Annotated in this window: 53 protein-coding genes and 1 other RNA gene (2 of these 54 running past the window's edge); 31 read left to right on the plus strand and 23 right to left on the minus strand. The window is 60.9% G+C overall.

What is annotated here, in order from left to right; all coding sequences use genetic code 11:
- From HBJ59_RS15270 to HBJ59_RS15280, 3 genes are all read left to right on the plus strand, one after another.
- On the plus strand, positions 1–831 hold the 3' portion of the coding sequence (locus HBJ59_RS15270) for an ATP-binding cassette domain-containing protein (RefSeq protein ID WP_076013109.1). Its footprint begins 1,080 nt before the window's first position; 831 of the gene's 1,911 nt are visible here — the last part of the coding sequence; its start codon lies off the left edge, out of view; the stop codon is at positions 829–831.
- Positions 831–1,394 carry a mechanosensitive ion channel family protein gene (locus HBJ59_RS15275; protein WP_167664024.1) on the plus strand — a complete coding sequence of 188 codons (564 nt, stop codon included), beginning with the start codon at positions 831–833 and terminating at the stop codon, positions 1,392–1,394. The genes HBJ59_RS15270 and HBJ59_RS15275 overlap by 1 nt, the downstream gene beginning before the upstream one ends.
- A 203-nt stretch (positions 1,395–1,597) precedes the next feature.
- Entirely contained in the window at positions 1,598–2,230 is a 633-nt protein-coding gene (locus tag HBJ59_RS15280; protein ID WP_003208844.1) for a LysE family transporter, read from the plus strand.
- A 141-nt stretch (positions 2,231–2,371) separates the two neighbouring features.
- Here HBJ59_RS15280 and HBJ59_RS15285 read toward each other — a convergent pair whose 3' ends face one another.
- From HBJ59_RS15285 to HBJ59_RS15300, 4 genes are read right to left on the minus strand one after another with little or no spacing between them, the layout of a single operon-like run.
- On the minus strand, positions 2,372–3,115 hold the full coding sequence (locus HBJ59_RS15285; protein WP_167664025.1) for a penicillin-binding protein activator LpoB: 744 nt from the start codon (positions 3,113–3,115) through the stop codon (positions 2,372–2,374).
- 3 nt (positions 3,116–3,118) lie between these two features.
- A complete protein-coding gene (gene lpoB / locus HBJ59_RS15290) occupies positions 3,119–3,706 on the minus strand; it encodes a penicillin-binding protein activator LpoB (protein WP_076013106.1) in 588 nt (195 codons plus the stop codon).
- Positions 3,707–3,741: 35 nt separating this feature from the next.
- A complete protein-coding gene (locus tag HBJ59_RS15295; RefSeq protein ID WP_003214024.1) occupies positions 3,742–4,113 on the minus strand; it encodes a YcfL family protein in 372 nt (123 codons plus the stop codon).
- 10 nt (positions 4,114–4,123) lie between these two features.
- Positions 4,124–5,521: a COG3014 family protein gene (locus HBJ59_RS15300; protein WP_167664026.1), complete on the minus strand. Its 1,398-nt coding sequence runs from the start codon at positions 5,519–5,521 to the stop codon at positions 4,124–4,126.
- A gap of 305 nt (positions 5,522–5,826) precedes the next feature.
- Between HBJ59_RS15300 and HBJ59_RS15305 the strand changes: the two genes are divergently transcribed.
- Both HBJ59_RS15305 and HBJ59_RS15310 read left to right on the plus strand, forming a co-directional pair.
- Positions 5,827–7,722, plus strand: a complete 1,896-nt coding sequence (locus HBJ59_RS15305; RefSeq protein ID WP_167664027.1) for an FTR1 family protein — start codon at positions 5,827–5,829, stop codon at positions 7,720–7,722.
- Between the two features lie 2 nt (positions 7,723–7,724).
- Complete coding sequence (locus HBJ59_RS15310; RefSeq protein WP_167664028.1) at positions 7,725–8,177, plus strand: YaiI/YqxD family protein; 453 nt, start codon at positions 7,725–7,727, stop codon at positions 8,175–8,177.
- Here HBJ59_RS15310 and elbB read toward each other — a convergent pair.
- Positions 8,174–8,839, minus strand: coding sequence for an isoprenoid biosynthesis glyoxalase ElbB (elbB, locus tag HBJ59_RS15315; protein ID WP_167664029.1), 666 nt, complete (start codon positions 8,837–8,839; stop codon positions 8,174–8,176). The genes HBJ59_RS15310 and elbB overlap by 4 nt on opposite strands.
- A gap of 115 nt (positions 8,840–8,954) precedes the next feature.
- Here elbB and HBJ59_RS15320 point away from each other — a divergent pair, with 115 nt between their 5' ends.
- The gene (locus tag HBJ59_RS15320; RefSeq protein ID WP_167664030.1) at positions 8,955–10,190 is read left to right on the plus strand and encodes a sterol desaturase family protein; all 1,236 of its coding nucleotides are present in this window, start codon (positions 8,955–8,957) and stop codon (positions 10,188–10,190) included.
- Here the strand turns inward: HBJ59_RS15320 and HBJ59_RS15325 are convergent.
- Positions 10,171–10,809 (minus strand): DedA family protein, encoded by a 639-nt coding sequence (locus HBJ59_RS15325; protein WP_003214015.1) that lies wholly within the window; start codon positions 10,807–10,809, stop codon positions 10,171–10,173. The two genes, HBJ59_RS15320 and HBJ59_RS15325, sit on opposite strands and share 20 nt — an antisense overlap.
- Positions 10,810–11,038: 229 nt before the next feature.
- Between HBJ59_RS15325 and hemB the strand changes: the two genes are divergently transcribed.
- A complete protein-coding gene (hemB, locus tag HBJ59_RS15330; RefSeq protein ID WP_167664031.1) occupies positions 11,039–12,052 on the plus strand; it encodes a porphobilinogen synthase in 1,014 nt (337 codons plus the stop codon).
- A gap of 18 nt (positions 12,053–12,070) precedes the next feature.
- Positions 12,071–14,299, plus strand: coding sequence for a polyphosphate kinase 1 (ppk1, locus tag HBJ59_RS15335; protein WP_167664032.1), 2,229 nt, complete (start codon positions 12,071–12,073; stop codon positions 14,297–14,299).
- Between the two features lie 186 nt (positions 14,300–14,485).
- Here ppk1 and ppx read toward each other — a convergent pair whose 3' ends face one another.
- Positions 14,486–15,988 carry an exopolyphosphatase gene (gene ppx / locus HBJ59_RS15340; RefSeq protein ID WP_167664033.1) on the minus strand — a complete coding sequence of 501 codons (1,503 nt, stop codon included), beginning with the start codon at positions 15,986–15,988 and terminating at the stop codon, positions 14,486–14,488.
- A gap of 492 nt (positions 15,989–16,480) precedes the next feature.
- On the opposite strand from ppx, the gene HBJ59_RS15345 reads away from it, so the two are divergent.
- From HBJ59_RS15345 to HBJ59_RS15360, 4 genes are all read left to right on the plus strand, one after another.
- Positions 16,481–17,134, plus strand: a complete 654-nt coding sequence (locus HBJ59_RS15345) for a DUF1120 domain-containing protein (protein WP_076013098.1) — start codon at positions 16,481–16,483, stop codon at positions 17,132–17,134.
- 101 nt (positions 17,135–17,235) lie between these two features.
- Positions 17,236–17,949 (plus strand): fimbria/pilus chaperone family protein, encoded by a 714-nt coding sequence (locus HBJ59_RS15350; RefSeq protein ID WP_076013097.1) that lies wholly within the window; start codon positions 17,236–17,238, stop codon positions 17,947–17,949.
- A 6-nt stretch (positions 17,950–17,955) separates the two neighbouring features.
- The gene (locus HBJ59_RS15355) at positions 17,956–20,457 is read left to right on the plus strand and encodes a fimbria/pilus outer membrane usher protein (RefSeq protein WP_305886492.1); all 2,502 of its coding nucleotides are present in this window, start codon (positions 17,956–17,958) and stop codon (positions 20,455–20,457) included.
- Positions 20,417–20,974, plus strand: coding sequence for a hypothetical protein (locus HBJ59_RS15360; protein ID WP_167664034.1), 558 nt, complete (start codon positions 20,417–20,419; stop codon positions 20,972–20,974). The genes HBJ59_RS15355 and HBJ59_RS15360 overlap by 41 nt, the downstream gene beginning before the upstream one ends.
- A 4-nt stretch (positions 20,975–20,978) precedes the next feature.
- On the opposite strand, the gene HBJ59_RS15365 is transcribed toward HBJ59_RS15360, so the two are convergent.
- From HBJ59_RS15365 to HBJ59_RS15380, 4 genes are read right to left on the minus strand one after another with little or no spacing between them, the layout of a single operon-like run.
- The gene (locus HBJ59_RS15365; RefSeq protein ID WP_076013094.1) at positions 20,979–21,716 is read right to left on the minus strand and encodes an amino acid ABC transporter ATP-binding protein; all 738 of its coding nucleotides are present in this window, start codon (positions 21,714–21,716) and stop codon (positions 20,979–20,981) included.
- On the minus strand, positions 21,703–22,353 hold the full coding sequence (locus HBJ59_RS15370; protein WP_076013093.1) for an amino acid ABC transporter permease: 651 nt from the start codon (positions 22,351–22,353) through the stop codon (positions 21,703–21,705). The genes HBJ59_RS15365 and HBJ59_RS15370 overlap by 14 nt, the downstream gene beginning before the upstream one ends.
- A complete protein-coding gene (locus HBJ59_RS15375; protein ID WP_003213995.1) occupies positions 22,350–23,018 on the minus strand; it encodes an amino acid ABC transporter permease in 669 nt (222 codons plus the stop codon). The genes HBJ59_RS15370 and HBJ59_RS15375 overlap by 4 nt, the downstream gene beginning before the upstream one ends.
- Positions 23,019–23,039: 21 nt before the next feature.
- Positions 23,040–23,825, minus strand: a complete 786-nt coding sequence (locus tag HBJ59_RS15380; protein ID WP_076013092.1) for a transporter substrate-binding domain-containing protein — start codon at positions 23,823–23,825, stop codon at positions 23,040–23,042.
- A gap of 253 nt (positions 23,826–24,078) precedes the next feature.
- Between HBJ59_RS15380 and HBJ59_RS15385 the strand changes: the two genes are divergently transcribed.
- The 6 genes from HBJ59_RS15385 to HBJ59_RS15410 all read left to right on the plus strand — a co-directional run bounded on the left by HBJ59_RS15385 (position 24,079) and on the right by HBJ59_RS15410 (position 31,384).
- Positions 24,079–24,774 carry a FadR/GntR family transcriptional regulator gene (locus HBJ59_RS15385; RefSeq protein WP_167664035.1) on the plus strand — a complete coding sequence of 232 codons (696 nt, stop codon included), beginning with the start codon at positions 24,079–24,081 and terminating at the stop codon, positions 24,772–24,774.
- A 121-nt stretch (positions 24,775–24,895) separates the two neighbouring features.
- A complete protein-coding gene (gene trxA / locus HBJ59_RS15390) occupies positions 24,896–25,225 on the plus strand; it encodes a thioredoxin TrxA (protein WP_003213989.1) in 330 nt (109 codons plus the stop codon).
- Between the two features lie 234 nt (positions 25,226–25,459).
- Positions 25,460–26,719 carry a transcription termination factor Rho gene (gene rho / locus HBJ59_RS15395; RefSeq protein ID WP_008438874.1) on the plus strand — a complete coding sequence of 420 codons (1,260 nt, stop codon included), beginning with the start codon at positions 25,460–25,462 and terminating at the stop codon, positions 26,717–26,719.
- 155 nt (positions 26,720–26,874) lie between these two features.
- Positions 26,875–28,860 carry an acyltransferase family protein gene (locus tag HBJ59_RS15400; protein ID WP_167664036.1) on the plus strand — a complete coding sequence of 662 codons (1,986 nt, stop codon included), beginning with the start codon at positions 26,875–26,877 and terminating at the stop codon, positions 28,858–28,860.
- Positions 28,861–28,949: 89 nt separating this feature from the next.
- A complete protein-coding gene (gene ubiD, locus HBJ59_RS15405) occupies positions 28,950–30,416 on the plus strand; it encodes a 4-hydroxy-3-polyprenylbenzoate decarboxylase (RefSeq protein ID WP_017476626.1) in 1,467 nt (488 codons plus the stop codon).
- On the plus strand, positions 30,416–31,384 hold the full coding sequence (locus HBJ59_RS15410; protein ID WP_167664037.1) for a CDP-6-deoxy-delta-3,4-glucoseen reductase: 969 nt from the start codon (positions 30,416–30,418) through the stop codon (positions 31,382–31,384). Before ubiD ends, HBJ59_RS15410 begins: the two co-directional genes overlap by 1 nt.
- Before the next feature lie 151 nt (positions 31,385–31,535).
- Here HBJ59_RS15410 and HBJ59_RS15415 read toward each other — a convergent pair whose 3' ends face one another.
- Positions 31,536–32,012, minus strand: coding sequence for a sn-glycerol-3-phosphate transporter (locus tag HBJ59_RS15415; RefSeq protein ID WP_167664038.1), 477 nt, complete (start codon positions 32,010–32,012; stop codon positions 31,536–31,538).
- Between the two features lie 329 nt (positions 32,013–32,341).
- Between HBJ59_RS15415 and HBJ59_RS15420 the strand changes: the two genes are divergently transcribed.
- Together HBJ59_RS15420 and HBJ59_RS15425 are read left to right on the plus strand one after the other, a co-directional pair.
- A complete protein-coding gene (locus tag HBJ59_RS15420) occupies positions 32,342–34,735 on the plus strand; it encodes a TonB-dependent siderophore receptor (protein WP_167664039.1) in 2,394 nt (797 codons plus the stop codon).
- 40 nt (positions 34,736–34,775) lie between these two features.
- The gene (locus HBJ59_RS15425) at positions 34,776–35,429 is read left to right on the plus strand and encodes a gamma-glutamylcyclotransferase (protein WP_076013086.1); all 654 of its coding nucleotides are present in this window, start codon (positions 34,776–34,778) and stop codon (positions 35,427–35,429) included.
- Here HBJ59_RS15425 and glpT read toward each other — a convergent pair.
- From glpT to HBJ59_RS15440, 3 genes are all read right to left on the minus strand, one after another.
- The gene (gene glpT / locus HBJ59_RS15430; protein WP_048729316.1) at positions 35,426–36,763 is read right to left on the minus strand and encodes a glycerol-3-phosphate transporter; all 1,338 of its coding nucleotides are present in this window, start codon (positions 36,761–36,763) and stop codon (positions 35,426–35,428) included. The genes HBJ59_RS15425 and glpT overlap by 4 nt on opposite strands.
- Before the next feature lie 283 nt (positions 36,764–37,046).
- Positions 37,047–37,664 (minus strand): flagellar basal body-associated protein FliL, encoded by a 618-nt coding sequence (locus HBJ59_RS15435; RefSeq protein WP_167664040.1) that lies wholly within the window; start codon positions 37,662–37,664, stop codon positions 37,047–37,049.
- 75 nt (positions 37,665–37,739) lie between these two features.
- The gene (locus HBJ59_RS15440; protein ID WP_076013084.1) at positions 37,740–38,717 is read right to left on the minus strand and encodes an NADPH:quinone oxidoreductase family protein; all 978 of its coding nucleotides are present in this window, start codon (positions 38,715–38,717) and stop codon (positions 37,740–37,742) included.
- A 149-nt stretch (positions 38,718–38,866) separates the two neighbouring features.
- Between HBJ59_RS15440 and HBJ59_RS15445 the strand changes: the two genes are divergently transcribed.
- Entirely contained in the window at positions 38,867–39,274 is a 408-nt protein-coding gene (locus HBJ59_RS15445) for a flagellar basal body-associated protein FliL (RefSeq protein WP_167664041.1), read from the plus strand.
- Positions 39,275–39,392: 118 nt separating this feature from the next.
- Here HBJ59_RS15445 and HBJ59_RS15450 read toward each other — a convergent pair whose 3' ends face one another.
- The 4 genes from HBJ59_RS15450 to HBJ59_RS15465 form a co-directional block, all read right to left on the minus strand.
- Positions 39,393–40,511 carry an ABC transporter permease gene (locus HBJ59_RS15450; protein WP_076013082.1) on the minus strand — a complete coding sequence of 373 codons (1,119 nt, stop codon included), beginning with the start codon at positions 40,509–40,511 and terminating at the stop codon, positions 39,393–39,395.
- 1 nt (position 40,512) lies between these two features.
- Positions 40,513–43,233, minus strand: a complete 2,721-nt coding sequence (gene rbbA / locus HBJ59_RS15455) for a ribosome-associated ATPase/putative transporter RbbA (protein WP_167664042.1) — start codon at positions 43,231–43,233, stop codon at positions 40,513–40,515.
- Positions 43,230–44,195 (minus strand): HlyD family secretion protein, encoded by a 966-nt coding sequence (locus HBJ59_RS15460; RefSeq protein ID WP_076013080.1) that lies wholly within the window; start codon positions 44,193–44,195, stop codon positions 43,230–43,232. Before HBJ59_RS15460 ends, rbbA begins: the two co-directional genes overlap by 4 nt.
- Positions 44,196–44,384: 189 nt before the next feature.
- Entirely contained in the window at positions 44,385–44,834 is a 450-nt protein-coding gene (locus tag HBJ59_RS15465) for an EVE domain-containing protein (protein WP_167664043.1), read from the minus strand.
- A gap of 196 nt (positions 44,835–45,030) precedes the next feature.
- Here HBJ59_RS15465 and HBJ59_RS15470 point away from each other — a divergent pair, with 196 nt between their 5' ends.
- Positions 45,031–45,180, plus strand: coding sequence for a hypothetical protein (locus tag HBJ59_RS15470; RefSeq protein WP_003213959.1), 150 nt, complete (start codon positions 45,031–45,033; stop codon positions 45,178–45,180).
- A 7-nt stretch (positions 45,181–45,187) separates the two neighbouring features.
- Here HBJ59_RS15470 and HBJ59_RS15475 read toward each other — a convergent pair whose 3' ends face one another.
- The 4 genes from HBJ59_RS15475 to HBJ59_RS15490 all read right to left on the minus strand — a co-directional run bounded on the left by HBJ59_RS15475 (position 45,188) and on the right by HBJ59_RS15490 (position 46,606).
- A complete protein-coding gene (locus HBJ59_RS15475) occupies positions 45,188–45,817 on the minus strand; it encodes a 5-formyltetrahydrofolate cyclo-ligase (RefSeq protein WP_076013078.1) in 630 nt (209 codons plus the stop codon).
- A gap of 56 nt (positions 45,818–45,873) precedes the next feature.
- A non-coding RNA gene (gene ssrS, locus HBJ59_RS15480) (6S RNA) lies at positions 45,874–46,052 on the minus strand.
- Positions 46,053–46,082: 30 nt separating this feature from the next.
- A complete protein-coding gene (locus HBJ59_RS15485) occupies positions 46,083–46,400 on the minus strand; it encodes a cell division protein ZapA (RefSeq protein ID WP_003213956.1) in 318 nt (105 codons plus the stop codon).
- Complete coding sequence (locus HBJ59_RS15490; RefSeq protein ID WP_003213954.1) at positions 46,397–46,606, minus strand: TIGR02449 family protein; 210 nt, start codon at positions 46,604–46,606, stop codon at positions 46,397–46,399. Before HBJ59_RS15490 ends, HBJ59_RS15485 begins: the two co-directional genes overlap by 4 nt.
- Before the next feature lie 138 nt (positions 46,607–46,744).
- On the opposite strand from HBJ59_RS15490, the gene HBJ59_RS15495 reads away from it, so the two are divergent.
- The 9 genes from HBJ59_RS15495 to gcvH form a co-directional block, all read left to right on the plus strand.
- On the plus strand, positions 46,745–47,302 hold the full coding sequence (locus tag HBJ59_RS15495; RefSeq protein ID WP_003213952.1) for a YecA family protein: 558 nt from the start codon (positions 46,745–46,747) through the stop codon (positions 47,300–47,302).
- Between the two features lie 20 nt (positions 47,303–47,322).
- The gene (pepP, locus tag HBJ59_RS15500) at positions 47,323–48,645 is read left to right on the plus strand and encodes a Xaa-Pro aminopeptidase (protein ID WP_167664044.1); all 1,323 of its coding nucleotides are present in this window, start codon (positions 47,323–47,325) and stop codon (positions 48,643–48,645) included.
- Complete coding sequence (ubiH, locus tag HBJ59_RS15505) at positions 48,642–49,829, plus strand: 2-octaprenyl-6-methoxyphenyl hydroxylase (protein WP_167664045.1); 1,188 nt, start codon at positions 48,642–48,644, stop codon at positions 49,827–49,829. Before pepP ends, ubiH begins: the two co-directional genes overlap by 4 nt.
- Positions 49,822–50,307, plus strand: a complete 486-nt coding sequence (locus HBJ59_RS15510; protein WP_167664046.1) for a DUF4442 domain-containing protein — start codon at positions 49,822–49,824, stop codon at positions 50,305–50,307. Before ubiH ends, HBJ59_RS15510 begins: the two co-directional genes overlap by 8 nt.
- 9 nt (positions 50,308–50,316) lie before the next feature.
- Complete coding sequence (locus tag HBJ59_RS15515; RefSeq protein ID WP_167664199.1) at positions 50,317–51,534, plus strand: 2-octaprenyl-3-methyl-6-methoxy-1,4-benzoquinol hydroxylase; 1,218 nt, start codon at positions 50,317–50,319, stop codon at positions 51,532–51,534.
- 95 nt (positions 51,535–51,629) lie between these two features.
- A complete protein-coding gene (locus HBJ59_RS15520; RefSeq protein WP_008438892.1) occupies positions 51,630–52,634 on the plus strand; it encodes an extracellular solute-binding protein in 1,005 nt (334 codons plus the stop codon).
- 196 nt (positions 52,635–52,830) lie between these two features.
- Positions 52,831–54,447 (plus strand): iron ABC transporter permease, encoded by a 1,617-nt coding sequence (locus tag HBJ59_RS15525; protein WP_167664047.1) that lies wholly within the window; start codon positions 52,831–52,833, stop codon positions 54,445–54,447.
- Positions 54,448–54,603: 156 nt separating this feature from the next.
- On the plus strand, positions 54,604–55,686 hold the full coding sequence (gcvT, locus tag HBJ59_RS15530) for a glycine cleavage system aminomethyltransferase GcvT (protein WP_076013071.1): 1,083 nt from the start codon (positions 54,604–54,606) through the stop codon (positions 55,684–55,686).
- Between the two features lie 51 nt (positions 55,687–55,737).
- Positions 55,738–55,877, plus strand: partial view of a glycine cleavage system protein GcvH gene (gene gcvH / locus HBJ59_RS15535; RefSeq protein WP_017476603.1) — the 5' end (the start) only. 244 nt of this gene lie beyond the right edge of the window; 140 of the gene's 384 nt are visible here — the first part of the coding sequence; the start codon lies at positions 55,738–55,740; its stop codon lies beyond the right edge, outside the window.

Here is a 55,877-nt window from a genome sequence, read left to right on the forward strand (position 1 = left end):
GAATTGCAGCCTTTGGCCGGCCGTCTGGTGCGCGGTGAGAACCTGGTGGTGGGCTATTTCGCCCAGCATCAGTTGGACTCCCTCGACGCCAAGGCCAGCCCGCTGCTGCACTTGCAGCGCCTGGCGCCGACCGAACGCGAACAGACCCTGCGAGACTTCCTCGGTGGTTTCGACTTCCGCGGTGCGCGCATCGACGAGCCGGTGTTGAATTTCTCCGGTGGCGAAAAGGCCCGCTTGGCCCTGGCGTTGATCGCCTGGGACCGGCCAAACCTGTTGCTGCTCGACGAACCGACCAACCACCTCGACCTGGAAATGCGCCTGGCGCTGACCATGGCCCTGCAGGAATTCAGCGGCGCGGTGTTGGTGGTGTCTCACGATCGGCATTTGCTCAAGAGCACCACGGATAACTTCCTGCTGGTGGCTGACGGCAAGGTCGAGGAATTCGACGGCGACCTGGAAGACTACGCGCGCTGGCTGTCGGACTACCGCCTGCGCAACGCGCCGGTCAGCAACACCCCGGTCAACCCGGACAAGACCGACAAGAAGGCCCAGCGCCAGGCCGCTGCTGCATTGCGTCAGCAGCTGGCACCGCACAAGCGTGAAGCCGACAAGCTGGAAGCCGAGTTGGGCAAGATCCACGAGAAGCTGGCGAAGATCGAAACCAGCCTGGGTGACAGCGCCGTGTACGAGCCGGCCCGCAAGGATGAATTGCGCGACCTGCTGGCCGAACAGGCCAAGCTCAAGGTGCGTGAGGCACAGTTGGAGGAGACCTGGATGGAAGCCCTCGAACTGTTGGAATCCTTGCAAGCGGAGCTGGAGGCGTTGTCCTGATGGACGCGCTGCAACTGCCGCTGCCGGCCCAATGGATCGCGCCGATCTGGGTGGCCGTACAGATTTTGCTGATCTTGCTGGGCGGCTATCTCGCCCAGCGGTTCGTCGCCAAATGCCTGAACCGCCTTGGGGAGCGTTATCCGTTCCCGCCGCAGTTGCTGATGCCCCTGCGCGGCGGCCTGCGCTGGCTGATCATGGGCAGTGCGCTGATCTTTGTGCTGGAGCGCCTGGGCGTGTCCGCCACGGTGCTGTGGACGGCGTTGTCGGGCTTTGTGGCGGTGGCTGCGGTGGCGTTCTTCGCCATGTGGTCGGTGTTGTCGAACCTGCTGTGCGCCATTCTGATCTTCACCGTTGGGCCGTTCCGCTTGGGCGACGTGGTCGAGTTGGTGGACACCGTCGACAAGCCCGGCGTCAAAGGCCGGGTGGTGGCGATCAATCTGCTCTACACCACGCTGATCGAAGTGGAAGAGGCCGGCACGGGCAGTGTCATGGTGCAAGTGCCCAACAGCCTGTTCTTCCAGCGCTCGGTGCGCCGTTGGCGCGACAGCGACGTACTGCCTTAACCTGTGGCGAGAGAGCTTGCCGTGGCGAGGGAGCTTGCTCCCGCTGGGCTGCGTAGCAGCCCCAAAAAAAGCCGGGAGCGCTACGCACTCCAGCGGGAGCAAGCTCCCTCGCCACAAAGGCCCGGCCCAAAATTTTTGTAGCCATTTCTCGGCCAGCAGCGTTAGCTTAGAAACATTAAGCAAACTCAGCTCTGAGGTGTGTAATGGCTCTCGACACATGGCTGGCCTTTTTCCTGGCCAGTTGGATCATCAGTCTCTCTCCTGGCGCCGGCGCCATCGCGTCGATGTCCAGCGGCCTGCAATACGGTTTCCTGCGCGGCTACTGGAATGCCCTGGGCCTGCAACTGGGCCTGGCGATGCAAATTGCCGTGGTCGCCGGCGGCCTGGGGGCGATCCTCGCGGCATCCTCCACGGCGTTCTACGCGATCAAATGGTTTGGCGTGGCGTACCTCGTGTACCTGGCCATCAAGCAATGGCGCGCGCTGCCAACCGACCTTAGCGATGACGCGGCGATTCGCCCGATCGGCAAGCCGATGGCGATGATGTTCCGTGGATTCCTGGTCAACGCCAGCAACCCCAAGGCCCTGGTGTTCATGCTGGCGGTGCTGCCACAGTTCGTGAACCCGCAAGCGCCGCTGCTGAACCAGTACCTGATCCTGGGTGCGACAATGATCTGCGTGGACATGATCGTGATGGCCGGCTACACCGGGCTGGCGTCGAAAGTGTTGCGCTTGCTGCGCACACCCAAGCAGCAGAAACGCATGAACCGCACGTTTGCCGGGCTGTTTGTTGGTGCGGCGGGGTTCCTGGCCAGCTTGCACCGCGCAACGGCATAACTGACGAAACCGGATAAAAAATGTGGGAGCGGGCTTGCTCGCGAATGCGGAGTGTTAGTCACCAGATGTATTGACTGATCCACAGCATTCGCGAGCAAGCCCGCTCCCACATTGGTTTTGTGTTGCATGTACTTCCAGTGATCAGCGCAAGATCTTCGGCGCTTCATCCCGTGGCAGGTTATTGCGCAATGCAGGCTGCCCCGGTTGCTCCTGATAACCACCGCCAAGTTGTTCGGCCAACTGCCGCGCAACATCCTCGCCCAACGCCTTCGACACTTCCCGCACCACACGAGGCCGGTTCAGGCTCACGCGCACGTCACGGTTGTTCACCAGCTTGGTGTCCTGGCCTTCGCCCATGGCCGTAAACGCCGAGGTGATCTCAAAGGTGCGGGTGTTGATCAGGCTGAAGTCTGCCACCAGCGTCAGGCCCAGCACCGCCGAATAGCTGTTGGTGTGGTCCAGCGCGTTGACGTCCTGGGTGAAGTCGATGTCCGACAAGGTGCCGAACAACACGTAGTCCGCGCCCTTGAAGTTACCGGCCTTGATCCGCTTGATCACGTCATACACATCGCCCTTGGCGTCAGCGGTGTACGGCGTGCCCTGCACCAGTTGGAACTGCCGCGACTTGAGGATTTCACCCTTGATGTCGCCGCTGAACTTGCGCAGTTCGGTCTGCTCGATGTAGCTGTTGCGGCTCTCGTACTCGCTGTAACTCGAGCCGCCGCTGGCGCTATAGGCGCTGGCGTGGAAGTTGTTGCTGGCCGCGACCTGATGAATGTACTCCTCCACCCGGGCCTCGTAGGCCAGGTCGGTCACCGCGATCTTCGGTGCGGCCGAGGCGCCAAAGGCGCACAACAGGCCGATCATGCCGATCCATGCACGCATTGCTTAGCGCTCCGTGGTCTTGCGGATTTCTTTTTCGTCCATCCATTCGGCCAGGCCGCTTTCCACGTCAATCAGTTGCAGGCTGAACTTGTAGAACACGTCCTTGTAGTCCGAGCTGCGCTTGACGATGGAGCTGATGGAGCCTTCCAGACGGTACTTGGCGGCGACCATGTTGCCGGTCTTGCTGACGGTCGACTTCTTGTACAGGCCGCTCTGGTTCTGCAGCTTCAGTTGGTCGACCTGGCTTTGCATGTCGGTGTTGTCGCTGGCGAAGCGAGCGGTGCCGGTCTTCATCAGCTGGGTCTTGATCGACGTGGTGATCTCGCGGGTATCGATGTACTCGCTGGTCTTGTTCTTCACGTCATATACCTGCACCACCGGGCGGCCCTGGAGGATGCCGGACTGGGCCAGGGAGCGGGTCATGCTTTCGGCGATCATCTGCAGGTCGGTGGAACCGAACTCGTTGGTCACCAGTTCCACGGCCTTGGTGTCGCCGTAGCTGATGTTTTTACCGCCCAGTACCGGCGAGGTGTTGGCGCAGCCGCTGGCCATAACGGCGACCACGGCGAGGAACGAGAAGCGTGCAAACATGGGGATGTCTCTCTGAAACTGAATGAGTGGGCGGATCAAGGCGTTTTCACTTCAAGGCGGAAGTCGGCAGCCTGGGGCAGGTTGGCGATGGCCGGCAGGAAGGTCGCCTGGTTTGCGTAGAGGTTCAGCACTTTCCAGGTTTCTTCGTCGCCCACCGGGAAGCCGTCGGCGCCCAGCCAGGCGAAGCGGTAATACATCATCTGGTTGCTGCTGGTGATATTGCTCAACTGCACCTTGGCGGTCAGGAAACCGTTTTCCCGGGCGACGCGGATCGCGCCGACGGCGATGCCCTTGAACTTGCCCATCACCACGATTTTGCTCGCGGCGCTGCCAGGTTCCGGCGGTGGCGGGGTGGCGCAACCGGCCAGCAGGATCAGCGCCAGGGCGCCGAGGATGAAATGACGCATAGCGTGCTCCTTAAGGTTGTTTGAGAGTGGCGACGGCCTGGGGCGGATTACTCTGCACCACATGGGCCGCAAGACCGCCGGCGAATACCTGGTTGCCGACCACGCGCAAGGTGATCACTTGGTAGCGCTGGTCGGCCTTGACCGTTACCAGCGTGCCGCCCAGGGCGTTGGGCAGGCTGACCTGGTGCTCGCCGTGCTTGAGGCGCAGGCGTGTCACTTGGGTCATGTCCGGCAACGTGCGCCAGGTGCGGGTGTCGGCGCCTTCGGTGACGGCCGAAGCGATACCGAGTACCAGGCCCGCCATCGGGTTGGTCTTGTTCAGGTTGTTCTGGGTGACGCCGCGAGTGACGGCCCGCACGGTGGTGCGCAGGATGATGCCCGGCATGTCATCACGCAGGGCGCGGCGGGACATGGCGGTGGTGCTGTTGAGGGCCGTGAGGTTCTGCTGCTGGCCATCGACCCCAATCTGCGCGAAGGTCGCGGTGGAGGTGTCGGCCTTGATCACCGGGAACGACAGCGGGGTGATCACCAGGTGGCCGTCGATGGGGATCGGCAACGGCAGGCGAATCGAGTCGCGGGCCGGTGCCAGGCCGCTTTGCACCACGATCAGCACGTCGGTCTCGCCGGCACCGACTTTGGATTTATCCAGGTTGAGCAGCGCCTGTTCCAGCAGCGGAGTGTTGGGGCGCAGTTCGGCGGCCTTGCGGTAGCCCGGCGCGGCCAGGTCTTTTTCGCCCAGGGCTTCGTAGACGAAGCCGGCCAGGTAATGGCTGAACGCGCTCTGGTAGCTGTTCTTCAGGCCCACCACTTCCGGGGCATTGAGGCTTTCCACCGGGTAGCCGCGCAGGTCCTTGAACTGGGTTGCGATGCCCTGGCGCTCGGCTTCGTTTTCGCTCTTGAGGTATTCCTTGTCCCGTAGGTCGGCAATCACCGCTTCGCGTTCGTGGGTCTTCTTGATCTCGGTGCGGGCACCGTCGAAGTCGTTCAGCGCCAGCAGGTTCAGGGCCATCTGCGTGGTGAGCATGACTTTTTCGTAGTCGTAGCCTTCGTAGCGGCGGACCTTGTCATTGACCAGAAAGGAGCCGAACTGCGCGAGGTACTTATCGGTGTCGAACTTGACCGACTCTTCCCATTTGTAGACTTGCAGGTCGGCGCTGCGCCAGGCGGTCTGGCTGCCGGTCAGGTCGCCCTTGGCCCGCAACAACTCGCCTTTTTCGAAGTAGTAGAGAAGGTCCTTGTCGTCGCCGGTGTTGTTCTTCTCAAGCAGGGTCAGCGCGCCGTCGACATTGCCGGTGGCCAACTGCTGATTGGTGGCTTGCAGCTCGGTGTCGTAGCTGCGGAACATCGAACAACCGGACAACAAGGTGACTGCTGCGAGCGCGAGCGAGGTAAAGGCGCGAGATGCCATCGAGGAGCTTCTTCCCTGAACGTAATCGGCCGAAGGTGCTGGTCGGACCGAATCACCAATGGCAGGAAGGCGTTGCATCCTGCCAATTCCTCATAAAAAGAGGAGCGAAAATGCCAGTTCGCAATAACGAAGGCGCGGCATTATAAGCCCGATTACTGGCAAAACAATGGCCTTTTGGATCCATTTTCCGGTATTGAGGCCAGCATCAGCCCTTGGGTAAACCCAGCCCATATCACTAACAACTTGAGTCAAACCCCGTAAGGTTTGACAATGTGTTACTTCGTATTTCCATTTGAGATCCATTCATGATTGCCCCCTTCCGTTTTTTTGCCTGGCTGGTGCTGCCGGCGTTGATGTCGTGCAGTTTCAACCTGCTGGCTGCAACTGCCGAGGGCGCGCCCCAAGCCCTGCATTTACTGGACTACATCGGTGCGGACTACCCCCCGACAGTGGAGGCGGGCAAGGTTATCGATGATTCCGAATACCGTGAACAGGTAGAGTTTCTCGGGGTGTTGCAGGGGCTGGTGGCCGATCTACCGGAAAAGCCCGAGCGCGCCGAGCTGATAAAAGGCGTGGATGAACTGCTGGCTGCCGTAACGGCCCATCAGGATGGCGCGTTGGTTGCTCACCAGGCCCGGCAATTGGGCGCCAAGCTGGCGGTGGCATATGAAGTCAGCCAAGCCCCGGCCATTACGCCCGACCCGACGCGTGGTGCGCCGCTGTACGCGCAGAATTGCTCGGTGTGCCACGGCGCCGCGGGCGCCGGCGATGGCCCTGCCGCTGTCGGCATGACCCCGCCGCCAGCCAACCTGCGAGACGCTGCACGCCTCGACCGCTTGAGTCTCTACGCGATCTACAACACCCTTGGGCTGGGCGTCGAAGGCACCGACATGCCGTCTTTCGCCGATCAAATGGACGACCGCCAACGCTGGGACCTGGCCACCTATATCGCCGGCTTCACCGCCGACCCGGCTGCGGCGAAAAGCGAAAAGTCCTTCAACCTCGCTGACCTTGCGCGCCAAACCCCCAATGAAGTGCTCGCCGCCGAAGGCCCCGACGCCGTCGCCACCTTCCGTGCCCAGCGCGCCCAGCCGCCGCAGGTCAAGCGTGGCCCGGTGCAGTTGCTCGATTACACCGCGACCACCCTCGACAAAAGCCTCGCCGCTTTCCGTAACGGTGAGCACGAGCAGGCCTACGACCTGTCGGTAGCGGCTTACCTGGAAGGTTTCGAGCTGGTTGAAAGCTCCCTCGACAACGTCGACGCCAACGTGCGCAAGGACACCGAAAAGGCCCTGATGGCCTACCGGCAGTCGTTGCAGGACGGGTTGCCGATCGAGCAAGTGCAGCAGCGCCTGGACGTGGCCAAGGGCAAGCTCACCGAGTCGGCCGGCCTGCTGGGCAGTGATGGCTTGAGCTGGTCCCTGAGTTACATCTCCGGTTTGTTGATCCTGCTGCGCGAAGGCCTGGAAGCGATCCTGGTGCTGGCGGCGATCCTCGCGTTCCTGCGTAACACCGGCCAGCAATCGGCGGTGCGCAGCGTCAACGTCGGCTGGGGCCTGGCGCTGTTGGCCGGCTTGGCCACCTGGGCGTTGGCGGCTTATGTGATTGACGTCAGCGGCGCCCAGCGCGAGTTGCTGGAAGGCTGCACGGCGCTGTTTGCCAGTGTGATGGTGCTGTGGCTCGGGGTGTGGATGCACGACCGCCGTCACGCAGCCGCCTGGCAGGACTACATCAAGAGCAGCCTGGTGGGCGGCGGCGGGCGCTTCGGCTTTGCGATGCTGGCGTTCTTCTCGGTGTACCGCGAGCTGTTCGAAGTGATCCTGTTCTACGAAACCCTGTGGTTGCAGGCAGGCCCCGCCGGGCACAACGCGGTATTGGCCGGCGGTGCCACGGCGCTGGTGCTGTTGGTGGGCCTGGCCTGGGTGATTCTGCGGGGTTCGGCGAAGCTGCCGCTGGCGCTGTTCTTCGGTATCAACGCGGCGTTGCTGTGTGCGCTGTCGGTGGTGTTCGCCGGGCACGGCGTCAAGGCGTTGCAGGAAGCCGGGATCTTTGGCACCCGGCCAGTGGCGTTCTTTGACTTCGACTGGCTGGGCATTCACGCCGATGCTTATTCGTTGAGTGCCCAGGCCGTGGCGATCCTGGCGATTGTGGTGCTGTACGGCCGCAGCCGGCTGGCTGAAAAGCGCCGGGTGGTGGCGTAACCATGCGCGTGTGGATCGATGCAGACGCCTGCCCACGGGCGGCCAAGGACCAGGTGGTGAAGTTCGCCCTCAAGCGCCAGTTCGAAGTGGTGCTGGTGGCAGGGCAGAGCCAGATCAAGCCGAGCTTCTCGTGTGTGAAGCTGATTGTGGTGCCCAGCGGTCCGGATGCGGCCGATGACTACCTGGTGGAGAACGCGGTGCCCGGCGAACTGGTGATCTGCAGCGATGTGCCGCTGGCCGACCGTTTGGTAAAGAACGGCGTGGCAGCGCTGGACCCGCGAGGCAAGGAGTTCAGCCCGCAGAACATGAGCGAGCGGCTGGCGGTGCGCAACCTGTTCACCGATCTGCGGGAGCAGGGCCAGATGGGCGGTGGTCCACCGCCCCATGGGGACAAGGACAAGCAGGCGTTTGCCAACTCACTGGATCGGATTCTGACGAGGCTGATGAAGGCCTAATCGTTCTCGTGGGTCAGCTCCAGCACTCGGTCCACCAGCTTGTTGATGCCTGACGCCACTTCGCTGATGCGCTTGCCCAGCATGTAGGCCGGGGTGCTCACCAGTTTGCGTGCCTTGTCTTCGACAATATCGTCCACCGCACACACCTGGTGGGTGGCGCCCATCTTGTCCATGGCGGCCGCAGTGTCGGCATCGTTACCGATGGTGCAGGTCACGCCGGGGCCATAGATCTTCGCTGCCAGAGCCGGCGAGATGCAGATCAGGCCGACTGGCTTGCCCGCTTCGGCAAAGGCTTCGGCCAGTTCCAGCACCTGCGGGTTGACCGTGCACCCGGCGCCTTCCACGGCAAAGTTCGACAGGTTCTTTGCCGCGCCAAAACCGCCGGGCACGATCAGTGCGTCGAAGTCCTCGGCGTTGGCCTCACGAATGTCCTTTACCTCGCCACGGGCAATGCGCGCCGACTCCACCAGCACATTGCGCGACTCAGGCATCTCTTCGCCGGTCAGGTGATTGATCACATGCAGTTGGGCAATATTCGGCGCAAAACACTGCACCTCGGCGCCGCGCTGGTCCAAGCGCAGCAGGGTGATCACGCTTTCATGAACCTCGGCGCCGTCGTACACGCCACAGCCGGAAAGGATCACTGCAATCTTTTTGCTCATGGGCATTTCTCCTGATTCATGGCGTTAAATGTCTACCAATTTGTAACTCGATGCCAATGGGATATTTCGCGGTTACACCTAATCTTGATGTAACAATAATTGACCGGACTTGCCCATGGACTTCGTCCCTTACGCGGTACCGTTTTTCATTGCCTTGATCGTGGTCGAGCTGCTGGCCGACTACCGGCGTGGCCAACGCAACTACCGGGTGGCCGACGCCATCAACAGCCTCAGCACCGGCGTGCTGTCCACCACCACAGGGTTGCTGACCAAAGGTGTGGGCATCCTGACCTACGCCTTCGCGCTCAAGCACCTGGCGATCATCGAGCTGTCGGCCCAAAGCGTCTGGACCTGGGTGTTCGCCTTTGTGTTCTATGACTTCTGCTACTACTGGCTGCATCGCATGGGCCATGAGCGCAACATCCTCTGGGCCGCGCATTCGGTGCATCACCAGAGCGAGGACTACAACCTCAGCACCGCCTTGCGCCAGACCAGCACCGGCTTCCTGCTGAGCTGGATCTTCTACCTGCCGCTGGCCGTGTTGGGCGTGCCGCTGGTGGTGTTTATCAGTGTGGCTTCCCTCAACCTGCTGTATCAATTCTGGGTGCACACACGCCATGTGCCGAAGCTCGGCTGGTACGAGTGGTTTTTCGTTACGCCGTCCAATCATCGGGCCCACCATGCACAGAACGCTCTCTACATGGATCGCAACTACGGCGGGGTGTTCATTATTTGGGACCGTCTGTTTGGCTCCTTCCAGGAAGAAGACGATAACGAGCCGGTGATCTTTGGCGTGACCACGCCATTGGCCAGTTGGAACCCGCTGTGGGCCAACCTGCAGTTTTATGCGCAGTTGTGGAGTGATGCACGGCGTGCTGAGAGCTGGTGGGACAAGCTGCGCATCTGGTTCATGCGCACCGGCTGGCGCCCGGCGGATGTGGCGGCGAAGTACCCGATGGCCAAGCCGGACTTGAGCCAGTTCCGCAAGTTCGAGGTGCCGCTGGACGGGCGCCAACAGGTTTACATCGCCCTGCAGTTTGCCGCGTACGTTGGCTTTGGCAGCTATTTGATGAATTTCGGCGAGGGCTTGCCGACCGCCGCCCTGGTGTTGGGCTGGAGCGCAATGGCGTTGGGGTTGTTCACCCTGGGGGTGGCGCTGGAGAATCGCCCATGGGCGTTGAAAGCCGAGCTGGCACGCCTGGCGCTGAATGTGCCGTTGGTGTGGCTGGCGCCGCTGGTGGGGCTGTGGCCGGCCAGCTCGTTGGGCTGGCTGGGCCTGGTCAGTTACAGCTTGCTCAGCGGCATCGGCCTCTACTGTTGCAGAGACCGGCTTACTCGACTGGCGTCGTAGGCTTTTCGGCTTTTTCAGGTTCGCCGGCCGCCAGGCGAACCTTCTCGGCGGCGCAGGCTTCGCGGGTCAAGCGGGCGTTCTTGACGCGCCGGCGGATCCACAAGCCCAGGCCCAGCACCAGCAGTGCGCCCAGTACCCACAGCTCATATTTCTTGACGCTGCCCAGCATGCCTTCCAGTACCGCGCCGAAATGGTAAGCCGCAGCCCCCAGCGCCGCAGCCCACACGGCGGCGCCAATCCCGTTCAGCAACAGGTAGCGGCCCGGCGGGTAGCCCGACAAACCAATGGCCACCGGCATCACCGTGCGCAAACCGTAGACAAAACGGAAGCTCAGCACCCAGATGTCCGGGTGCTTGCGGATGTGCTCCAGGGCCTTGTCACCCAGTAGTTGCCAGCGCGGCTTGCGTGCCAACAGTTTGCGGCCGTGCTTGCGCCCCAGGAAGTACCACAACTGGTCACCGGCGTAGCTGCCGAAAAAGGCAACGACCACCACCAGGTTGATATCCATGTATCCACGGAACGCCAGGAAGCCTGCGAGAACCAGAATGGTTTCGCCTTCGAAGAAGGTGCCTAGGAACAGCGCAAAGTAGCCGAAGTCATGCAGAAATTGTTGAAGCATGGTCTGGGTGCTGGCGAAATGAACGCGCAGCCTACGCCTTCGTGAACATTCATGAAAGTATCGAGATGTGTCACGAAGTGAACAATTCCTACATAAACGACGAATGCGACTAAGGGTCGCATGCCGGTTGCCTTACGGTGCATGAGCTCACCACAACTGTAATTCCTTCGTCATAATGGCCGCTTATAACTGTCACGCTCGCCCGTCAAGCCGGGCTCAGGAGTCTGCCGTGAGCTTTACCCCCGCCAACCGCCTGTTTCCCGCCACCCGGCTGCGTCGCAACCGTCGCGATGATTTTTCCCGTCGCCTGGTGCGTGAAAACGTGCTGACGGTGAATGATCTGATCCTGCCGGTGTTTGTACTGGACGGTGAAAATCGTCGGGAAGCGGTGGCGTCGATGCCGGGCGTGGAGCGCTTGACCCTTGATTTGTTGCTCGAAGAGGCCGCGAACTGGGTTGAACTGGGGATCCCGGCGCTGGCGCTGTTCCCGGTCACGCCGTCTGAACTCAAGTCCCTGGACGCCGCCGAAGCCTGGAACCCGGAGGGTATCGCCCAGCGCGCCACCCGCGCCTTGCGCGAACGCTTTCCGGAACTGGGAGTGATCACCGACGTGGCCCTGGACCCGTTCACCACCCACGGGCAGGATGGCATTCTCGACGAAGAAGGCTATGTTCAGAACGATATCACCGTTGATGCGCTGGTCAAGCAGGCCTTGTCCCACGCCGCAGCGGGTGCCCAGGTAGTGGCACCGTCTGACATGATGGACGGTCGTATCCAGGCGATTCGCGAAGCCCTGGAGCTGGCCGGCCACGTCAACGTGCGCATCATGGCTTACTCGGCCAAGTACGCCAGCGCCTATTACGGCCCGTTCCGCGATGCGGTGGGCTCGGCGCTGAACCTGGGCAAGGCCAACAAGGCCTCGTACCAGATGGACCCGGCCAACAGCCACGAAGCCCTGCACGAAGTGGCGGCGGACCTGGCTGAAGGTGCCGACATGGTCATGGTCAAGCCCGGGATGCCGTATCTCGACATCCTTTATCGGGTCAAAGAGGAATTCAAGGTGCCGACCTTTGTCTATCAGGTCAGCGGTGAATACGCCATGCACATGGCCGCGATCCAGAATGGTTGGTTGAGTGAAGGGGTGATCCTTGAATCCCTGACTGCCTTTAAACGTGCGGGTGCCGATGGCATCCTGACTTACTTCGCCGCCCGCGCCGCCCAATTGCTTAGAGAGCAACACTAGCCCTCACAGGAACACTCGATGAATACCGAAGGACTCACAGCAGTTGCCGTAAAAGACGCTCACCCGGTGGTTGAACAAGTCACCGAGACCCCGCCGGAGCTGGAGCCGGCACCGCCTGCCGTGGTGGCCGAAACGCCTGCCGCCGCACCGGTGCCGGTGGTTGCGATTCCCAACCTGGATGACAGCAGCCTGTACATCCATCGCGAGCTGTCACAACTGCAATTCAACATCCGCGTGCTGGAACAGGCACTGGATGAGTCCTACCCGTTGCTGGAGCGGCTGAAGTTCCTGCTGATCTTCTCCAGCAACCTGGACGAGTTCTTCGAGATTCGTGTCGCCGGCCTCAAAAAGCAGATCACCTTCGCCCGTGAACAGGCCGGCGCCGACGGCCTGCAACCGCATCAGGCCCTGGCCCGCATCAGCGAGCTGGTGCACGGCCATGTGGACCGCCAATACGCGATCCTCAACGACATTCTGTTGCCGGAACTGGAAAAGCATCACGTCCGCTTCATCCGGCGCCGTCACTGGACCACCAAGATCAAGACCTGGGTGCGCCGCTTCTTTCGCGACGAAATCTCGCCGATCATCACCCCCATCGGTCTCGACCCGACGCACCCGTTCCCGCTGCTGGTGAACAAGAGCCTGAACTTCATCGTCGAGCTGGAAGGTATCGACGCCTTCGGTCGCGATTCCGGCTTGGCGATCATCCCGGCGCCGCGCTTGCTGCCACGGATCATCAAGGTACCGGAAGAGGTAGGGGGCGCTGGCGATAACTATGTATTCCTTTCGTCGATGATCCACGCCCACGCCGATGACCTGTTCCAGGGCATGAAGGTCAAGGGCTGCTACCAGTTCCGTTTGACCCGTAACGCCGACCTGGCGCTGGACTCCGAGGACGTCGAAGACTTGGCCCGCGCCCTGCGCGGCGAGCTGTTCTCCCGTCGCTACGGTGACGCCGTGCGCCTGGAAGTGGCCGATACCTGCCCGAAACACCTGTCCGACTACCTGCTCAAGCAGTTCAACCTGAGCGAGACCGAGCTTTACCAGGTCAACGGCCCGGTGAACCTGACGCGCCTGTTCAGCATCACTGGCCTGGACAGCCATCCGGAGCTGCAATACACGCCGTTCACCCCGCAGATCCCGAAACTGCTGCAGAACAGCGAGAACATCTTCAGCGTGGTGAGCAAGCAGGACATCCTGCTGCTGCACCCGTTCGAGTCCTTCACCCCGGTGGTCGACCTGCTGCGCCAGGCCGCCAAGGACCCGCATGTATTGGCCGTACGCCAAACCCTGTATCGCTCCGGCGCCAACTCCGAAATCGTCGATGCGCTGGTAGACGCCGCGCGTAACGGCAAGGAAGTGACGGCGGTGATCGAATTGCGGGCGCGGTTCGACGAAGAATCCAACCTGCAACTGGCCAGCCGCCTGCAAGCGGCCGGTGCGGTGGTTATCTATGGCGTGGTCGGCTTCAAGACCCACGCCAAGATGATGCTGATCCTGCGCCGTGAAGCCGGCGAGATCGTGCGTTACGCCCACTTGGGCACCGGCAACTACCACGCCGGCAACGCCAAGCTCTACACCGACTACAGCTTGCTGACCTCTGACGACGCCTTGTGTGAAGACGTCGGCAAGCTGTTCAGCCAGTTGATTGGCATGGGCAAGACGCTGCGCATGAAGAAGCTGCTGCACGCGCCGTTCACCCTGAAGAAGGGCATGCTCGACATGATTGCCCGCGAGACCCAGTTCGCCCTGGAAGGCAAGCCGGCGCACATCATCGCCAAGTTCAACTCGCTGACCGATCCGAAGATCATCCGCGCGCTGTACAAGGCCAGTCAGTCGGGTGTGCGTATTGATTTGGTGGTGCGTGGCATGTGCTGCCTGCGTCCGGGCATCGCCGGGGTCTCCCATAACATCCACGTGCGTTCGATCATCGGGCGCTTCCTGGAGCACACGCGGGTGTTCTACTTCCTTAATGGCGGCGAGGAGCAGATGTTCCTCTCCAGCGCCGACTGGATGGAGCGCAACCTCGACAAGCGTGTGGAGACTTGCTTCCCGGTCGAAGGCAAGAAGCTGATCATGCGGGTCAAGAAGGAGCTGGAGAGTTACCTCACCGACAACACCCACAGCTGGAGCCTGCAGTCGGACGGGCGCTACGTGCGCAACACGCCGACCGGCAACCAGAACCCGCGCAGCGCCCAGGCGACGTTGTTGGAGAAGTTGGGCAGCCCGATTCTGACGGTGAACTAAAAACCGACGCGGTCAAAAATGTGGGAGCGGGCTTGCTCGCGAAAGCGGTGGATCAGTCGATGAATCTGTTGACTGACACTCCGCCTTCGCGAGCAAGCCCGCTCCCACATTTGTTTTGTGGCGTTTGATTGTTCCCACGCTCTGCGTGGGAATACATCCTGTGACGCTCCGCGTCACTCACCCCTATCAGCGTACGTTCAGCGTCAACCCAACCCGCGTCAGCCATTCGGCTTCCTGGGCGAAATCCGCCTGGGTCAGCTGGTTTTCATCCAGCCAGTTCTTCGGGAACACCACGTCCAGGCTGTCGGCATTGGCGCGCAGCACCACTTGCGGCATTTCCTGGGTACCACGGATGTGGTGGAACAGGATCGCGAAACGCAGCAGCGCACACAGGCGAATCAGCTTGATGCCCTCGGCGCCGAATTCGGCAAACTTGTCCCGGGGGATATTGCGGCGGTGGCCGCGTACCAGCAACGCGAGCATCTGCTGGTCTTCCCGAGAGAAACCCGCCAGGTCCGAGTGCTCGATCAGGTAGGCGCCGTGCTTGTGGTAATGGTAGTGGGCGATGTCCAGCCCCACTTCATGGACCTTGGCCGCCCAGCCCAGCAGTTCACGCCAGACGCCGTCTTCCAGGTCCCAGTCCTCGGCCACCTGGTCAAACGCGTGCAGCGCTTTGCGCTCAACCCGCGCCGCTTGTTCCAGGTCGACGTGGTAACGCTCCATCAACGAGCTGAGGGTGCGTTCACGGACGTCCTCGTGATGATGGCGGCCCAGCAGGTCGTACAGCACGCCTTCACGCAGGGCGCCGTCGCAGTGGTCCATGCGCTGCAGTTCGAGGGCGTCGAAAATAGCTTCGAGAATCGCCAGGCCTGCGGGGAAAATCGTGCGGCGGTCAGGCTTGATGCCGTCAAAATCGATCTTCTCGGCATCTCCCAGCTTGAATAGCTTGCGCTTGAGCCAGGCCAGGCCTTCGGCGTTGACCTCGCCAGTGCCGTGGCCGCCGGCCTTGAGCGCCAGACCGATGGCGCGAATGGTACCGGACGAGCCGATGGCCTCATCCCAGGTCAGGCGGTGCAGGGCGTGCTCGATGCTCATGATCTCCAGCCGCGCTGCCGTATAAGCCTGGGCGTAGCGGGCCGGGGTGATCTTGCCATCCTTGAAATAGCGCTGGGTGTAGCTGACGCAGCCCATCTGCAGGCTTTCGCGCAGCAATGGTTCGAAACGCTGGCCAATGATGAACTCGGTACTGCCCCCGCCGATGTCGGCCACCAGGCGTTTGCCCGGTGTGTCGGCCAGGGTATGGGACACGCCGAGGTAGATGAGGCGCGCTTCCTCACGGCCGGAGATGACTTCTACGGGGTGGCCGAGAATGTCCTCGGCACGGCGGATGAATTCGCCGCGGTTGCGGGCTTCGCGCAGGGCGTTGGTGCCGACGATCCGCACGGCGCCCGGGGGCATGCCGTTGATCAGTTGGGCAAAGCGCTTCAAGCAATCGAGCCCGCGCTGCATGGATTCTTCATTGAGCTGACGCTCATCGTCGATCCCGGCAGCCAGTTGCACTTTCTCGCCGAGCCGCTCAAGGATGCGGATTTCGCCGTTCTGGGCCTTGGCCACGACCATGTGAAAGCTGTTGGAGCCCAGGTCGATGGCGGCGATCAGGGACAGATTCTTGGCTTGGGATTGCGGCATGGTTAAGGGGTCTCGGTCGATAACCTCGACATCGTGCCACGATCAACCGCTGACGCCAACGCGTAGTGCCAGAGTAATTTTTCCAAAACCGCTATGAGACCGGCGAGTTGTCGTTGTAGGAAATGTGCGTTCATCTCGTATTACTAAGTTAATAGTTGATGTGGTCCATATTTGTTCAACCAAGCACCTATTGGGGTAACTGATAGTTCCTACGCGTATTCGTATTCATCCTGAGCGATTTTACGCACGCTCGCACAACGGCGCAGGAAGGTTCAAGGCGATATGCCTGATGGTTCATACGAGGATTGAAATTTTTTCCGGCTTTATTGTGGAATTGATATGCCGATACTTCGATTCGGCATTTGTGCCGTGGCGGTATTTATTTATGGATCAGAGCATCGTGCTGCATAAGTTTGTCCGCATGAACGCGGGCAATGATCGTTTCTGGCCATCTGTAATTAGCCGTTTCTCTCATTGAAAGGTAACTATCTGATGAAGAAAAATATTGCTGTATTGGTGGGCATGTTCCTGGCTGTTGCAGGTCTGAGCGCGCAAGCCGCCGATCTTCGTGTCAAAGGTACTATCGCGCCTTCCAGCTGCAGTTTTACAATCACTAACTCTGTTATTGATTACGGCGCTATCAATCCCAGCACCTTGAGCCCTACCAACTATACCAAGTTGGCCACCAAGACTACTCCTTATGCAATCAGGTGCAGCAGCGGCGTAAAGACCAAGGTGGGTATCAAGGCAGTGGATAACCGCGCCAGCAGCCGGATCCCGAACCTGATGGTTAGTCAGATTGGCGGGAGTTACACCGATACCTATAACTACGGCTTGGGCACAACCGCAAGAGCGCAGAAAATAGGCGGTTACGTTGTACACCTGCGTAACTCTGTGGCTGATGGCAGGGCGGTAAACGTTCTTACCAGTATCAATAATGGTACAAGTTGGGTGCAGGGTGGGCCGGCTTTGGGGCAAGGCGCGAACATTGCTGCATGGCACACTGGCACCAACACGCCAATCCAACTGAATACACTGGCCGGGAATCTGGAAATTCAGGCAGTTATCAATAAAACTTCTGAGCTTGATATGACGAGTCAAATCGCTCTTGATGGTCAAGCAACCTTGGAACTGCGTTACCTCTAAGCATTATTTGAATTGGGTCGGTGCAAGTTAGGGCTGAGTGTTATTTTGCCAGAGCTTGCGTCGACTGGTTTGTATTCTTGAGGTAATGGGAAGGTCGTTCGATGACTCAGTTGAGATTCAAGGTTCTTGCACCTTTGTATGTTTGTTTGAATATGGTGTTCGCTGCTGGTGTATGGGCAGATGGTATGCGTCCTGAAACAACCGTTATTGTGCTGAACGAGTCGGAGGGTGAAGTCAGCATCAACGTAACCAATACCGATGGAGGCCCCGCCTTACTTCATTCGACGATCGAAGATATTCCTGAAGACCTTGAGCCGTTGGTGCTTATAACGCCGCCTGTTGCACGAGTCGATGCAGGGGAGCAGCAGATGGTGAGGTTCCTGGCGATTGGCAAGGAGCCGCTCAAGACACAGCGTTTGAAGCGCGTGTCTTTCGAGGGCGTTCCTCAGACGCGACCCGGTTCGGGTGCGACCATCGGTATCAGCCTTCGGCAGAATTTGCCCCTGATCCTGCACCCCAAAGGCTTGCCTCGAAATGAAGCACCCTGGGAGCTACTGACCTGGCAACTGCAGGCCAGCACTCTGATCGTGCGCAACGACAGTCCTTATGTGGTCCGACTGGGTACTGAAGTGAAGGTCAATCCGCAAAAAATTCAAGCCATCCTTCCTCGCGCCTATATCTTGCCGGGCGAAGTGTTGAGGGTTGACCTGAAGAAGGCCCTACCGGACGCCACTTCAGTGACCCTCGAGCCGGCCACCATCTATGGATTTACCGTCGACAGCTACGACGCATTACTCCTAGCCAATGCGCCTTGACCGGTCATGAGAAAAGTCAAAAGAGTTACGGGTGCAGTCAGTAAAAAGCTATCTAAAACCAAGCGTGACGATGAGCGATTCAGGCGTAATGGCCTGGTGTGTGTGGCGATCCTGTCGGGGATGGCTGAGCAGGCTTACGCTGCCCAGCCCGGCACCCAGTTGCTGGGGTTCGACCTGGCGACCTTACAGGCTCGCGGCATTGACCCCGGCGTCGCTCGTTATTTCCGTAGCGCTGCGCGTTTCACCGAAGGCGTGCGCGTTGTCGGGCTGACGGTGAATGGTGACCGGGTCGGGCTGGCGGATGTGCGTTTCAATCATGAAGGCGAGTTGTGTTTCACCCGTGGTTTGCTCGACCGAGCGGGCTTGCAAGTGCCTTCCCGGGTACTGAACAAAGACGCAGCGGTTGACCAGGCTTGCCATGATTTCCTCTCTGAGTATCCCAATACGGTCGCAACGTTACGCCCGGGAAGCGAGGAAGTATTCCTGGTGGTGCCTACCCAGGCGTTGCGCGAACTGCAACGCGGGTCTGGCCACTACTCCCGGGGCGGTACCGCAGGGATGCTCAACTATGACCTGCAGGGCAGTAATAGCCATTCGCGGGAGGACACCAGCCGTCATCTCTCCGCTTCGACTGAAATAGGCTTCAACTTCGGCGACTGGATTGCCCGTAGTCGCCAGTTGTATGTCTCCAGCGATGGTCGCTCCACTACTGAGCATCTGTTTGCCTACGCACAGCGTGATTTAGTGCCGTTGGCATCTACGCTCCAATTGGGGCAGATCTCCGGCACCAGCCCGGTATTTGGCGGTGTGCAACTGTTGGGTGCGCAGTTGTTTCCCGACGGGGTCGCGAGCGGTTCGAGCGGTGCAGGCGTCGTGGTTGAGGGCGTGGCCGTCAGCCAATCACGGGTTGAGGTACGCCAATCAGGCGCCCTGATTTACACCACGGTGGTGCCCGAAGGTCCCTTTTCATTGAACAATTTACCTTTGCTCAATGGCACAAGTGACCTTCAGGTCAGTGTCATCGAAACGCGAGGAGGAGGGCGACGTAGCTTCGTGGTGCCGGCGGCGTCTTTTCGCGCGGCAGTACCGGTCAGGACGGGTTATACGGCTGGGCTGGGCAAGGTGCGTGATGTGAACCGTAGTGGCGCCAAAGAGCCTGTGCTGGGAATGGCCAGCGGAACGTGGGCATTAGGCAAGCGCAGCGCCTTCAGCTCCGGGGTGCAGGGTACCGACAACTACAACTCGGTGGGCTTTGCGCTGGACACCGGTTTTGGCGAACGTTTTTCCTTGGGGCTGCGGAACAACCTTGCGCGCGACCGAAAAAAAAAGCTCCAGGGCGCGCGCAACAGCGTTTCCCTGGGAAGCACGTTGCCAGGCAATGTGCAGGTGTCGCTGAGCGCGACTGCTCAAACCCCAGGCTATCGTGAGGTGCTCGACACCCTGCGTACTGCCGCCGCCGAGGCCGGGGACGCGCGGTTTAAAACCCAGTACACCGCGGGCTTCAGTTGGGCTGTCCGAGAGGTTGGCGAGTTTTCGCTGGGCTATTCCCGGGCGGCTCATTTCAATAGCAGGACCACCCAAAACGTCTATGGCTCATGGAGCAAGGACTTCAGGTACGCGAACGTGGGTGTGACGGTGGACTCGCAAGTGGGTAAGTCGGGTGACACCAGGGGCGACAATGATGGCGTCGGGGTTCGCTTGCAGGTCACTGTACCGCTGGGCCGTGAGCGGTCCCTCAGCTCTGTTGCACGGCATCAAGGTCGTCGATCCAGTATTGGCACCACGTACAACGAACGTGTGGATGAAACCCTCAACTATGAGCTTCGTGGCGAGAGAGACTTGAGAGGCGATCATGAGCAGGCCGTGGGCGGCTGGGTCAACACCATGTCGCGTTATACCCAGGCGGGCGCGGGCATTGACCGGGATGGCTCCAGCACACGCTATAGCGGGCAATTGCAGGGCGCCGTAGTGGCCCATGACCGGGGCGTGACCTTTACGCCGTACCGGGTCGAGGATACGTTTGGCGTCGCCTCGGCCGGTGATATAGCCGGGGCCCGCATCAGCACCCCTCAAGGGCCGGTGTGGACTGATCACTGGGGCATGGCGGTGCTTCCCGGGCTGCCCGCCTATCAAGTCAGCCAGCTTGAAATCGAAGGCAAGTCCTTGCCGCGGCAGGTGGATATCAAGAACGGTACGAAAGTGCTGGAGGCCGGGCGAGGTTCATTCAGCAAGGTCGACTTCGAGGTGGTTAAAGTTCGACGCGTGCTACTGAGGGCCACGGATACAGCTGGCGAGCCTCTGCCCCAGGGTGCATCGGTGCTGGGTGCAGGTAATGCATTCCTGACCAACGTAGTCGCAGACGGCATGATTTTCCTGAGCAATATCGATAGCGCGCAAACCCTCATGGTGTCATCGCCAAGCGGGGCTTCGTGCACACTTCAACTCGACCTGGCGGAGCAATCTTATGATGAGCGACCCTACGAAACCGCCTCAGCGACCTGCCGTTAAGGTAGGCGCTGCAGGCGTGCTGTCCTGCCTGTTGATGGCGGGCGAGGCCTATGCCGCAGAATGTCGTCTGTCGTTGAGCCGGCCAGAGGTTGATCTTGGCGCCTTGCGCCATGGTGGGCAGGCTGCTGCGCAAGGCGTACTTTTTGGTAAGCGCACGGTGCATTTGAATGTGGTGTGCCCGCAGGACACGCTCATCGCCCTGCGTTTTCGAGGCGTACCCGCTGTGGGCCAAGGCTTCAAGTTTGGCGAGCAGGGGTATTTCAACCTTAGCCTCCAACAGGCGGTGCTGGACGGCAGGCCCGCGGAGTTGGCCCCGATGCATAATCGGGCCGAGCGAAGCGGCCAACTGCTGCCGGACCAGACCATGGTGGTGCTGGCAGCCGGACTGCCCCTCGTGGGTCGGGTGTTTTCGGCTCAGGTGCAGGTCGACACTTATCTCTTCGACACGACCACCGCCGTGCGCGACAAAACCGTGCTGGAGGGCGGTGGGCGTTTTGAGTTGGTGCCGGCTGGCTGACGGCTCAGTCGGGTGTCTCTGTCGAGCCGATAAAGTTGGCCAGTTCGGCGGTCTGCGGGTTGGCAAACAGGATTTTCGGGTCACCCACTTCATGCACCTTGCCCTGGTGCATGAACACCAGCTTGTCCCCCACTTCCCGGGCAAAACGCATCTCGTGGGTGACCATGATCAGTGTCATGCCATCCTTGGCCAATTGGCGCACCACGCTGAGTACTTCGTTGACCAGTTCCGGGTCCAGGGCCGAGGTGATTTCATCACACAGCAATACCTTGGGTGACATGGCCAGCGCCCGGGCGATAGCTACCCGCTGCTGTTGGCCGCCGGACAGTCGATCAGGGAAGGCGTCGAACTTCTCTCCCAGCCCGACCCGCTCCAGCATCTGCCGCGCCAGTTGCGCGGCCTTGGCTTTCGGCACTTTCTGCACCACTTGTGGCGCAAGCATGACGTTTTCACCCACCGTCAGGTGCGGAAACAGGTTGAACTGCTGGAATACCATGCCGACCTTTTGCCGCAAGCTGCGCAGGTCGGCGCGGGCGGCGTCGAGGTATTCGCCGTCGACTTCAATCACTCCATCGTTGATCGACTCCAGGCCATTGAGGGTGCGCAACAAGGTGGATTTACCCGAGCCGCTTCGACCGATGATCGCCACCACCTGGCCTTCTTCGACACTCAGGTCGATGCCCTTGAGTACATGGTGATCGCCGTAATACTTATGCAGGGCGGAAATTCTAAGCAGAGGCATGCAGTCTCCTTTCCAGGTAGCGCGCACTGAGGGACAAGGGGTAGCAAAGCAGGAAGTAACCGAGCGCCACCAGGCCATAGACCATGAAGGGTTCGAAGGTCGCGTTGGCGAGCATGCCGCCGGTCTTGGTCAGCTCGGTGAAGCCGATGATCGAGGTCACGGCGGTGCCTTTAACCACCTGCACCGAGAACCCCACGGTCGGCGCCACGGCAATGCGCAGGGCTTGGGGCAGGATCACGTAGCGCAGTTGTTCAAGCGGGTTGAGGGCCAGGCTCGCGGACGCTTCCCATTGCCCGTGGGCGATGGAGTCGACACAGCCACGCCAGATCTCGGCCAGGTAGGCGCTGGTGAACAGGGTCAAGGCAATGGCTGCCGCCAGCCAGGGCGAAATGTCCACGCCGAGCAAGGCGATGCCGAAGAACACCAGGAACAGCTGCATCAACAGCGGCGTGCCCTGGAACAGTTCGATGTAGGTGCGTGCAACGTTGCGCGGGAAGGCTTTGCTGCTGATACGCATGGTCATCACCAACAAGCCGATCACGCCGCCGCCGATAAACGCCACCAGCGACAGCAACAGCGTCCACTGCAAGCCGGTGAGTAGGTTGCGCACGATGTCCCAGAACGAAAAATCACTCATCGGGCGTTCCTCATGACATAGCGCCGGCCGATCCAGTTCAGCAATTGGCGGATCATCAGCGCCATGCACAGGTAGACCAACGTGGTCAGTGCATAGGTTTCAAAAGCACGGAAGTTGCGTGACTGGATAAAGTTGGCGGCGAAGCTCAGCTCTTCTGTGGCGATTTGCGAACAAACTGCCGAGCCGAGCATCACGATGATGATTTGGCTGCTCAGGGCCGGCCAGACCTTGCCCAGCGCGGGCAGCAACACCACATGGCGGAACGCCTCGAAACGCGTCATCGCCAGCGCGGCCGCCGCTTCCAGTTGCCCACGCGGGATCGCCTGGATGCCGGCGCGGATGATCTCCGTGGAGTACGCCCCCAGGTTGATCACCATCGCCAGCACCGCCGCCTGCCATTCGGTGATTTTCAAACCGAGGGACGGCAGGCCGAAGAAGATGAAAAACAACTGCACCAGGAACGGCGTGTTGCGGATCAACTCGACGTACACCCCGAAGATCCAGCTGAACGGCTGGATCTTCCACGCCCGCACCACGGCGCCGACGATTCCCAGCGCCACGCCCAGTACTGCACCGATGGCGGTCAGCTCAAGGGTGAACAGCGCGCCGCGCAGCAACAGATCGGTATTGGCCAGAACCGGCACAAAGTCGAATTGATAGGCCATAGCTAACCCTCGTTACCGCGATCAGAGATCAGCCGGCAGCGGCTCTTTAAGCCACTGCATTGCGTTCTTTTCCAGGCTGCCGTCAGCTTTTGCCGCGACCAGAATCTGGTTGACCTTGTCCAGCAGCGCCGGCTCGTTCTTGTTTACGCCCACATAGACCGGCGAGTCCTTGAGCTTCACTTTCAGTGCCGGTACGCGCTTGGGGTTGCGCTCGCTGATGGCCACCATCACCACGTTGCCGCTGGCGATCAGGTCCACCTGGCCGGCGAGGTAGGCGGCGATGGTCGAATTGTTGTCTTCAAAGCGCTTGATCGTTGCCTCTTTAGGCGCGACGGCGGTCAGCTCGATGTCTTCGATGGCACCGCGGGTCACGCTGATGGTCTTGCCCTTGAGGTCGTCAACGGTGCTGATCGGCGCATCTGGCGGGCCAAATACGGCGAGGTAGAACGGCGCGTAGGCCTTGGAGAAGTCGATGACCTTTTCGCGCTCGGCGTTCTTGCCGAGGCTGGAAATTACCAGGTCGACCTTGCCGGTGGTAAGAAACGGGATGCGGTTGGTGCTGTTGACCGGGGTCAGTTCAAGCTTGACCTTGAGCTGGTCGGCCAGCAGTTTTGCGGTGTCGATATCCAGCCCGCGAGGCTTCATGTCCGGGCCGACCGAGCCGAACGGCGGGAAATCCTGAGGCACGGCCACCTTCAGGGTGCCACGGGCGACGATATCGTCCAGACCGTTGGCCTGGGCGGGCGCCTGGCTCAGCATCAGGCTGGCAAACAGGGCAGTGAGCAGGGCGCTGCAACGCTTGGTCATGGCAACTCTCCGAAAGGGACGAAAGGATTTTCTGAGTTTTGCCAGTGCACAGCCCATGCCAGCACTGTCTTAATTCGCTGGAAGGCCGGTAGCTGTTGAGTTCTGGCGGTCTTACTGGTCTGAACAGTTTCCGCGTTTTCTGCACCCTTTTCGAGCGCCTTCAAAACCCCGCGAGCCCCTTTGGGGCGTGGCTTGCCGGGCGCTGCGAATAGCTTTACAACTATTCGCTCAGTTGACGAAAACTCGAGTTTTTATGAATTCAATCGCCCAAGCCGTACCGGAAGTGGCGCTACAGGCCATCCGCAAGTTGATCGCTGACGAAGGCTTCGGGCCGGGCGATGCATTGCCCTCCCAGCGCGAGCTGGCGCTGCAATTGGGCGTGAGCCGGGCCTCGTTGCGCGAAGCCTTGTCGTCGCTCAGTGCGTTAGGCGTGGTGAGTGTGCAGCCGGGAAAGGGCGTGTTCGTGCAAGCGCCCGAGGAGCTTCCGGGTTTGGCCTGGCCGTTTACGGCGCAGGCAACGCCGCTGGATATCTTCCAACTGCGCTACGCCCTGGAAGGCTTTGCCGCGGGGCTGGCGGCGGTGACGCTGACCACCGATGAGCTGGATAGCCTGGAAGACAATGTCGAGGCGATGCGCAAGGAGCTCAAGGCCGGCGACTTTGAAGCCGCGGCCCGGCTGGACTTCGAATTCCACCAGCGCATCCTGCTGGCCAGCGGCAATCAGGCGATGGTGAATATTCTCAGTGCCAGCGCCGAGGTGTTTCTGGAGAGTCAGAAGCTACCGTTCATCCGGCCGGAGCGGGCCATGGAGACCTGGCAGGAGCACCGCAAGATCCTCCGTGCGCTGGCCCGGCGCGCCAGCGGGGCGGCCCAGAAAAGCATGCAGGAACACGTACGTAACGCAGCGCTGCGCACCGGCATTGCGTTCATGACTCCCGTGACCCCATGAATTGGGCTATACCCAAACTCATGCACCACCATAGCAAGAGTCAATCAGCTGCGGCTTCCTGAACGCGGGAAGGGCGGCTATGATGGGCAACGTTTTTTTTGCTTACAACCCGGAGACATCCATGAGCAACGATCTTATCAAGCACGTCACCGACGCGACCTTTGAGGCCGAAGTACTGAAGGCCCAGGGCCCGGTGCTGGTTGACTACTGGGCTGAGTGGTGCGGTCCTTGCAAAATGATCGCTCCGGTCCTGGACGACATTGCCACCACTTACGAAGGCAAGTTGACCATTGCCAAGCTGAACATCGACGACAACCAGGAAACCCCGGCCAAGCACGGCGTGCGTGGTATCCCAACCCTGATGCTGTTCAAGAACGGCAATGTCGAGGCCACCAAGGTCGGCGCGCTGTCGAAGTCCCAGCTGCAAGCTTTCCTCGACGCCAACATCTAAGCGTCCTCAAAAGGCCCCGCAAATTGCGGGGCTTTTTCGTGAGACAGGGCTAGACGCTCTGAAATTCAGGTGGTACATTCGGCCCCGCACTGGTTTCTCCACTGCCCCCTGCAAGCCGTCGCCGACGCTCTCCTTTTCGATTAGTACGCGATCCTGTCGCCTTCTCTGCGGCGCGGCCTCATTAAGCCAAAAGCTTAATTTCCCCCCCTCCATAAATGATTACGTCATTCCTATATGAATCTGACTGAACTCAAGCAAAAGCCGATTACCGAACTGCTCGAATTGGCCGAACAGATGGGCATAGAAAATATGGCCCGTTCGCGCAAGCAGGACGTGATTTTCTCCCTGCTCAAAAAGCACGCGAAAAGCGGCGAGGAAATCTCCGGTGATGGCGTGCTGGAGATTCTCCAGGACGGCTTCGGCTTCCTCCGCTCTGCAGACGCTTCCTATCTCGCCGGCCCAGACGATATTTACGTCTCGCCGAGCCAGATCCGTCGCTTCAACTTGCGCACCGGTGACACCATCGTTGGCAAGATCCGCCCTCCAAAGGAAGGTGAGCGTTATTTCGCCCTGCTCAAGGTCGACACGATCAACTACGATCGTCCCGAGAACGCGAAAAACAAGATTCTCTTCGAGAACCTGACCCCGCTGTTCCCGACCGTGCGCATGAAGATGGAAGCCGGTAACGGTTCCACCGAAGACTTGACCGGTCGTGTCATCGACCTGTGCGCCCCGATCGGCAAAGGCCAGCGCGGCCTGATCGTGGCCCCGCCGAAAGCCGGTAAGACCATCATGCTGCAGAACATCGCAGCGAACATCGCCCGTAACAATCCTGAAGTTCACCTGATCGTGTTGCTGATCGATGAGCGTCCGGAAGAAGTAACCGAAATGCAGCGCACCGTGCGCGGCGAAGTGGTTGCCTCGACGTTCGATGAGCCGCCAACCCGCCACGTGCAGGTTGCCGAAATGGTGATCGAGAAGGCCAAGCGCCTGGTCGAACACAAGAAAGACGTGGTGATTCTGCTCGACTCCATCACTCGTCTGGCGCGTGCCTACAACACCGTGATCCCGAGCTCCGGCAAAGTGCTCACCGGTGGTGTCGATGCCCACGCCCTGGAGAAACCGAAACGTTTCTTCGGCGCTGCGCGGAACATCGAAGAAGGCGGCTCGCTGACCATCATCGCCACCGCGCTGGTTGAAACCGGCTCGAAGATGGATGAAGTGATCTACGAAGAGTTTAAAGGTACCGGCAACATGGAACTGCCTTTGGACCGCCGTATCGCTGAAAAGCGTGTGTTCCCGGCCATCAACATCAACCGCTCCGGCACACGCCGTGAAGAGTTGCTGACCGCCGACGACGAACTGCAGCGCATGTGGATCCTGCGCAAGCTGCTGCACCCGATGGATGAAGTGGCTGCCATCGAGTTCCTGATCGACAAGCTGAAAACCACCAAGACCAACGACGAGTTTTTCCTGTCGATGAAGCGCAAGTAACACGACGCTTCGGTCAAAAAGGATGGCGCCCCATGGGGCGCCATTTTTTTTGTTTCTGAAAAAGGAGGTTTGGCCTTAGTGTGTGTCTGTTTAGAAACAAATTTGCGGGTGTGACTACACTCGCTGTCAATCTGATCAGGCAAACAACAAGATTTATGACCATTCTCGCTTATCGCAGGGACATTGACGGCCTGCGTGCCATTGCCGTTCTCGCTGTTGTGCTGTTTCATTTTGGTGTACCGGGCTTCACCGGCGGCTTTGTCGGTGTTGATGTATTTTTCGTGATCTCCGGTTACTTGATCACCTCGATCATCTGGCGTGAACGTGAGGCCGGGCGCTTCAGTTTTGTCGGCTTCTGGGCCCGGCGAGCGCGGCGTATCCTGCCAGCACTGTTTGTGATGATGCTCGGCACGCTGGTGGTGGGCTGGTTTTTGCTGGCGCCCAAGGATTACAGCGAGTTGGGGCGCTCGATTCACAACCAGGTGGTGTTTATCTCCAACCTGTTTTTCATGCGCCAGGACGGCTACTTTGATGTGGCCTCCGACATCAAGCCGTTGCTGCATACCTGGTCATTGTCGGTTGAAGAACAGTTCTACATTCTTTTTCCTCTGTTGCTGACAGTACTGTCGAGCCGGCTCAAACACTGGCGTGCGGCGCTGTTTGTGTTGTTGCTGGTGTCGTTCGGGATGAGTACGTGGGCGGTGGCCCACGCTCCGGAAAGAGCCTTTTTCCTGCTGCAGATGCGTGCCTGGGAACTGTTGGCGGGCGCAATGCTGGCGGTTATGCCTGTACGCCAGTACCGCGCGAGCCCGGCATTGGCGCAGGTCGTCAGCCTTGCCGGTCTTGGCCTGATCCTGCTGGCGGTCTTCGCCTATGACCCAAGCACGCCGTTTCCCGGCGCCGCAGCGCTGTTGCCGGTGGTGGGCGTGGTCTGCCTGATTTGGGCCAACGGCCAGCAAGCCACCCTGGCGAGCAAGCTGCTGGGCAGCCGATTGCTGGTGGGGATCGGCCTGATCTCCTACTCCTGGTACCTGTGGCATTGGCCGGTCTACGTGTTCGGCAAGTACGCCAGTGTCGATGGCCTGGGGCCGTGGGAGCTTGGTGCGCTGTTTGTGTTAAGCCTGTTGCTGGGCTACGGATCCTGGCGATTCGTCGAGGCGCCGTTCCGTGAGCGTCGGTTGTTGGCAGGGCGCAAGCAAATCCTGGTGGTGGCGGGTATCGCGCTGCTGGCGGTGGGGCTGCTCGGCAAAGGCCTGGTCTGGACAAAGGGGTTGCCTTGGCGCCTGTCGCCCGAGGCGCTGCAATTTGCCCAGGCGCGCGAGTGGAGCCCGGACCTCATGGCCTGCCTGGTGGACGGCGGTAAAAATCGCCATCATGGATTTTGTCATTTCGGACCTCAGTCCGCGCCGACACGCGCGTTGGTATGGGGCGATAGCCATGCCACGGCGCTGGTTCCGGCATTGCAAGACGGCGCGAGCAAATACGGTGTCAGCGTCACTCAGGCAGGGTATGCCGGCTGCCTGCCGTTTAATCGCAAGGAAAGCGTTCCGGGCTGCTTGACCTTTAACCAGCAGGTCACGCAACTGCTCGGCAAGGAAACCTTTAGCGACGTGGTGCTGGTGGCGCGCTGGAGCCTGTATGTCTATGGGCAGCGCGATGGTGACACCGAGGCTTCGTTGCTGGACCCGGCGACCGGAACCTATGACCGCGCCTTCGCCGAGCGGCGCTTCGCTGAAAGCTTGGGCGCCCTTGTGCAGCAATTGCGCGCCAGCGGCCATCGGGTGTGGCTGGTCAAGGAAGTCCCCCTGCAGGAATTCAATCCGCCTTACCGCCTCAGTCGCCTGGCGATGCTTGGCCGTCCCACCGACAAAGAAGGCATGCCCCTGGCTGAGCACCTTCAGCGTCAGGCCTATATCAGTCAGGTATTCGAGCAAATCGCGGCGGCGGATCCCGGGGTAAAGATAATGGATCCGGCGCCTAAGCTATGCAGTGCGAATGAGTGGTGTCGCGTGGAACTGGACGGTCAGTCGCTGTACACCGACGACAATCACCTCTCGGCGGTCGGCTCGCGGTATGTCGAGGCGTTCCTTGAACCGTTGTTCAAAGCCTTGCGCAATGAAACCCAGGCATCCGCTCTTTGAGTCTGTGTCGTCGGCAATGCTGCTCAATAAGCTGCCAGCGACCGTAAGAGCAGGTAGGATGTACGCCTATTTTACGGGTGGCATGGTTAATGAAATTCAAGGATCTTCGGGATTTCGTGCAGCAACTTGAGCAGCGCGGAGAGTTGAAACGTATCCAGGTGCCGATTTCCCCGGTCCTGGAGATGACTGAGATTTGCGACCGCACCTTGCGTAACAAGGGCCCGGCGCTGCTGTTCGAAAACCCGGTGGGCTTTGATATCCCGGTGCTCGGCAACCTGTTCGGCACCCCCGACCGTGTTGCGTTTGGCATGGGCGCCGAGTCCGTCAGCGAACTGCGGGAGATCGGCAAGCTGCTGGCCTTCCTCAAGGAGCCTGAGCCACCCAAGGGTCTGAAGGACGCCTGGTCGAAGCTGCCAATTTTCCGCAAGATCATCGCCATGGCCCCCAAGGTCGTGAAAGACGCGGTATGCCAGGAAGTGGTCATCGAAGGCGATGACGTCGACCTCGGCATGCTCCCCGTGCAGACCTGCTGGCCTGGAGACGTCGGCCCGCTGATCACCTGGGGCCTGACCGTCACCAAAGGCCCAAACAAGGACCGCCAGAACCTCGGCATCTACCGTCAGCAAGTGATTGGCCGCAACAAGGTCATCATGCGCTGGCTGAGCCACCGTGGTGGCGCACTGGATTTCCGTGAGTGGTGCGAAAAGCATCCGGGCAAGCCATTCCCTGTTTCGGTGGCCCTGGGCGCTGACCCGGCGACCATCCTCGGCGCGGTCACGCCAGTGCCCGACAGCCTTTCCGAGTATGCTTTCGCCGGTCTGTTGCGCGGTAACCGCACCGAGTTGGTGAAATGCCGTGGTAATGACCTGCAAGTGCCGGCCACCGCCGAAATCATCCTTGAAGGCGTGATTCACCCCGGCGAGATGGCCGATGAAGGCCCGTACGGCGACCACACCGGCTACTACAACGAAGTCGACAGCTTCCCGGTGTTCACCGTCGAGCGCATCACCCATCGAATCAAGCCGATCTACCACAGCACCTACACTGGCCGTCCACCGGATGAGCCGGCGATCCTCGGCGTGGCGTTGAACGAAGTGTTTGTACCGATCCTGCAAAAGCAGTTTCCGGAAATCACCGACTTCTACTTGCCGCCCGAAGGCTGCTCGTACCGCATGGCCATCGTGACGATGAAGAAGTCGTACCCCGGCCACGCCAAGCGGGTAATGCTGGGTGTGTGGTCGTTTTTGCGACAGTTCATGTACACCAAGTTCGTTATTGTCACCGACGACGATATCAACGCCCGGGACTGGAACGACGTGATCTGGGCCATCACCACGCGCATGGACCCCAAGCGCGACACGGTGATGATCGATAACACGCCGATCGACTACCTCGACTTTGCCTCGCCGGTATCGGGCCTCGGCTCGAAAATGGGCCTGGATGCCACCCATAAGTGGCCGGGTGAAACTACCCGAGAATGGGGCCGCGTGATCGTCAAGGACGAAGCGGTAACTGCCCGTGTGGATGCGCTCTGGAAAGAATTAGGAATAGATTGATGCGTGTAACCCTGCAGCCTTCCGGTGCGGTACTTGAACTGACGCCCGGCGAGCGGATTCTCGAGGGCGCGCGACGCCTGGGCTACGATTGCCCCCAGGCGTGCCGCAATGGTGTGTGCCACGTATGTGCAGCGCTGCTGGTAGAAGGCCGGGTGCAGCAAGCCGGTGAGGTGCGTGACCATGGCGAGTTTTTTACCTGCATTGCCGAACCGCTGGAAGATTGCATTGTGTTGTGGGATGGCGTGCTGGCGCCGGGAGAGTTGCCGGTGCGCAAATTGTCTTGCCAACTGAGTGAGTGCGTTGGAGTGGGCGGTGACGTGTGGCGCGTGCGCCTGCGGGCTCCGGCCGGCAAGGCAGTGCGTTACCACGCCGGGCAATACCTGATGATCGAACGGGAAAACGGCGAGAAGTCGGCGTTCTCCCTGGCTTCGGCGCCCCACGCCGGGCGCGAGCTGGAATTGCACGTACTGGCCCGTGAAGACAGTGCCCGCAGCCTGCTGGAGCAGTTGCAGCGCAACCAGATGGCCCGCATCGAAATGCCGTTTGGCGATACCCACTTGGCCGAACTGCCCGACGGGCCGCTGGTGCTGATCGCCGCCGGTACCGGCATGGCGCAGATGCACAGCCTGATCGAACACTGTCGCGCCAGTGGCTTCAAGCACCCGGTGCATCTGTATTGGGGTGTACGTCGACCGGAAGATTTCTACGAGATCGAGCACTGGGACCAGTGGCTGCAACTGCCCAACCTGTTTCTGCACAAAGTGGTCAGCGACCTGTGTGGCTGGGAAGGGCGCTGCGGGTTGCTGCATGAAGCGGTGTGCGAAGACATCAGCGACCTCAAGGCCGTGCACGTCTACGCCAGCGGCTCACCGGCGATGATCTATGGCACCCTGGATGCGTTGGTCGAGGCCGGCATGGATGCGCACCAGATGCGTGCCGATGTGTTTGCCTACGCACCCCGTCCGTAACATGTGGCGAGGGAGCTTGCTCCCGCTGGGCTGCGTAGCAGCCCCAAAACAGTCGCTGGGTTCTATCTGAAAGACCGCATGAACTTCAGGGGCCGCTTCGCGCCCCAGCGGGAGCAAGCTCCCTCGCCACAGAAGCCCTTCAGCGGCTCAATTAAAACCGCACGCCCGTCGTCACCATCGCCGCATTAAACCCGAGCAACACCAGCTCGGCGGCAACCGGCCCGTAGTGAGTGCCCACGGACGGGATGATCACCGGCGCCACTCCCAGTCCATTCAGCGGAATCTTGTCGCGGTACTTGCCGCGATAGCCCTGGATCACGCCGCCAGTGAGCTTCAAGTACACCGGATAATCGGTCATGTCGTAGCGTTTGCCGGCGTAGGCGTAGTACGACCGCTGTCTGAACGAGTTGCGAAATGTCGCCCCGCCATACACCAGGCCTGACGCTTCATTGCGCTCCAGGCCGATCAGGTCCTGATTGTTGTTGTGGTCCTTGTCTGGCGCAAAATGCCGGGTGTAGACGCTTGTCTGGGCGTACCAGAAGCCTTTTTCGTCCTGGGTGGGTGCTTCCATCGCCATGGCGGTGGTGGCCTGTGCCAGGAGCAGCAGGCTGGAAAGTCGGTATTTCATGGTGCGACCTCGATAGTCGGTTCGGTTGTCGGCTAAGTGGGTCGTGATGAGTGCGTATTTTGACGGCTCCCAGCGCCTCTAGGCTGAACGTGCGCTGAAACTACAGGGATTGAGGCGGCCAATCCTGATGAGCGGAGCGGCCCGGGCTTATGCATTCGCTTATTCTTTAAAGGTATTTAATTTGTTACATAAATATCATTAAGCTATATGACAACGGACTACCGACTTTCTGCCAATAACCAATAAATGACCGCCACCGTCCGCCACACGGATCGATCGTATGAGCTCAGAGCATTGACGTTCTGGCTTTTGATTCCAAGGGGAGCGGTATGGGGAGCAACAAGCAGCACCTGCTGTACACGGCGATTTTGTCGGCTAACTTGCTGACCGCTGTGGGATTCAGTCCAGTGGCAGCCGCTGAAACGGCCACTGCCGATGTACCCAAACTCGACACAGTCATCGTGACCGGCACCCGCGCCCAAGAGCGCACGGCCAGTGCTTCGCTGTCGCCCATCGATGTGATTTCCGGCGACACCTTGCGCAGCACCGGCTCTGATGAATTGGGCGCGGTGTTGGCCCGTCTGATTCCGTCCATCAACTTTCCACGCCCCAGCCTGGTAGACGGCGCCGAATTGGTACGCCCGGCGCAACTGCGCGGCCTGTCACCGGACCAGGTGTTGGTGCTGGTCAACGGCAAGCGCCGCCACACCAGTGCCTTCGTCAACCTCGGCGGCGCAGTGGGCCGCGGCTCGGCACCGGCGGATCTGAATGCGATCCCGCTGTCGGCGGTTGACCATATTGAAGTGCTGCGTGACGGCGCATCGGCCCGTTACGGCTCCGATGCGATTGCCGGGGTGATCAACGTGATCCTCAAGCATGACGACCACGGTGGCTCGATCACCAGCAAGTTCGGTGAGTACAAGAAGGGTGACGGTATCCAGCGCAATCTCAGCGGCAACACCGGTGTGGCGCTGGGCGATAACGGCTTTATCAATATCTCGGCCGAAGGTGCCGACAACGATTACACAAACCGCGCCGGCAAGGATCTGCGTCCGGGCAGCGTCGGTTCGACGACCTATGGCCAGCGAGTATTCCGCCAGGGCGAGCCGGCTACCGACCAGGGCAAGCTGTTTCTCAACTCGGAATACTCCTTCAACGAAGCCGCCGAATTCTACGCGTTTGGCGGCTACAGCAAGACCCGCGGCGAGACGGCGGCGTTCTACCGGGCCAGCAACGCGAGCAACAATATTCCTGCGCTCAACCCCAACGGCTACTTGCCACTGATTCGCGGCGACGTGGAAGACACGTCCCTGGCGGTCGGTCTGCGCGGCCTGTTGGCCTATGACTGGCACTACGATGTGTCGGTCAACTATGGCAAGAACCAATACCAGATCGGTACCGAAACCATCAACACCTCACTGGGCCTGGCGACGCCGCGCAAGTTCGACAACGGCACTTTGGTCAATGATCAGAAGCAACTCAGCCTGGACCTGTCGCGGGAGTTCAGCCTGGGCTGGTTGCCGTACCCGGTGTCGGTAGCGTTTGGTGGCGAATACCTGGACCAGGGTTACCAGATCAAGGCGGGTGACCCGGCGTCCTACTACCAGACCGGCAGTTCGGGCCTGGGCGGCTTCCGGGATTCCGACGCCGGCACCAGCACGCGCCATAACTGGGCGCAGTACCTGGACCTGGAAACCAACTTCACCGAAAAACTCAGCGCCTCGGCTGCCGTGCGTCATGAGGACTACAGTGATTTTGGCTCCAACGTCAGCGGTTCGCTCTCGGCCCGCTACGACTTCACCCCGCAAGTGGCCTTGCGCGGCAGTGTATCCAACGGTTTCCGCGCGCCGTCCCTGGCGCAGCAAAACTTCGCCTACACCTCGTCGCAGCTGATCGGCAACACCATCCAGGAAGCCGGTACGTTCCCGGCCAACAGCCAGGTGGCGCGCCTGCTCGGTGCTGACGACCTGAAAGCCGAGAAGTCCCGCAACTACAGCCTCGGCCTGGTGCTGGAGCCTACCGACAACCTGACTGTGACCGCCGACGTCTACCGTATCGACATCAGCGACCGCATCAGCCTGTCCTCCAATCTGGACCTGAGCAAGAACCCGGCTGCGCTCGCGTATCTGCAGGCCAATGGCGTCGGCAACATCAACTACACCACGGTGCGCTACTTCACCAACGCCACCGACACCACCACCAATGGCGTCGACCTGGTGGCCAACTATCGCTACCAACTGGACAACGGTGTGCGCTGGAACAGCACCGTGGGCTACAACTACAACCACACCAAGGTCACCGACGTAAAAGCCAACCCGGCTGTACTGGATAGCCTGGGTGCGAGCCTGGTCCGGGTGGATCGTCGCGAACGCATCGGACTGTTGGGCGACACCACGCCCCAGCACAAGTTGAGCCTGGGTAACGACCTGAGCTTCGGCAATTGGGCGCTGCACAGTAATTTGGTGCGCTATGGTTCATTTACCAGCTACCAGGCCGACCCGGCCAACGACCAGAGCTTCAAGGCCGCTTGGCTGTTGGACCTGTCAGCCGACTACAAGCTGAAAAACTGGACCTTCACCGTTGGCGGCGACAACGTCACCGACAAATACCCGGAAAAACTCAATGCCTACGCCAGCAGTGGTGGCAATTTGGCCTATAGCACTTTTTCGCCGTACGGTTACAGCGGCGCGTTCTATTACGGTAAAGTTGCTTACAACTGGTAACAGCTTCTCGTAACAACAAAGGAGACCTAAGCGATTTGCCATGACCGCCATTGAATCTGATCTTTTGCAATTGGCTTACCCTCCGCGGCTCGATCTGGGGCCGCAACTCACTCACGAACAGTTGATGAGCTCGATGCAAGCCACCATGGCTTTGCATAAGGGTGGGCCGGTCTGGCTATTCGCCTATGGTTCGCTGATCTGGCGGCCTGAATGTTCGTCCACACAACGCATGCGGGCGCGGGTCCACGGTTATCACCGGGGTTTGTACCTCTGGTCCCATGAGCACCGGGGCACGCCGGAAACACCGGGGTTGGTGTTTGGCCTGGATCGTGGTGGCTCGTGCAGTGGGTTTGCCTACCGCTTGCCGGAAGATCAGCTGGAGGCTTCGCTTTATGCCTTGTGGCAGCGCGAGATGCCTTACCCGTCCTACCGGCCACACTGGCTCACCTGCCGTCTTGAAGATGGCAGCCAGGTGCAGGCATTGGGATTTGTTTTGGAACGGCACCTGCCCAGCTATGCCGGGAATTTGCCCGATATCGTGCTGAATCACGTGTTGCAAAGCGCTTGCGGGCGTTACGGTACCACTCGCGATTATGTCGAGCAGACCGTCAACGCCCTGCGTAGCCACGCCATGCCAGACAAGAATCTGGAGGCGCGGCTCAAGCGGTGTTCCAAAGGCTGTTCCGACGATTAACGTGCGGTACTGACGCTATTGGTGTGCCACAAGGTGGGGATCAGGAATGCAATCGCCAGCAGGCACGCGCCGATCAGCAGCACAAAACCGCCGTCCCAACCGAAATGGTCAACGGTGTAGCCCATGGCCGCACTCGCTGCCACCGAACCACCCAGGTAACCGAACAGGCCCGTAAAGCCCGCCGCAGTACCGGCGGCTTTCTTCGGTGCCAGCTCCAGCGCCTGCAGGCCGATCAGCATCACCGGGCCGTAGATCAGGAAGCCGATGGAGAACAGCGCGATCATGTCGACCATCGGGTTGCCCGGCGGGTTGAGCCAGTAGACCAGGGTCGCGACGGTCACCAAGGCCATGAACACAATGCCCGTCAGGCCTCGGTTGCCACGGAAGATCTTGTCCGACATCCAGCCGCACAGCAGCGTGCCCGGAATGCCCGCCCACTCGTAGAAGAAGTACGCCCACGAGGTTTTATCCACGTCGAAGTGCTTGGCTTCCTTGAGGTACGTCGGTGCCCAGTCCAGTACGCCGTAGCGCAGCAGGTAGACGAAGACGTTGGCGAAGGCGATGTACCAGAGCATTTTGTTGCGCAGCACATACTTGACGAAGATTTCCTTGGCGCTGAATTCGTCTTCGTGGCTGGCGTCGTAGCCTTCCGGGTAGTCATTCTTGTACTCCTCGATAGGCGGCAGGCCCACCGATTGCGGAGTGTCGCGCATGGTAATGAAGGCAAATGCCGCCACCAGCAGGGCCACGGTGGCCGGGACGTAGAACGCCGCGTGCCAGTCGTTGAACCACGCCATGCCCAGCAGGAACAGCGGGCCGATCAAGCCACCACCGACGTTATGCGCCACGTTCCATACGGAAACCACGCCGCCGCGTTCCTTCTGCGACCACCAGTGCACCATGGTCCGCCCACTTGGCGGCCAGCCCATGCCTTGGGCCCAGCCGTTGATGAACAGCAAAATGAACATCATGGTCACGCTGGACGTTGCCCAAGGCGCGAAACCGAAAATGAACATCACCCCGGCGGACACCAGCAGGCCGAAAGGCAGGAAGTAGCGCGGGTTGGAGCGGTCGGACACCAGGCCCATGAGGAACTTGGACAGGCCGTAGGCAATCGCAATCGCCGACATCGCCAGGCCCAACTGGCCACGGGTGTAACCCTCGTCGATCAGGTACGGCATGGCGAGAGAGAAGTTCTTGCGCAGCAAGTAGTACCCGGCGTAGCCGAAGAAAATACCGGCGAAGATCTGCCAGCGCAGGCGTCGATACGTGCTGTCTATTTTTTCTTCAGGCAGGGGCGCCTGATGTGCGGCAGGACGGAAGAAAGCAAACATTCAAGAGCTCCAGATTTCTTGTTTTGACTGCGGATGCGAATGTTACAGTTTCGTTACCGAAAATAGCACCGCCTCTTATCTGCGGGCATAGGAATAGAGTGCAATTGCATGTTCTTTTACGAACATGTCGCTTAGAGGCAAGTGAAGGACGTTTTCAGGAGGGAATGCCAAGAACCTGTGGCGAGGGAGCTTGCTCCCGCTGGACTGCGCAGCAGGCCCATCTTTGGGGGCCGCTTCGCGACCCAGCGGGAGCAAGCTCCCTCGCCACAGACAGTGATTCGGTTCAGATGCCGTTGGCGGCTGCGATATCACCTGGAAGCAGGTGTTCCTGGACTTTCTGGCTGCGTGACTCCACCAGTTGGCCCTGTTCGTCGAAGCGCAACACGATCAGCCAGTCATACACATTTTCCGGCCATTTCTTCATGCCGGTGAGTGCCGGGCCGTCGCCGCCAAAGGCTTCGATCAACTTGTCGATATGCCCGTGGTGCCACGCGATCAGCACGGTTTGGGCCTGGTTGGACTTGCGCAGCGACTTCACCAGCTTGCCGACTTGATCGTCTGAGTAGGGTGTTTCAAGTGGGAGTTGCAGGCGCTGGGCCAGCGGCGTCAGGGTCAGGCGAGGGCGGGAGCTTTCCTTGCTGTCGCTGGTAGCGATCAGCCGCTGGGGCACCACAGAGACTCCATTCAACAACAGTGGGTCGAAATAACTGGCATAGGCTGCCGCCCTTTGTTCGCCCTTGGGGCTTAGCAACGGGCCTTCATCGGGTTTTTCTGCATGACGCACGATCAGCACGGTCACGTTGTTTAGCCTACGCACATCCTTGTCCTCTTTATGGGCAAAGGCTTGAGCCGAGATCACCATCAACAACCCCAGCAGCAGCGCGCGCAACCGTGTGACCATTATTTTTCCTGCCAATGAATGAGTGCCTCGGCCGATCATGGGCCCAGGCACCTCGCCGACAAAATGAAACAATCGTCAGCGTAGCTGCACCACGACCTTACCGACGGCCTTGCGCTGGCCGAGGTCATTGATTGCCTGCGCCGCTTGCTCCAGCGGGTACACCTGAGACACCAGCGGCTTCAGCTTGCCTTCGGCAAACCAGTTGAACAGTTGCTGGAAGTTGGCGGCATTGTCCTGAGGCTGGCGCTGGGCAAACGACCCCCAGAACACCCCGACCACCGACGCGCCCTTGAGCAGCGCCAGGTTTACCGGCAACTCAGGAATGCGCCCGCTGGCAAAGCCCACCACCAGCAGCCGGCCATTCCAGGCGATGCCGCGAATAGCTTGGTCAAACAAGTCGCCGCCCACCGGGTCGTAGATCACATCCACACCGTTGCCGCCGGTAAGGCGTTTGATTTCGTCCTTGAGGCTGGCTTCGCTGTAATTGATCAGCTCATCGGCACCGGCCGCCTTGGCCACCGCCAGCTTGTCGGCACTGCTGGCCGCGGCGATCACCCGGGCGCCCATGGCCTTGCCGATTTCCACCGCAGCCAGGCCGACACCGCCGGAAGCACCGAGCACCAGCAGGGTTTCCCCAGGCTGCAGGTTGGCCCGCTGCTTCAGTGCGTGCATCGACGTGCCGTAGGTCATGCTGAACGCGGCGGCGGTGTTGAAGTCCATGCTCGGCGGGATTGGCAGCACGTTATAGCCTGGTACCGCGACCTGCTCGGCGAAGCTGCCCCAGCCGGTCAACGCCATCACCCGGTCACCGACTTTCAGGTGGCTGACGTTTTCCCCGACTTGGCTGACCACGCCCGCCGCTTCACCGCCTGGCGAAAACGGGAAGGGCGGCTTGAACTGGTATTTCCCCTCGATGATCAGGGTGTCCGGGAAATTGACCCCGGCGGCATGCACATCCAACAGGATTTCGTTCTTCTTGATCGCCGGGCTTTCGACGTCTTCCAGCACCAGGGTTTCGGCGGGGCCGAAGGCTTTGCACAGCACAGCTTTCATCGGACTATTCCTTTTGGCGTGTTGGCCGATAAGTGTAGGTGGGCAGGGCGACGGGTCAACGAGCATGCCCCGGCCTGATAAGTCGCCATAAGCTTGTGCTCAGGGCTGCTAGCGTTATGCTACTGGGCAACCGAATTGAGGAATGAATTGTGAAAGCGTGGATCCTGTTGATGCTGGCCCTGACACTGCCGATGGCCGCCCAGGCCGAAGAAGCCAAAGAAGGCGACGCGCCGAAGGTCAGCTATATCAGCCTGAGCCCGCCGTTCGTCGGTAACTACGGCCTGGACGGCACTGCGAAGCTGCGGGTGTTCAAGGCGGATATCGCCCTGCGGGTGACCGGCCCCGAGGCGGCGGCCGCCGTCAAAGCCAACGATGCGTTGATTCGCAACCAGTTGGTGGCGCTGTTTACCCAGCAAACCAACGACGCCATGAGCAGCGTCGACGGCAAGGAAAAGCTGCGCCAGGAAGCCCTGAAGCAGACTCAGCAAGTAATGAACGACGAGACCGGCAAGCCGCAGGTTGAGGATTTGTTGTTCAACAACCTGATCATCCAGTAAGCCGGTCGCTTCGCGCCCTTCGCGAGCAAGCCCGCTCCCACACTTGACCGAGTTCTAAAATGAGAATGCGGTTGAATGTGGGAGCGGGCTTGCTCGCGAAGAGGCCCTGACAGACACCTCAGGAAGCCAGGCTCTTCCTGAACCGCGCCAACGCCACCGCAAAGAACAACAACCCAATCCCCGCCAGTGCCAGCAAGTCCGGCCACACCACAGTCACGCCTGCATCCCTGAACAATATCGCCGCACTCAGGCTCACAAAATGCGTCGACGGCGAGCCCTGCATCACCCATTGCAACCATTGCGGCATGCTGTCCAGTGGCGTGCTGCCGCCGGATAACAACAGCATCGGAATAATCACCGGGATCGCCAGCAGTCCGAACTGCGGCGTCGAGCGGGCGAGGGTGGCGAGGAAGATGCCGAGGGCAGTACTGGCAAACAGGTACAGCGCTGTCACCAGCAAAAACAACGTCAGCGACCCGGCCAGCGGCACGCCGAGCAAGCCTTTCACCACCACTTCCAGCGACAGCCAGGTGCACAGCACTACCACCAGCATGTTGCTCCAGATTTTCGCCAGCATGATTTCCAGTGCCGTCAGCGGCAGCACCAGCAGATGGTCGAGGGTGCCGTGTTCACGTTCACGCAGCAGCGCGGTGCCGGTCAGCACGATGGCGAGAATGGTGATGTTGTTGACGATCTGAATCACCGCCAGAAACCAGCCGCCTTCCAGGTTGGTGTTGAACAACGCCCGGGTGGTCAGCAGCGCCGGCGCTTTTTGGGCCGCATCGGCCTGGCCGCCATAGGTCAGCAGTTCCCGCTGGAAAATCCGCCCGATATACCCGGCGCCCATGAACGCCTGGCTCATGGCCGTGGCATCGACGTTGACCTGCACGCCCGGCTGGCGCCCGGCCAACAGGTCGGCCTGGAAATTCGCCGGCACGTTGATCACGAAGGTGTACTGGCCGCTGTCCATCACCTTGTCCAGCTGGTCATACGGCAACGGCACCGCCGCCTGGAATTCCGGTGGTTGCAGTGCTTCGGCCAGTTGTCGGGACAGCGCGCTGTGGTCTTCATCCACAAAGGCCACGCTGGCGTTGTGCACGCCGATCACCGAACCGGCGGCGGGCATGTAGATGGCGACGGTGAAGGCGTAGAACAGGAACAGCAGCAACACGCTGTCGTGGCGCAGGCTGGTCAGTTCCTTGATGCCGAGGCGCAGGATATGGGCGAACTTGTGCATCTCAGGCCTCCTGCTTCTTGAGCATGATCAGGCTAAGCCCGGTGAACCCCAGGAAGAACCCGAACAGCGCCAGGCACTGCGGCCACAACTGGCGCAGGTCGAGGGCTTTGGTAAAAGTGCCCACCGCAATGTCGAGGAAGTAGCCCGCCGGGAACAGCATGCCCATCAACGCGGCGGCACCTTCCAGGGACGAGCGCGGCACGATCAGCCCGGAGAACTGAATGGTCGGCAGGCTGGTGATGATCATGGTGCCGAGAATCGCCGCGATCTGGGTGCGGGTGAACGCGGAAATCAGCAGGCCCATGCTGGTGGTGGCCAGCACATACAGCAGGCCGCCGAAGGCCAGGGTCACGCCGCTGCCCTTGAAGGGCACGCCGAATAGCCAGCGGTTCATTGCCACCAGCAGCCCGAGGTTGATCAGGCTCACCGCCAGGTACGGTGCCTGTTTGCCCAGCAGGAACTCCAAGCGAGTCAGCGGTGTGGCGTAGAAGTTGGTGATCGAGCCCAGTTCCTTTTCGCGCACGATCCCCAGGGCCGTGAGCATCGCCGGGATGAAGGCGAGGATCAGCGCCATCACGCCCGGGCCGATGGCGTTCACGCTGACCACGTCCTGGTTGTAGCGAAAGCGGGTTTCCAGTTTGGCGGTGGCTTGCTGATTCAGTGGCGTGCTGTTTAGTTCGGCCAGTTGCTGGAGATTGGCCTGATGCACCGCTTCTACATAATTGCGGCTGGTTTCCGCACGGAATGGCATGCCGCCATCGAGCCAGGCGGCCACGGCGGGTTGGCGGCCGGCGTAGAGGTCACGGCCGAAACCCGGCGGGATCTCCAGAGCGAGTTTGATTTCCGAGCGTTGCAGGCGTTTGTGCAGTTCGTTGGAGTCAGTGATCGGCGGTTGCTCGGCGAAATAGCGCGAACTGCGGAATGCTTCCAAGTAAGCACGGCTTTGCGGCGTTTGATCCTGGTCGTAGACAGCGAAGGCGAGCTTTTCCACGTCCAGGGAAATGCCGTAGCCGAAGATCACCATCATGAAAATCGCACCCAGCAGGGCGAAGGCCATGCGCACTTTGTCCCGCAGCAGTTCCTTGCCTTCGCGGCTGGCGACGGCCAATAGGCGGGCGATGCTGAACCCGCGTTTGCTGACGGGCGGCGCCATGGGTTCGCTGACGGTTTCGGTGGGTGCGGTAGTTGCTTCGGGCGCACCTTGGGCCTGTTCCAGGCAGGTGACGAACGCTGCTTCCAGGGTCTCGCCGTGGAATTGCTGTTGCAGCGCATCTGGTGTGTCGCAGGCCAGTACCTTACCCGCGTGCATCAGCGAGATCCGATCGCAGCGCTGGGCCTCGTTCATGAAGTGCGTGGACAGGAAGATCGTCACGCCCTGCTCCCGGGACAGCTCAATCAACAACCGCCAGAAATCATCCCGCGCGGCTGGGTCGACGCCCGAGGTCGGCTCATCGAGGATCAGCACTTCCGGGCGGTGCAGCACCGCCACCGCCAGGGACAAACGCTGACGCAAACCCAATGGCAGCTCGCCGGAAGGCTGCTCGGCAACGTCGCCCAGGTCAAAACGCTCGATCAACTCATCAATGCGCTGGCCGCTTTCAGCCTTCGGCAGGTCGAACAACTGCGCATGCAGCACCAGGTTCTGGCGCACGCTGAGTTCGCCGTACAGCGAGAAGCTTTGCGACATGAAACCCACGCGCTTGCGGGTCGCCAGGTCCTTGGCGTTTACCGGGTTGCCCAGCAGGGTCGCGGTGCCCTCGGTGGCGGGCATCAGCCCGGTGAGGACTTTCATGGTGGTGGTTTTGCCGCAGCCGTTGGAACCGAGGAAACCGAAGATCTCGCCTCGGCCAATGCCGAAGCTGACCTTGTCGACCGCCGTGAAGTCGCCGAAGCGCAGGGTCAGGTCGTGGGCTTCGATGGCGATGTCGGTGTTGTCGCTTTGCCGTGGCGGAATCACCAGCGGCCGGTTGTTGTGGGCGCTGTCACCCTGGAAATGGGTGAAGGCTTCGTCCAGTTTGCCGCTGGGTGTCGCGGCGGCGAGTTCGCTGCTCAAGCCGTCGGCGATCAGCTTGCCGCGGTCGAGCATCAGGCAGTGTTCGAACTGCTCGGCTTCTTCCATGTAGGCAGTGGCTACCAGCAATGTCAGCTGCGGGCGTTCGCTGCGTACGGTTTCCACCAGCTCCCAGAAGCGCCGACGGGACAGCGGGTCGACGCCGGTGGTGGGCTCGTCGAGGATCAGCAGGTCCGGGTCGTGGATCAGCGCGCAGCACAGGGCGAGTTTCTGTTTCATGCCGCCGGAGAGTTTGCCGGCGGGGCGCTCGGCGAAGCGCGCAAGGTCGGTGGCCAGCAGCAGGTTATGCATGCGCTGTTCGCAGTCGGCTTTCGTCAGGCCGAACAGCGTGGCGAAGAACCGGATGTTCTCGCTGATAGACAGCTCGGGGTACAGGTTGCCGCCCAGGCCCTGGGGCATGAAGGCGATGCGCGGGTACAGGCTGTTGCGATGGCGGCGGTCTTCGATGGAGCCGCCGAGTACTTGCAGTTCGCCTTGTTGAAGCTTTTTGACCCCGGCAATCAGGCCCAGCAGGCTCGACTTGCCGGCGCCGTCCGGGCCGATCAGCCCGCAGCGTGTGCCGGCGGGCAAGCTGAAGGCGATGTCGATCAGCGCCTGTTGCTTGCCGTAGCGATGGTTGATGCCCGTGGCGTGCAGCGCCAGGCCGCTCATTGCAGGTTGGCCGGCCAGTCCAGTTCAGCGGTGCGCACATAGCCGGCGCCGGGCATGCCCGGTTTGGCTTGGGGCACGGCGCTCGGTTGGGTCAGGCGCAGTTTGACCCGGAACACCAGCTTCTGGCGTTCGTCGCGGGTTTCCACTTCCTTGGGGGTGAACTGCGACTTGGCCGCGACAAAACTGATTTTCGCCGGCAGCGGTTGCTTCGGCAGGGCGTCGAGGACGATCCGCGCGTCGCTGCCCACGGTCAAAGCGCCTGTGACTGAAGCGGGCAGATACAGGTTCATGTATTGGTCGTTGGGGTCGATTAGCAGCAACACGCGACCACCGGCACCGAGCACTTCGCCGGGTTCGGCCAGGCGCAGCTGGATGATGCCGTCGATGGGCGCCCGCAGGCTGCTGTCTTCGATTTCGCTGGTGAGCTGCGCGACCTGGGCCTGGGCGGCGCCGATGGCGGCCTTCACCGAATTGACCTGGGCCTGCGCGGCGACCACGGCGGCGTTGCCGGTGTTTTGCCGCGCCTGCTGCTGGTCGATCAACTGGCCGCTGGCGAAGCCCCGTTTGTACAGCTCCTGGGTGCGCTTGAGTTCCTGGCTGGCCAGCAGTTGTTCGCTCTGGCGCAGTTGCACATTGGCTTGGGCGGCGGCGAAATTCTCTTTGGCGCGCAGCACTTCGGCTTCAGCCTGGGCGCGCTGGGCTTCCAGAGTGCGGGTGTCCATGCGCGCCAACAGTTGGCCCTTGAGCACCTTGTCGCCTTCGTCCACCCGCACTTCGGCGAGGCGCCCGGGGATTTTGGCGGCGATCTGCACTTCGGTCGATTCCAGCCGGCCATTGCCCATGCTCAAGCCTTCGGGCAGGCGGTCCTGGGTGGATTGCCAATAGCCAAAGCCGCCGGCGGCCAGCAGCAAGACAATCAATGGAATGGCGAAAAGATGGGAGGTGCGGTGGTTCGTCGACATGGGTGCATCCTGCGGCGTTAGCGTCCTAGTTTGACCGATCCTGCCCGAAGGCCCTTGATGCGGGTCAAATGAACTGTAGGAACGAGGGGGGCGCCTAGCCCTTGCTCGCGAAAAACGTCAACGATAACGCGACCTGTCTGGATAGTCGCGGTGCCTTGGAGTTTTTCGCGAGCAAGCTCGCTCCTACAGTTAAAGCAGGCCGAGTACGGCGGCCCATTGCTCAGGGGTGACCGGCATCACCGAAAGGCGGCTGCCTTTTTGCACCAGGGGCAGTTCGGTGAGGGCGGTTTGCTGTTTCAGATAGCCCAGCCCCAGAACCTTGGGGAAGGTCTCGACGTGGGCGACGTTGATCGCGCTCCACGGGTTTTTCTCAGGGCTGGCTTTGGCGTCGAAATAATGGCTGTCAGGCTCCAGCGCGGTCGGGTCCGGGTAGGCCGCCTCGACGATTTTGCCGATGCCGGCAATCCCCGGTTCCGGGCAGCTGGAGTGATAAAAGAAGAACTGGTCACCCACCGCCATTGCCCGCAGGAAGTTACGCGCCTGATAGTTGCGCACCCCGTCCCAACGGGCTTCGCCGAGCTTTTCCAGGCCCTTGATGGACAGTTCATCGGGCTCGGATTTCATCAGCCAATAGGCCATGTTTTCGCTCCTCAAAAGACGATTGGGAAAGTTGTCCGGCAATTTTATGACAAACCGACGGTCGGTTGGCGTCAAGGTTTGCGTGTTGGTCCACGTTAACGCAGAATGCCGGGGTTTTGAGCTTGGCGCAGCTGGCACGGACTACTAATGGAACGTTGCTGTCATCGTGTGCAAGATGCCTGAAGGGGGGCAATCGATGAAACGCAAACCGGATTTACTATGGATATTGGTTATTTTGTTCGGTCTGGGCGTCGTGACCACCGGCTATGCGCAGAGCTTGTGGTCGAACAAGACTGACGCACCGATTGAACTCGCACAGCAACAACCGCAACCGTTCAAACGCTGACCTGTCTTTAAGGCGCTGCTGGTTCCAGTAGCGTCTCTGCTATATACCAATCCTTATCGGTGACTGTGCCCTCAAGCGGTACATCCCAGCTCGCCTGCGCCAATCGTTCGACCTTCTGGCATTCATGGGCCAGGCCCAACAGTGTCGGCTTGCGCCAGGATTTCCGGCGGGCCATGTAGGCCAGGCTGCGGTCATAGAAACCGCCGCCCATGCCCAGCCGTCCGCCCACATCATCGAATCCCACCAGTGGCAACAGCACCAGGTCCAGCGCCCAGACCTTGCGTTGCCGGCTGACATTCACCTGTGGCTCAAGGATGCGAAAACGGTTGGGGCTCAGCTTCTCGCCGGGCCGTACCCGCTGAAACACCATCTTGGTTCGCGGCCATGCGCTGAGCACCGGCAGGTAAGTCGCTTTGCCCCGGCGTTGCGCGGCGCGCAGCAGCAGGCGCGGATCGATTTCACCGTCCGTCGGTAGATACAAGGAGATGTGTTTGGCTCGGCGAAACAGCGGGTGCTGTGCCAGTTGCCGATACAGGCCCAGGGCGGCCTGGCGTTGCTCGCTGGGCGTCAGGGCGCGGCGGGCTGTGCGCAGCATGCGTCGAAGTTGCGGGCGGGAAAGCGGCGCAGGTTCGGTCATGGTTTTCGGCTCATAAAACAATGCCAGTCCTAAGACTGGCATTGGATTTGGGAATCAGGCTCCCCGACAGAACCGCTGTCGACTAAGCCCTTGAACCCGAAAGTTCAAGGTGGAAGAAGCAGTAGGCTTTAAGGCTTTCCGTCTAGCGGACATGCACACCAGCCCAACGTGCAACTTCCAGGGTAGTGCGAATCGGCTCCGGGACATCGCCGACTGGCAAGCACGCCAGGGAGTGGGGCGAGTATACCCGAAACCGACGCCGCAATCAGCCCTTGGGTGGCTCTGGATCGGTAGAAAGTACCAGATCAACCCGCTCCAGCAGGTCGCGCACTTGCTCGCGCGTCGAGCCGCTGGCCTGCACGTCAGGCCGTTCCTGCTTATGCAGCAAATCGTGGGTAATGTTCAGTGCGGCCATCACCGCGATGCGATCGGCGCCGATGACTTTGCCGCTGCTGCGGATTTCACGCATCTTGCCGTCCAGGTAGCGGGCAGCGCTCACCAGGTTGCTGCGTTCTTCCTGTGGGCAGATGATCGAATATTCTTTGTCGAGAATCTGCACGGTGACGCTATTGCTTGAACTCATGAGTCTTGCTCCAGGGCCTTCAGGCGCGAAATCATCGATTCGACCTTACGCCGGGCGATTTCGTTTTTTTCAATGAGGTGAGCGCGTTCCTCGCGCCAGGTCTTTTCCTGAGCTAATAGGAGTCCGTTTTGGCTCTTAAGTTGCTCGACCCGGTTAATTAGCAGCTCGAGTCTGGCCATCAGCGCTTGCAGGTCGGTGTCTTCCATTGGGTTCCACTGGATTTGTCTGATGAATGGCAACTGCTGGATAAACGATCTGACGCCCTCGATAGTCTTGGTACGTCTGCCGATGCTAGGATACAGCGCTTCATTCTAGACATTGCGCCGCCTGGCGCCTAGCTCACCATGCCCATTCAGAATTCCCCGTACGATGCTTTTTCCAAACTGCTGAGCTCCAGCGGTCATCCTTGCTCGCCTGCCGAGCTGCACGGCGTGCTGCTGGGCCGCAGTTGCACCGGTGTCGGCTTTGATGCCGACAACTGGCTGGCCGACGTCGCCGAGCTGCTGGAAACCGAGCCCACCGAAAACGTGCGCAACGCCCTCATCGGCTTGCAAGAGATGGTCAAAGGCGAACTGACCGGTGATGACGTCACCGTCGTGTTGCTGCTGCCGACCGATGACGCGCCGCTCACCGAGCGCGCCGCCGCGCTGGGCCAATGGTGCCAAGGCTTCCTCCACGGTTTTGGCGTGAACGCCGGCGGCCTGGACCTGAGCACCGATGCCCAGGAAGTGCTGCAAGACCTGGCCGCCATCTCCCAGGTGCAAGACGCCCTGGAAGAATCCGAAGACGGTGAAAGCGACTACATGGAAGTCATGGAATACCTGCGCGTCGCGCCGCTGCTGCTGTTCACCGAGACCCGTAAATCGGCTGAGCCCGCTGCACCCAAGCCGTCGCTGCACTAAGAAAGGAAGCCCATCTGCCCATGATCCATATCCCCAAAGCGGAATACACCCGGCGCCGCAAGGCGCTCATGGCGCAGATGGAACCCAACAGCATCGCCATCCTGCCGGCGGCTGCGGTGGCCATCCGCAACCGTGACGTCGAGCACGTCTACCGTCAGGACAGCGACTTCCAGTACCTGAGCGGCTTCCCCGAACCGGAAGCGGTGATCGTGCTGATGCCCGGCCGCCAGCACGGCGAGTACGTGCTGTTCTGCCGTGAACGCAATGCCGAGCGGGAATTGTGGGACGGCCTGCGAGCGGGCACCGAAGGCGCGATCCGCGAATTCGGTGCTGATGACGCTTTCCCGATTACCGATATCGACGACATCCTGCCCGGCCTGATCGAAGGCCGTGACCGGGTGTATTCGGCGATGGGCAGCAATGCCGAATTCGACCGGCACCTGATGGAGTGGATCAACGTGATCCGCTCTAAAGCGCACCTCGGCGCCCAGCCGCCGAATGAATTTGTTGCCCTGGATCATCTGCTTCACGACATGCGCCTGTATAAATCGGCGGCAGAAGTGAAGGTGATGCGCGAGGCCGCGCGGATTTCCTGCGCGGCCCATGTGCGGGCCATGCAGGCCAGCCGCGCCGGGTTGTATGAGTTCAGCCTCGAGGCGGAGCTCGACTACGAGTTTCGCAAGGGCGGGGCGAAGATGCCGGCCTATGGCTCCATCGTCGCCTCGGGGCGCAACAGCTGCATCCTGCATTACCAGCAGAATGACGCGGTGCTCAAGGATGGCGACCTGGTGCTGATTGACGCCGGTTGCGAGATCGACTGCTACGCCAGCGACATCACCCGCACCTGGCCGGTGAGCGGCAAGTTTTCGGCTGAGCAAAAGGCGATTTACGAAATCGTGCTGGCTTCCCAGGAAGCTGCCTTTGCCGAAATCGCCCCGAACAAGCATTGGAACCAGGCCCATGAGGCGACGGTGCAAGTGATCACCGCCGGGCTGGTGAAGCTGGGATTGTTGCAGGGTGACGTCGACGAGCTGATCGCCAGCGAAGCCTATAAAGCCTTCTACATGCACCGCGCTGGCCACTGGCTGGGGATGGATGTGCACGATGTGGGCGAGTACAAGGTAGGCGGCGAGTGGCGGGTGCTGGAAGTCGGCATGGCGCTGACCGTGGAGCCGGGGATCTACATTTCCCCGGACAACCAGAACGTGGCGAAGAAATGGCGTGGCATTGGCGTACGCATCGAGGACGACGTGGTGGTGACCAAGCAAGGCTGTGAAATTCTGACCGGTGGCGTGCCCAAGTCCGTCGGCGAGATCGAAGCGCTGATGGCGGGTGCCCGATGAGTCGGGTCAACCTAGCGATTATCGGCGGCGGCCTGGTGGGCGCCAGCCTCGCGTTGGCGTTGCAGGCCGGGGCCAAGGCCCGTGGCTGGAAGATCGTGCTGATCGAGTCGTTTGCGCCTGGCGACAGTTACCAGCCGAGTTATGACGCGCGTTCTTCAGCGCTGTCCTTTGGCGCTCGGCAGATTTATCAACGGTTGGGTGTCTGGCAGGAAATCTCCCGTCGCGCCGAGCCGATCAAGCAGATTCATGTGTCGGACCGTGGCCGTTTCTCCACTGCGCGCCTGTCGGCCATGGAAGAAGGCGTGCCCGCCCTCGGCTACGTGGTGGAAAACGTCTGGCTCGGCCAATGCCTGTGGCAAGGCCTGGACAAGGAAGTCGTCAGCTGGCGTTGCCCGGCGGAAGTCACCCGCATGGAGCCGCTTGCCGATGGCTACCGCCTGACCCTCAATGACGAAACCGTGCTGGAGTGCGACCTCGCGGTGCTGGCCGATGGCGGCCGCTCCGGCTTGCGCGAGCAACTGGGCATCGGCGTCAAAAAGCGGCCGTATAACCAGAGTGCGCTGATCGCCAACATCACCCCAAGCGAGGCCCACAACGGCGAGGCGTTCGAGCGGTTCACCGACGAAGGGCCGATGGCCTTGCTGCCGCTACCGGACAACCGTTGCGCGCTGGTCTGGACCCGCATCGGCATGGACGCCCAGCGCCTGGCCGAGCTGGACGATCGCAGCTTCCTCAGTGAATTGCAGGGTGTGTTCGGCTACCGCCTGGGCACCCTCAAGCAAGTCGGTGCGCGCCACTTGTACCCGTTGGCCCTCGTGGAGGCGGAAGAACAAGTGCGCTCCCATCTGGCAGTGCTCGGCAATGCCGCCCACAGCCTGCACCCGATTGCCGGTCAGGGCTTCAACCTGTCCCTGCGGGATGCCTACGCGTTGGCCGAGGCGCTGCTGGCCGGGCCTGAGATCCCGGGCGACCTGGCGACCTTACAGGCATATCGCGAGCGCCAGCGCATGGACCAGAAACTCACTGTCGGTTTTTCCGACCAAGTCACCCGCCTGTTTGGCAGTGCGCAACCGTTGGTAGCGCTGGGCCGCAACATGGGGTTGCTGGGTCTGGACCTGCTGCCGCCGGCCAAGCGCTGGTTTGCGCGTCAGGCCATGGGCCTGGGTACCCGTCCCGATGCGTGAGTGGCTGACCCAACGCTTGGGCAAGGCGCGGCTGTTGCGCTGGATCATGACCCTGTACCCGCCGTACCTCGGGGCCGGAGTTCGGGTATTGCACATCGGCAGCGATTTTCGCGAGGTCAAGGTGCGCATGGGCCTGGGCTGGTACAACCGCAATTACGTCGGCACGCAGTTTGGCGGCAGCCTGTATTCGATGGTCGACCCGTTCTACATGCTGATGCTGATGGAGAACCTGGGGCGCGACTACATTGTCTGGGACAAGGCTGCGGCCATCGATTTCATCTCCCCGGGCAAAGGCCCTGTGTTTGCCGAATTTTCCATCGACCAGGCGTTGCTGGACGAGATTCGCCAGCACACCGCCGGCGGCGAGAAGTACCTGCCGCAGCTCAAGGTGCAGATTCATGACGGCTCCGGCACCCTGGTGGCGCGGGTCGACAAAACCCTTTACGTGCGGCGCAAGCCGCAAGCGAGACAGGCTTAAAGCATGGACATGCGCGCAGATGTGCTGATTGTCGGGGCCGGAATGGTCGGAAGCGCCCTGGCGCTGGCGTTGCAGGGCAGTGGCCTGCAGGTGCTGCTGCTGGACGGCAGCCCGCTGAGCGTCAAACCGTTCGACCCGGACGCCGCGTTCGAGCCGCGGGTGAGCGCCCTGTCGGCCGCCAGCCAACGCATCCTCGAACGCCTCGGCGTGTGGGACGGCATTGTCGAGCGACGTGCCAGCCCTTATGGCGAGATGCAGGTGTGGGACGGCAGCGGCACCGGGCAGATTCACTTCTCGGCAGCCAGTGTGCATGCCGAGGTGCTTGGGCATATCGTCGAAAACCGTGTGGTTCAGGACGCCTTGCTCGATCGCCTGCACGACTGCGACCTCGGGTTGCTGGCCAACGCGCGCCTGGAACAGATGCGCCGCTCCGGCGATGACTGGCTGCTGACCCTGGCTGATGGCCGCACCTTGCGCGCGCCGCTGGTGGTCGCGGCGGACGGCGCCAACTCGGCCGTGCGCCGTCTGACCGGCACCGCCACCCGTGAGTGGGATTATTTGCACAACGCCATCGTCACCAGTGTGCGCAGCAGTCAGTCGCATCAGCGCACGGCATGGCAACGTTTTACCGACAACGGCCCGCTGGCGTTTTTGCCGCTGGTGCGCGATGGGCAGGAAGACTGGTGTTCGATCGTCTGGTCGACCACCCCGAGTGAGTCCGAGCGCTTGATGGCGCTGGACGATGAAAGCTTCTGCCGTGAGCTGGAACTCGCCTTCGAAGGACGCCTGGGCACCGTGGTAAGCGCCGATCCACGGGTGTGCGTGCCGTTGCGCCAGCGCCATGCCAAGCGTTACGTCGCCGAGGGCCTGGCATTGATTGGCGATGCGGCCCACGTCATTCATCCGTTGGCGGGGCAGGGCGTGAACCTGGGCTTCCTCGATGCGGCGGTGCTGGCCGAGGTGTTGTTGGCCGCCAACGAGCGCGGTGAGCGCCTGGCGGATGCGAAGGTGCTCAGCCGTTACGAGCGCCGGCGCATGCCGCACAACCTGGCACTGATGGCGGCGATGGAAGGCTTCGAGCGGTTGTTCCAGGCTGATCAACTGCCGCTGCGCTGGCTGCGTAATGCCGGGCTGAAGGTGGTTGAGCAGATGCCGGAGGCCAAAGCGTTGTTTGTGCGTCAGGCCTTGGGCTTGTCCGGCGATTTGCCGGAGCTGGCCAAGGCCTGAGGGGGCTGCGCAACATTTGGTAACGGCTCCGTCGAGCGTTACCAAATGTGAGTCCTTATCATTTGCCCTCTTTTCGCAAATGAGAGACCGCACCCATGTTGGCACCCAAGCGCCTCCTGACTGCCCTGGCACTCACCCTGATCGGCAGCACCACCGTGCAGGCGGCCGATGAGGTCGTGGTCTACTCCTCGCGCATCGACGAATTGATCAAGCCGGTGTTCGACGCCTACACCAAAAAGACCGGCGTGCAGGTGAAGTTCATCACCGACAAGGAAGCGCCGCTGATGCAGCGCATCAAGGCCGAAGGTGAAAACGCCACCGCCGACCTGCTGCTCACCGTCGATGCCGGCAACCTCTGGCAGGCCGAGCAGATGGGCATCCTGCAACCGTTCACCTCTGCGGTGATCGACAAGAATATCCCCCTTCAATACCGCTCTTCGGCCCATGCCTGGACCGGCTTGAGCCTGCGCGCGCGGACCATCGCCTACTCGACGGATCGCGTGAAGCCGGGCGACCTGACCACCTACGAGGCGCTGGCCGACAAGCAATGGGAAGGCCGCCTGTGCCTGCGCACTGCGAAGAAGGTCTACAACCAGTCGCTGACCGCCACCCTGATCGAAACCCACGGCGCGGCCAAGACCGAAGAAATCGTCAAGGGTTGGGTCAACAACCTGTCCACCGACGTGTTCTCCGATGACATCGCCGTGCTCGAGGCGATCAATGCCGGGCAGTGCGACGTCGGTATCGTCAACACCTATTACTACGGCCGCCTGCACAAGCAGAAGCCGGACCTGGCGGTGAAACTGTTCTGGCCCAACCAGGGCGACCGTGGGGTGCACGTCAACCTGTCGGGCATCGGCTTGACCAAGCATGCACCGCACCCGGAAGCGGCCAAGGCGCTGGTTGAATGGATGACTACACCGGAAGCGCAGAAGATTTTTGCGGATGTGAACCAGGAATTCCCGGCCAACCCGGCCGTGCCGCCGTCGGCTGAAGTCGCGACCTGGGGCAAGTTTGTGGCCGATACGTTGCCGGTGGAAGTGGCGGGCAAGCGTCAGGCCGAGGCGATTCGCTTGATGGATCGGGCTGGCTGGAACTAGATACAATTTGTAAGGCACCGCCGATCTAAATGTGGGAGCGGGCTTGTGTGGGAGCGGGCTTGCTCGCGAAGACGGTGTATCAGTCACCTGTGCGTTGACTGACACGCCGCTTTCGCGAGCAAGCCCGCTCCCACACAAGCCGCTCCCACATTGGTTAGCGGTGGCTTCAAGCTATTCATTCTCTGAGAATTAACCTTTGGCCCATCCCGCCCAACGCCGCTGGTACCTGCCGGTCTTCACCGTCGCCGCCCTGGTGCTGCTGCCGCTGAGCGTGCTGTTGCTGTCGTGGCAGAGCATCGATCACCAGATCTGGTCCCACCTGTGGGAAACCCAGATGCCACGCCTGCTGGGCAACACCTTGACCCTGGTGCTGGGCGTCGGTGTGGGCGTTACGCTGCTGGGTGTCAGCCTGGCCTGGCTGACCAGCCTCTGCGAATTCCCCGGCCGGCGCTGGCTGGACTGGGCGTTGATGCTGCCTTTCGCGATTCCTGCCTATGTGCTCGCCTTCGTCTTCGTTGGCTTGCTGGACTTCTCCGGTCCGGTGCAAACCCTGCTGCGCGAATGGTTCGGCACGGGGTTGCGCCTGCCTCGCGTACGGTCCACCAGCGGCGTGATCATCGTGCTAATGCTGGTGTTCTATCCCTACGTCTACCTGTTGGCGCGCACCGCGTTTCTCGCCCAGGGCAAAGGCCTGATGGAAGCGGCGCGGGTATTGGGGCAGTCACCGTGGCAAGCGTTCTGGCGTGTGGCCCTGCCCATGGCGCGCCCGGCCATCGGTGCGGGTGTGGCCTTGGCGCTGATGGAGACGTTGGCAGATTTTGGCGCCGTCTCGGTGTTCAACTTCGACACCTTTACCACCGCCATCTACAAGACCTGGTACGGCTTTTTCAGCCTCTCCAGTGCTGCGCAACTGGCCAGCCTGTTGCTGCTGGTGGTGATGCTGGTGCTGTACGGCGAGCGCCGTGCCCGGGGTGCCAGCCGACCCAGCAACGAGCGACCTCGCGGCAAGGCGCTGTACCACCTGCGCGGGTTCAAGGCGGCGTTGGCCAGCGGTTGGTGCGGCTTGGTATTCGCCTGCGCGTTCGTGATTCCGATGCTGCAACTGGTGGCTTGGTTCTGGCAGCGGGGTCGCTTCGATCTGGACGAGCGCTACGCCGGCTTGATCGTCCATACCCTCTACCTCGGTGGTATGGCGGCCCTGATCACCGTCAGCGTGGCCCTGGTGCTGGCGTTCGCCCATCGTTTGGCGCCCACTCGGGCCATCCGCTCCGGCATCAGCCTGGCCAACGTGGGTTACGCGCTGCCGGGCTCGGTGCTGGCGGTGTCGATCATGTTGGCGTTCAGCTACCTGGATCGTGAGTTGGTGATCCCGGTATCAGGCTGGCTGGGGGGCGCCGGCAAACCGCTGTTACTGGGCAGTTTGTCGGCCTTGCTGCTGGCGTATCTGGTGCGCTTCATTGCGGTGGCCTACGGGCCGCTGGAAAACAGCCTGGCGCGAATCCGCCCGTCCTTGCCGGAAGCCGCCCGCAGCCTGGGCGTCAGCGGGCCGCGACTGTTTTGCAAAGTGTATCTGCCGCTTTTGCTGCCGGGCACCCTGAGCGCGGCGTTGCTGGTGTTTGTCGATGTGCTCAAGGAAATGCCCGCCACCCTGCTGATGCGCCCGTTCGGCTGGGACACACTGGCGGTCCGGATTTTCGAGATGACCAGTGAAGGGGAGTGGGCGCGGGCTTCGCTGCCGGCCTTGACCCTGGTGTTGGTGGGCCTGTTACCGGTCATCGGGTTGATCCGACGTTCGGCGAGACGAATCGGTTAGGTGCCAGTCCTACGGCATGAGGCTACAATGCGCGGCATTCGGTGCGGTCGATCTTTCAGGTCGGGTTGCTGAACGCGGCTACAGGCCTTGTATTTCAAGGCGTGCGGCCCGAACGGCGACCGTCCGCACCTTCGCCACGCCCGGAAGGAGAAACCCATGGGACAGCGCACGCCTCTGTATGACCTGCATCTCGCCCTTGGCGCGAAAATGGTCGATTTTGGCGGTTGGGATATGCCTTTGCACTACGGCTCGCAGGTTGAGGAACACCATCAGGTGCGACGCGACTGCGGGGTGTTTGATGTATCCCATATGACCGTGATCGATATCAAAGGCCCCCAGGCCAAGGAATGGCTTCAGCATCTGCTGGCCAATGATGTTGACCGACTGCACGGCTGCGGCCGTGCGTTGTACAGCGCCATGCTCAACGAGCAGGGCGGCGTGGTGGACGACATGATCGTGTACCGCACCGAGACCGGTTACCGGCTGGTGGTCAACGCTGCCACCCGCGACCAGGACATGGCCTGGATGCAGGCCCGGCTCGGCAGCTTTCAGGCCCAGATCCACGAGCGGCCCGAATTGGCCATGCTCGCTATTCAGGGCCCCCATGCCCGGCAAAAGATCGCCGAACTGGTCACCCAATCACGCGCCACCTTGATTCACCAGCTCAAGCCCTTTGAAGGTTTTGCCGACGGCGACTGGTTTATTGCACGCACCGGTTATACCGGTGAAGACGGCCTGGAAATTGTCCTTCCGGCCAACCAGGCCCCGGCGTTTTTCAACGATCTGGTGGGCGCAGGTATTTCGCCCATCGGCCTCGGCGCCCGCGACACGCTGCGCCTTGAGGCCGGCATGAACCTCTACGGTCAGGATATTCATCAGGACGTTTCGCCCCTGGCAGCCAACATGGCCTGGAGCATCGCCTGGGAGCCGGCCGAGCGCGATTTCATCGGCCGCGCCGCCCTGGAAGCCGAAAAGGCTGCGGGCGTGAAGTCCAAGCTGGTCGGCCTGGTACTGGAGGAGCGCGGGGTTTTACGCGCTCATCAGGTGGTTCGTATCGCCAATGTTGGCGAAGGAGAGATCACCAGTGGTAGTTTCTCTCCTACGCTAAGCAAATCCATTGCCCTGGCGCGTGTGCCGTCGGCGACTGCTGACCGGGCCGAGGTGGAAATCCGCGGCAAGTGGTACCCGGTTCGGGTGGTCAAACCGACCTTCGTGCGTCATGGCAAAACATTGATTTAACTTTTCCGGCGGGCCAATGGCCGCTGACATTTTTTCTTGAGGACACAGACTATGAGCGATATCCCTGCCGACCTGCGTTTTGCCGAAAGTCACGAATGGGCCCGTCTGGAAGCTGACGGCACCGTGACCGTCGGGATCTCGGACCATGCCCAGGAAGCATTGGGGGATGTGGTGTTCGTCGAGTTGACCGA

This window comes from Pseudomonas sp. AN3A02 (assembly GCF_011765255.1).
Lineage (GTDB): Bacteria > Pseudomonadota > Gammaproteobacteria > Pseudomonadales > Pseudomonadaceae > Aquipseudomonas.

Excerpts from the sequence above, each read along its gene's own strand:
- HBJ59_RS15275 (WP_167664024.1), top strand. The coding sequence starts at position 831 with ATGGACGCGCTGCAACTGCCGCTGCCGGCCCAATGGATCGCGCCGATC.
- HBJ59_RS15280 (WP_003208844.1), top strand. The coding sequence starts at position 1,598 with ATGGCTCTCGACACATGGCTGGCCTTTTTCCTGGCCAGTTGGATCATC.
- HBJ59_RS15285 (WP_167664025.1), bottom strand. The coding sequence starts at position 3,115 with ATGCGTGCATGGATCGGCATGATCGGCCTGTTGTGCGCCTTTGGCGCC.
- lpoB (WP_076013106.1), bottom strand. The coding sequence starts at position 3,706 with ATGTTTGCACGCTTCTCGTTCCTCGCCGTGGTCGCCGTTATGGCCAGC.
- HBJ59_RS15295 (WP_003214024.1), bottom strand. The coding sequence starts at position 4,113 with ATGCGTCATTTCATCCTCGGCGCCCTGGCGCTGATCCTGCTGGCCGGT.
- HBJ59_RS15300 (WP_167664026.1), bottom strand. The coding sequence starts at position 5,521 with ATGGCATCTCGCGCCTTTACCTCGCTCGCGCTCGCAGCAGTCACCTTG.
- HBJ59_RS15305 (WP_167664027.1), top strand. The coding sequence starts at position 5,827 with ATGATTGCCCCCTTCCGTTTTTTTGCCTGGCTGGTGCTGCCGGCGTTG.
- HBJ59_RS15310 (WP_167664028.1), top strand. The coding sequence starts at position 7,725 with ATGCGCGTGTGGATCGATGCAGACGCCTGCCCACGGGCGGCCAAGGAC.
- elbB (WP_167664029.1), bottom strand. The coding sequence starts at position 8,839 with ATGAGCAAAAAGATTGCAGTGATCCTTTCCGGCTGTGGCGTGTACGAC.
- HBJ59_RS15320 (WP_167664030.1), top strand. The coding sequence starts at position 8,955 with ATGGACTTCGTCCCTTACGCGGTACCGTTTTTCATTGCCTTGATCGTG.
- HBJ59_RS15325 (WP_003214015.1), bottom strand. The coding sequence starts at position 10,809 with ATGCTTCAACAATTTCTGCATGACTTCGGCTACTTTGCGCTGTTCCTA.
- ppk1 (WP_167664032.1), top strand. The coding sequence starts at position 12,071 with ATGAATACCGAAGGACTCACAGCAGTTGCCGTAAAAGACGCTCACCCG.
- ppx (WP_167664033.1), bottom strand. The coding sequence starts at position 15,988 with ATGCCGCAATCCCAAGCCAAGAATCTGTCCCTGATCGCCGCCATCGAC.
- HBJ59_RS15345 (WP_076013098.1), top strand. The coding sequence starts at position 16,481 with ATGAAGAAAAATATTGCTGTATTGGTGGGCATGTTCCTGGCTGTTGCA.
- HBJ59_RS15350 (WP_076013097.1), top strand. The coding sequence starts at position 17,236 with ATGACTCAGTTGAGATTCAAGGTTCTTGCACCTTTGTATGTTTGTTTG.
- HBJ59_RS15355 (WP_305886492.1), top strand. The coding sequence starts at position 17,956 with ATGAGAAAAGTCAAAAGAGTTACGGGTGCAGTCAGTAAAAAGCTATCT.
- HBJ59_RS15360 (WP_167664034.1), top strand. The coding sequence starts at position 20,417 with ATGAGCGACCCTACGAAACCGCCTCAGCGACCTGCCGTTAAGGTAGGC.
- HBJ59_RS15365 (WP_076013094.1), bottom strand. The coding sequence starts at position 21,716 with ATGCCTCTGCTTAGAATTTCCGCCCTGCATAAGTATTACGGCGATCAC.
- HBJ59_RS15370 (WP_076013093.1), bottom strand. The coding sequence starts at position 22,353 with ATGAGTGATTTTTCGTTCTGGGACATCGTGCGCAACCTACTCACCGGC.
- HBJ59_RS15375 (WP_003213995.1), bottom strand. The coding sequence starts at position 23,018 with ATGGCCTATCAATTCGACTTTGTGCCGGTTCTGGCCAATACCGATCTG.
- HBJ59_RS15380 (WP_076013092.1), bottom strand. The coding sequence starts at position 23,825 with ATGACCAAGCGTTGCAGCGCCCTGCTCACTGCCCTGTTTGCCAGCCTG.
- HBJ59_RS15385 (WP_167664035.1), top strand. The coding sequence starts at position 24,079 with ATGAATTCAATCGCCCAAGCCGTACCGGAAGTGGCGCTACAGGCCATC.
- trxA (WP_003213989.1), top strand. The coding sequence starts at position 24,896 with ATGAGCAACGATCTTATCAAGCACGTCACCGACGCGACCTTTGAGGCC.
- rho (WP_008438874.1), top strand. The coding sequence starts at position 25,460 with ATGAATCTGACTGAACTCAAGCAAAAGCCGATTACCGAACTGCTCGAA.
- HBJ59_RS15400 (WP_167664036.1), top strand. The coding sequence starts at position 26,875 with ATGACCATTCTCGCTTATCGCAGGGACATTGACGGCCTGCGTGCCATT.
- ubiD (WP_017476626.1), top strand. The coding sequence starts at position 28,950 with ATGAAATTCAAGGATCTTCGGGATTTCGTGCAGCAACTTGAGCAGCGC.
- HBJ59_RS15410 (WP_167664037.1), top strand. The coding sequence starts at position 30,416 with ATGCGTGTAACCCTGCAGCCTTCCGGTGCGGTACTTGAACTGACGCCC.
- HBJ59_RS15415 (WP_167664038.1), bottom strand. The coding sequence starts at position 32,012 with ATGAAATACCGACTTTCCAGCCTGCTGCTCCTGGCACAGGCCACCACC.
- HBJ59_RS15420 (WP_167664039.1), top strand. The coding sequence starts at position 32,342 with ATGGGGAGCAACAAGCAGCACCTGCTGTACACGGCGATTTTGTCGGCT.
- HBJ59_RS15425 (WP_076013086.1), top strand. The coding sequence starts at position 34,776 with ATGACCGCCATTGAATCTGATCTTTTGCAATTGGCTTACCCTCCGCGG.
- glpT (WP_048729316.1), bottom strand. The coding sequence starts at position 36,763 with ATGTTTGCTTTCTTCCGTCCTGCCGCACATCAGGCGCCCCTGCCTGAA.
- HBJ59_RS15435 (WP_167664040.1), bottom strand. The coding sequence starts at position 37,664 with ATGGTCACACGGTTGCGCGCGCTGCTGCTGGGGTTGTTGATGGTGATC.
- HBJ59_RS15440 (WP_076013084.1), bottom strand. The coding sequence starts at position 38,717 with ATGAAAGCTGTGCTGTGCAAAGCCTTCGGCCCCGCCGAAACCCTGGTG.
- HBJ59_RS15450 (WP_076013082.1), bottom strand. The coding sequence starts at position 40,511 with ATGCACAAGTTCGCCCATATCCTGCGCCTCGGCATCAAGGAACTGACC.
- rbbA (WP_167664042.1), bottom strand. The coding sequence starts at position 43,233 with ATGAGCGGCCTGGCGCTGCACGCCACGGGCATCAACCATCGCTACGGC.
- HBJ59_RS15460 (WP_076013080.1), bottom strand. The coding sequence starts at position 44,195 with ATGTCGACGAACCACCGCACCTCCCATCTTTTCGCCATTCCATTGATT.
- HBJ59_RS15465 (WP_167664043.1), bottom strand. The coding sequence starts at position 44,834 with ATGGCCTATTGGCTGATGAAATCCGAGCCCGATGAACTGTCCATCAAG.
- HBJ59_RS15470 (WP_003213959.1), top strand. The coding sequence starts at position 45,031 with ATGAAACGCAAACCGGATTTACTATGGATATTGGTTATTTTGTTCGGT.
- HBJ59_RS15475 (WP_076013078.1), bottom strand. The coding sequence starts at position 45,817 with ATGACCGAACCTGCGCCGCTTTCCCGCCCGCAACTTCGACGCATGCTG.
- HBJ59_RS15485 (WP_003213956.1), bottom strand. The coding sequence starts at position 46,400 with ATGAGTTCAAGCAATAGCGTCACCGTGCAGATTCTCGACAAAGAATAT.
- HBJ59_RS15490 (WP_003213954.1), bottom strand. The coding sequence starts at position 46,606 with ATGGAAGACACCGACCTGCAAGCGCTGATGGCCAGACTCGAGCTGCTA.
- HBJ59_RS15495 (WP_003213952.1), top strand. The coding sequence starts at position 46,745 with ATGCCCATTCAGAATTCCCCGTACGATGCTTTTTCCAAACTGCTGAGC.
- pepP (WP_167664044.1), top strand. The coding sequence starts at position 47,323 with ATGATCCATATCCCCAAAGCGGAATACACCCGGCGCCGCAAGGCGCTC.
- ubiH (WP_167664045.1), top strand. The coding sequence starts at position 48,642 with ATGAGTCGGGTCAACCTAGCGATTATCGGCGGCGGCCTGGTGGGCGCC.
- HBJ59_RS15510 (WP_167664046.1), top strand. The coding sequence starts at position 49,822 with ATGCGTGAGTGGCTGACCCAACGCTTGGGCAAGGCGCGGCTGTTGCGC.
- HBJ59_RS15515 (WP_167664199.1), top strand. The coding sequence starts at position 50,317 with ATGCGCGCAGATGTGCTGATTGTCGGGGCCGGAATGGTCGGAAGCGCC.
- HBJ59_RS15520 (WP_008438892.1), top strand. The coding sequence starts at position 51,630 with ATGTTGGCACCCAAGCGCCTCCTGACTGCCCTGGCACTCACCCTGATC.
- gcvT (WP_076013071.1), top strand. The coding sequence starts at position 54,604 with ATGGGACAGCGCACGCCTCTGTATGACCTGCATCTCGCCCTTGGCGCG.